We start from the raw sequence: 57,671 nt of genomic DNA on the forward strand, positions 1-57,671 counted from the left end.
TATGTCAATACTTATTCTCAAAAAAATCCCACACCACATTTTCTGTGATGTGAGATTTTCTTAACTTAATGCCATTGGTTTACCTTTGCTGGGGATTTTGTATTGCTCTATTATTCTGCTTACGCTTATTTCAAATAACCTTTCAACTCATCCACTTTATCCAGTTCTTCCCAAGGCAGCTGGACGTCCTTTCTGCCGAAATGTCCGTAAGCGGCAGTCTGTCTGTAAATCGGTCTGCGCAAGTTAAGATCGCGGATAATTGCTGCAGGGCGCATATCAAAATGCTTGTCGACAATGTCAGCAATTTCCTCATCGGAAAGCTTGCCGGTACCGAAGGTATCCACCATGATGGAAACCGGTTTTGCCACGCCGATTGCGTAAGCCAGCTGAATTTCACACTTATCCGCAAGTCCTGCTGCTACCACATTCTTCGCAGCGTGTCTTGCCGCATAGGAAGCGGAACGGTCTACCTTTGTAGGGTCTTTACCGGAAAATGCGCCGCCGCCATGACGCGCATAGCCGCCGTAAGTATCGACAATAATTTTTCTGCCAGTCAGACCGGAATCGCCATGAGGTCCGCCGATGACAAATCTGCCAGTCGGATTGACATAGTACTTGGTTTCATCATCCAAAAGTTCTGCAGGAATCACCGGTTTAATCACGTGCTCAATCAGATCATTTCTAATCTGCTCCTGGGTCGCTTCCGGATCATGCTGCGTGGAAATCAAAACGGTATCGATTCTCTTCACCTTATTTCCATCGTATTCCACAGTAACCTGGGTTTTTCCGTCAGGACGAAGATATGCAAGTGTACCGTCTTTTCTTACCTTAGTCAGCTGCAGCGCCAGCTCGTGTGCCATCTGAATCGGCATCGGCATGTATTCCGGTGTTTCATTGCAGGCATAGCCAAACATAATCCCCTGATCGCCTGCTCCGATGGTGTCAATCTGGTCATCGAGGGTACCTTCCTTATATTCCAGCGCCTTGTCAACACCCATAGCGATATCGCCGGACTGTTCATCGATGGCAGTCAGCACTGCACAGGTATTTCCGTCAAAGCCATACTCCCCTTTGTCATAGCCGATATCCGTGATGACGTTTCTCACAATTTTCGGAATGTCGATATAGCACTTGGTGCTGATTTCTCCCATAACCATTGCATAGCCTGTGGTAGTTGTCGTCTCGCAGGCAACGCGTCCATAAGGGTCCTGCTCCATAATTGCGTCCAGAACAGCGTCAGAAATCTGGTCACAGATTTTGTCAGGATGTCCTTCTGTCACGGATTCTGATGTAAATAATTTCTTCATGTTTTATTTCCTCCCAAATATTACCAAACAAAAAACCTTTTCTCTCATATGGAAGAAAAGGTCTGATTATCGGTCATCATTCCTCATCTTTCAGAATAAGATAATTCTGTAGGATTTAGCACCTTTTCTGTCAGTACTAGCTGACACCTAGGTTGCCGGGCTTCGCAGGGCCTATTCCCTCAGCCACTCTTGATAAGGATTATCATATAAATTATACTCTTTTTAAATTCTTTGTCAATGACATATTGTATTTTTGTCAAAATAGGATATACTCTATTTATTGAACCATTTAAAAATTTTTAGCTTATTGAGGTAGACGTTTGAAAAAGAATCAATTTACAGTTTTACGCGGCGGCTTGCTTGACAGTGCCGCTACCAGCAGAAAAGAATTTGTATCAGCTTATATAACAAACACCCGATTGATGGGCGTACTGGGCATGTATATGCATTTTAAACTCCCAGATAACCTCGTCCAGCGAGATTTACATCAATTCTTTTACTTTGATGCCGAAGAATACGGCTTTGAAACCTATCACAGCGTTCTGGGAGAAAACAGAACACGCATCTTTGAAATTGAAAACTCTCTGATTGGCGGTCTTGGCGGCAAAAAAATTCCCCTAACGGAAAAACAGGCACAGTATCTGCTGCAGGAATATGCCGAATTTAACCGTGCTCACAATATCCCTTTGCCGGAGGGCCTTTCCGAATATGAATTCCTTCTTAACGAAAAGGCTACTCTTTCAGAGCCCGAGCTTTACATTTTGATGCAAAAACAGTGTGTCAGACCCGAAAATGCTTACGAATCAATCAACTATTTTCTCATGCGTATTTTTGGCAGAGATTTCAAAGCCGCTGCATTTCTCTCTGATAGAGACATTTTGCTGGATGTTTTTCCAGAATATGACGCAGGAACCTTCTGCAAAAATACGATCGAGCCCACAGACGCACCGAACACTTTTCTGTGTCAGTCCCTGGTTGAATTTCGCAATTCCTATTATATCGTACTGACGGAAATCACATTGTCTGGTCTGACTGTTTGCAGCTTTGAAAGAAACAGCATCATGAAAATTTCTCCGATTGAAGCCGCTATGCTGCTATCTCGTTCGGAGTTTGTTACCGTCTATGAAATGTTGGAGGAGCCAGATTCCTTCTCCTCAGAAACGACTCCAAAAGCCATGACTGCAATGGTAACACCTCACGACACCGGAAAACTTTACATGATTTTTCATTCCGATAATAAACATGTCGCACGAAAGGAATATCGCCTCAATGAAGATGTCCTGGGCATGTATTTCGTTTCCGATGCGGGGCAGGTAATTGCTGCTGCTTATACGCTTGAAGATATCTATCTCTTGGAAAAAGACCTCGCAGGCTCTACCATTTCCAAAAGTCTGATTCCAACTCAGCGTTACGAATTTCAGGAGCCAGTTCTTTACGAATTTATCCAAAGTACTATGGATCGTTTTGAAACTTTTGTAGATATTATTCAGAACAATCCTGGTGATGAAATCTAATCCCAAATTTACACTCAAAAAGAACACAAGTTGTCGTTTTATGTCAACCTGTGTTCTTTTTTAACGAAGATTTTTCAACAAGGGAGAATTCCTTGAATTTAGACATTTCAGCGACTTATCCACAAGGATAAGTCGGATTGTATACATTTTTCTGCACATTACGATATGGATAACTTTACAAAGCATAAACGTTTATTTTTCAATACTAATTCGTATATTATAAATTTGTCAATAGGAAGTTATCCACAATTTTTGTATAAATTATCCTCATGGATTTGTTCGACTGTCTACAATCTTTGTTCGCCCATTTTTTGGCAAAGATAAATTATAATATTCTGCCACTGCACTGATTATTCCTTCTGCAATCTTTTGCTGATATGTCGGATTTTTCAGATTTCCAAGGTCCTCCGGGTTAGATAAAAAACCGCATTCCACTAAAATCATCGGATGATCTGCATTTCGAAACAGATACATCCCGCTCTTAGGAAGTACAATTCTGTCAGCACCATCTCCCAGCTGCTCTTTTAGACTCTCCTGTATCTTCTCTGCAATTTCCTTGCTATCCTCCATAAGCGACGTTTCCACTTCTTTCGGATAAAACACCTGTGCCCCATGAACACTGCTATCCGATGGAAAACTATTGAGATGTATGCTGATAGTCAAGGTCGGTGATGCCGCCTCTATTACCTCTTTTCGCGCTTTTAAATCTCCAACCTTTGTCCATTTTTCTGTCCCTTCAGCAATAAGACCGTCCTCTGTTGCTCTGGTTAAAATAATCTGCATACCATAATTCTCCGCCTCTTCCTGCAAAGCCTTTACAATATCTAAATTTATCTTCTGCTCTTTTGTTCCGTCACCGCCTATCGCGCCGCCGTCCATACCTCCATGGCCAGCATCCAGCACCAGAATCACCTGTGGTTCCATCTTCCCTGCCGTTTCGACCACCTTACTGTAGCTCGGACTGAAACACACAAATGCAAGCAGCAAAAGAACCATCACTCCTTTTTTTACTCTCAAATTCTCTCTCCTTCCTTCTTTTTTCAATATATGAAGTAAAAACTAAAATCATGTAGATGTTTTAAGACCAAAGCTGTGTTATACTGAAAGGAAGAAAAGGAGCACAAAATGGATACAAGAAGACTATTTAAAGAAGATGTATACTTAAAAACTGCCAAGGCGGTAATCACCGATATACAAAGGGAGGAAGAAAATCTCGTGCTGATTCTCGATCAGACGATTTTCTTTCCCGAAGGCGGCGGTCAGAGCAGTGATATCGGCACCATTTCTGACCTTACTGTAACACACGTGTATGAAGATAAAGACTACATCTATCACCGCTGTGTCGAAAAAGAAAGCGAATTGTCGATAGGCGATGAAGTAGATATTGCAATCGAGTGGAAGCATAGATTCGATAATATGCAAAGACACTGTGGGGAACACATCTTATCCGGCAAATTCTATGAACTCTTCGGCGGCGTCAACCGTGGATTTCACATGGGTGAAGATTATATGACCATCGACATCAGTCTGGAAGAAAATCCAGCATATAATAAAATCACTTGGGAAATGGCAAAGGAGGCAGAGCTTGCTGCCAACGAAGCAATCTGGGCAAATCTTCCGGTCATTACCCGCCACTATGACAACAGACAAGAAGCCGAACACCTTCCGCTGCGCAAAGCCCTTGCCTTTGACGAAGATATTTCCATCGTTTGCGTGGGAAGTATAGAAAACCCTGCCGACTGTGTCGCCTGCTGCGGCACCCACCCTGCTGCTTCCGGTCAGGTCGGCATAGTAAAACTCTACAAGGTAGAGCCGAATAAAGGCATGTTCCGCATTTACTTTGAAGCCGGCAAGCGTGCCTTTCTCCACTATCAGGACCGTTACGATATCCTTACGAATCTGGAACATAAACTTTCCGCAGGTACAGACGACCTGCTGGACAAATATAACGCTCAGAACGCAAAAAACAAGGGTATCCGGGATGAACTTTATCATTTGAAGAAATGGGTCGTTGCACGAGAAATAGAAGATATAAAAGCGCAGATTTCCCCGGCTTTTGTCAGATATTACGATAAATTGTCTATTGACGATATACTGGAGATTGGACGCAGTCTCTCCGGCTGCATCCCCACCATCGCTTTTCTTGTCCATCAGCCGACGAACACCATTCTCCTGTTCTCCGATCAGCACGACTGCGGTAAACTGGTAAAAGAAAATGCCCCTATCTACGGCGGCAAAGGCGGCGGCAACCAAAGTTCTGCCAGAGCCATCTTCCCTAAAGCCGAATATGTAGATACTTTTATCGACCTAATAGAAAAACACCTGCGCTAACAGGTGTTTTTTCTATGTAATTTAAATTTACTTCTGTCTCTGTCCACCTAGGTTCATAATGGCGATGGACGCTAGCACCAGAACAATTCCGGCAAGCTTCCACAAGCTAAAATCTTCCTGTAAAATAACAAATCCGATGATTGCAGCAACTACTGTCTCTACCGATGCGATGACTGGTACCTTTGAGGTTTCCAGATTCATGGAAAGCCCTTTCATATAGATAAAGTATGCCACCACCGCTGTAATCAGTCCATATGCAAAAGCGCCCGCCATAAAGCCAGCAGAACACAAATCTCCTATCTCCAGCCATGGCTTTGCAATCACCGCCATAGTAAGAGATGCAAAGAGAAAACTGTAAAAAGTCACTGTCGTTGTATCATAGTCCTTCGCAATGGTTCCGAAGATTGTCATCAACGAGTACAAAAAACCGGCCGCAATACCGATTAGAACGCCATATCCTAGAAAATCAACCGTATCAAAATTACCGCCGGTTACCGTCAGTGCACAGCCTGCAATATTTACAGCAAGTCCTGCAATCTTATTTGCACCTATCTTCTCTTTAAAAATGATTCTGCTCATAATGCAGACAAAAATCGGTGATGTATAAAGCAGTACGGCAGCAGTTGCAGCACCAATACTGCCGATTGCCTCGGTATAGGCGTAGTTAAACATCGCCTGACATACAACACCTAGAACTGCACAGAGCAGCAGCCCTTTTCCATCGATGCGAAATAGCTTCGTTCCGCCAAGAAAAAGCATTACCGGTATAATCCAAAGGGCAGCCGATGCCATACGAAAAAATACGATCGTTGCTCCCGATGCACCGTAACTTCCAAGCAAGTTAATGAAAAGTCCCATGGTTCCCCAAAGGCAGCCGGAAACGAATACATAGATATATCCTTTGTTTGAATGATTTTTCATAACTTTCCCCGTAACAAAGAGGAGATCCGCATGCGGGTCTCCTCCGTAATTCTTAATCAGATTTTTCGTCCTGTTTGAAGATTATTCTTCTTCCATCGGTTTCATTTCTGGATCGAAGTGAAGTTTGCAGCCAGTTGCTGCCTGAATATCTTCTCTGCTGTAATCCGGATGTAATTCTGTTACCCAGATGCCATCTTCTCTGACTTCCATTACGCCCATTTCAGTAATGATTTTGCTGACGCACTTTTCAGCGGTCAAAGGTAATGTGCACTTTTCTAAGATTTTGTGATTACCCTTCTGGGTGTGCAGCATTACGATGATAACCTCCGGACAGCCTGCACAAAGGTCCATAGCACCGCCCATACCAGCAACCTTCTTGCCTGGAACAATCCAGTTTGCCAGGTCGCCGTTTTCAGCAACTTCCATAGCACCAAGGACTGTAGCTTTTACGTGTCCGCCTCTTACAAGACCGAAAGATTCTGCAGTATCAAAGAACTTTGCTCTTGGCAGTGCAGTTACATATACACCACCAGAGTTGATGATATCAACATCTGTATTGGTTTCGTCTGCAACAGCATCAATACCTGCAAATCCATTTTCGGAGTGGCAGGTTACTGCAATGTCATCTGGAATATAGTCTGCTACCATGGTAGGAAGGCCGATTCCCAGGTTAATAAAGTCGCCGTCTTTAAATTCTTTTGCGCATCTCTTCGCAATTCTCTGTTTTAAATCTGCCATCTCTTTTCTCCTTCCACAATAGCATCTACGAGAACGCCTGCAACTGCAAAGTAGTCAGGGTCAATCTCGTTAATTTCAACAATCTTTTCCGGTGCAATGATGGTGTGCTCTGCAGCACCAGCCATTACATAGTTAAAGTTTTTCGTTGTCTTGGAACAATAGTAGTTACCAAATTTATCAGCTACAGTAGGTCTGATGAACGCATAGTCAGCGCGCAGCGGCATTTCGAATAAGTACTTCTTGCCTTCCAGTTCTACAACTTTCTTTTCTCTTCCTAATTCGTCCAGCTCTTCCTGCACCGGTGTACCAACACCAGTCGGAGTCAGAACACCACCAAGACCGTAAGCTGCTGCTCTGATCTTTTCTGCTAAAGTACCCTGTGGAACCAGTGTGCACTTCAGTGTGCCTGCTACCATGCCATCGCCAATCAGCGGGTTCATACCTACGTGGGAAGCGATGATGTGGTCAACCATACCAGCTTCGAGCAGTTTACCGATACCTCTTGCAGTCTTAGCGCCGTAAGTTCCTACTGGCAGACCGCCGTCGTTACCGATTACTGTCAAATGCTTAACGCCTTTTCTTACAAGTGCGTCCATGATAACTTCCGGGGAACCTGTGCCCAGGAAACCGCCGACCATAATGGTCATGCCGTCTTTAACGCCTGCAACTGCTTCATCAGCAGTCATAATTTTGTTAATCATTTTACAATCACCTTTCTATATCATATTAGTTTAAACAATAACAACCCCACCCTTCCACGAAGCAAAGCTTCGGGCGGGTGCCCGGGAACCTTGTTGTCCTAAGGCAATAAGTGTTCATGAGAAAATCATACACCAAACGGATACATCTTGCAAGAGGATTCTTGTCCAAAATCTGTACCCTCCGCATGTGATAATGGGCGCTGAACTTAAAGTTCAGGCGCCCGCAACTCATGTCATATTATCATATGAGATTAGCGATCAGCGATATTTTTCTTATCCTGCCAGCCTCTCTTTTCTACTTCCTGCATGATGTAGGACATAACGTGTTCTGCATACTTTCCAGGACCAAAACCTGCGTCGTAGCCCAGTTCCTGTGCTAATTCGTGGGAAATTCTAGGACCGCCGCAAGTCAGGATAATTTTGTCACGCAGACCTTCTGCTTCCATCAGTTCAACCATTTTGGTCAGCTGCTGGATGTGAATATCCTTCTGTGTTACTGTCTGGGATACCAGAATTGCATCAGCGTTCAGTTCTTTTGCTTTTGCAATTAACTGTTCACAAGGAACCTGGGAACCCATGTTATGCGGATCTACATTCTTAAATCTTTCCAGACCGAAGTGACCGTGGAAGCCCTTCATCTGAATGATTGCGTCGATACCTACGGTATGAGCATCGGATTCGATGGATGCACCTACAACGGTGATATCTCTGCCGATGTGTTCGCCAATCCATTCGCCGCATTCCACACGATCCATTACAGTACCTTCAACCTTAGGAACATTGATAGCTGTAAAGTCGATAGTTGGCTGTGCGGAGCCGTAAACGTTAAAGAATGTATATCCTGTTGTCAGTTCGCAGTAGTAAGCTACGTTTGGCTCAGCCAAACCTAATTTCTTAGCATACTGCTTTGCGCATTCTTCAGCTTCTTCACCGTAAGGTACAGGAAGAGTGAAGGCTAACTGAACTTTACCGTCGTTAAGTGCATCGCCGTAAGGCTTAACACAAGTTAAATCTACACTGCTTGTTGCTTTGCATTCTGTTGTCATGACCTTGCACCTCCTTATTATTCATGATCCATAAACAATTCAATAAACGGATTGAAGTAGTTTTCACCTTTAGTGGAAACACCTTCCAGACCGTGACCACCGTCAAACGGACGTTTCACGCCACCGAAGATACCCTTTTCGATTGTGGAGAAGAGACCTTCTTTTTCAACTTCAGCAAGAAGAGCGTCTGCTTTGCCCAGAACTTCCTGTGCTCTCTTCTGAATGATACCGTCCTTCTTGAACTCAACTTCTTCACCGATGTGTCTGCAGTTGTTGAAAATGTAACGAGCATTTTCAATGGACAGATATCTATCCTGCATCAGCGGTGTATGAATTGCTTCTGTCAGCATACCAGTCAGCAGCAGGGACTGATTCGTCCAAACTGTTACTAAGTTGAACAGCGCATCCTGCAGGTGACCTCTAAAGATGTTACCTGTCATGAACTTTGTAGGAGGCATGTATTTTAATCTTGCCTTAGGGAAGATTTCTCTTGCCATCTGTGCCTGAGACAGTTCAAGCAAGAAGCCGTCTTCTGTAGCAGGATCCATTTCAAATGCGTGACCCAGACCCATCTGTTCTTCAGGAATGTTAGCAAGTACTGCAAACTGTTCGTTGATGAACTGAGAAGCAGTTACAGTGTGAGCTGCTTCGATTGCGTCGTCTGTTGTCAGGTAGTTGTCTTCACCGGAGTTAAAGATGATACCGCAGTAACCGATGATAACACGGCTCATGAACTGGTCAACCAGTGTTCTCTGCATGTTGATATCTCTGAACAGGATGCCGTAGATAGCGTCATTTAACATTACGTCTAATCTTTCCAGTGCGCCCATTGCAGCGATTTCAGGCATACACATACCGGAGGAGTAGTTACACAGTCTGATGTATCTGCCAACTTCTTCACCAACTTCGTCCAGTGCTTTTCTCATGATTCTAAAGTTTTCCTGCGTAGCGTAAGTACCACCAAAGCCTTCAGTTGTTGCGCCATAAGGTACATAGTCAAGCAGGGACTGTGCAGTAGTTCTGATTACAGCGATGATGTCTGCACCCTGTCTGGCAGCAGCCTGTGCCTGAATCACGTCTTCGTAAATGTTACCAGTAGCAACGATTACGTAGATGTAAGGCTCTGATCCTTCACCGATAGTGTCTAAGTACTCCTGACGCTTTGCTTTCTGCATGTCGATTCTTTCGAAAGTAGCTTTGATTGCAGGCTTTAATGCTTCAGCAGCTTCTGCTTGGGAGCAGGTCGGAAGTTTTGTGATATCCAGTTTGCCTGCAGCCATTTCTTCTGCGATTTCCTGCGGTGTCTTGCCAGTCTGTACGATTGCATTACCAATCCAATAAGCGACACCTGTCGGCAGCGCACCCGCGTCCTTCAGCTGGTCTACTACCACGTTTGGAAGCGGTGTGTCAACATCGTCTACACCGTCAACTCCCAAAAGTCTCAGAATTGTTCTCTCTGTGCTGACTGTAGTGTGTCTGTCAATGAAGTCCTGCATGTCATGTGCAATGTTTGCCGCATGCTGACGAGCACTGTCAACTACTTTTGGGTCAAGGTTTAATTTGCTTTTCATCCTTTTCTCTCTCCTTATTTTATATATTTTTGTGCTCCATCAATAATTTCCTTATTGATGCCTAACATTTTCGCGATATTAAGCGCGTCTTTTGGTATTTGCCCTTGTTTTTCTACCGTATATAAACGATAGTCCATATACTTAGAAATTATATTAATCCGCTCTTTCCTATTCGCATATTTTAACTCGCTGTCGAGTTTGCGGAAGTCAACATCTGCCAGGCCTCGCACCTGCATATTCTTAACCCCGTTTTCCTCGGTCACCGCCTCAAAATGCGTAGTCATGAGGGTAATATACGGTTTGTCTTTGAGGTAATCCACAAGGCTTCTGGTCAGCGCCAGACCCTCAATCGGATTGGTTCCGCTGGCAATCTCATCGATGAGAAGCAGCGAACGATTCTCACTGTGATCTAAAATTTCTTTGAGTTCTTCCATCTCGCTTCCGAAACTGGAAAGGCCTCTCTCGACCGACTGGCTGTCTCCAATTAGAATCTGCATATAGTTAGAAAGTCCCACCTTTGCCTTTTGACAAGGAACAAAGAATCCATACTGCGCCAAAATCGGCACCAGTCCAGAAAGCTTCAGTGAAATGGTCTTTCCTCCCATATTGGCACCTGTAATACAGGTAACTCCGTCAGTCAAGGAAATGCTTACCGGACAGTAAGTTTTCCCCTTGGACTTCAGCACGTCTTCAACTTTGGATTGTCTGCCTTCTACGATTTCAACGATATGCGCCTCAACGATTTCCGGCTTTACGCAGTCGTGCTTGATGGCATAAAGGGCTTTGCCCAATGCCACATCGAGAAGTCCAATTCGTTTACAGTTACGCAGAAGCACATCTGCAGACTCTGCTATTTTTAGGGAAAGACGCTGCCTTACAACGGTTTCTTCTTCCTCAATTTCGGTAACCAGATTTTCCATCTGCTCTGTCAGCGCATAAATCTTTTCATCAGGTTTTAATTCAAAGGTTACGGTCATGTAATCTTCATCCACCTGCTGCAAATCCGGCACGGCTTTATACTTTTCCAGCTCTCCGCCGGTCTTCGATACTGCACAGTCAAACTTCGGTGTTAAAATGATACCGTATTCTCTCTGAATCTCCGCTTTTTTCGCCTTCTGCGTCTTTCTGATAGAAACCTCTATACTGTGCTTTTCCTTTCGCAGCTGCGCCAACTTTTCGGAAAAGTCATCATAGATATAAAAAGTATTAATTCTGTCTTTGCTTGGATCCAGCTCGTCCAAAAGAGCTTCCGTCGGTTCCAGCGTAAACTCCACCGGAACTTTCGTGGTCGTTTCCCCGCAAATCTTTTCAATTTTTCTCATCATCAGAAGCAGAGTCTTTACTTCGTAGAGTTCTACGACGGAAAGTGCATTTCTACTGCTTCGCTCGATGGTATATGTAGTATCCTTGATTTCCATGAAGGCTTCTGAAAGCAGCTCTACGCAACGCTGATTTTCCTTCGCAAAGGCAATCATGTCCTCGATTTTATCAAGTTCTGCGCGAAGTTCCTCTTCCTCACCCGGAAAAAAAGGTTTGGTTTCTTTTAATATATTTTTACCAAAAGGGGTATTTAAGTCAATCTGCTGCATGACATAGTCAAGACCAGTTTCTGCTTTAGTCTTGACATTGGCAAGCCGCCTGTTTGAACCGTGTTTCATAAATCCTCCTTCTGTTTATATTCTAACGTCAATGACCGGAATATCCGGAAGCGCTTCCTGCATAGCATCTCGCAGAGCTTTGTGGTCGAAAGAGTAGCCGCTCGGCGCAATAGGGTTGACCGTTACCGCCGCAACTTTGATGTTCTTCATGACACTGACCTTAAACTTCTTCTTGCGAAGCTTGCCCCAATCCATCTGATTGATGAAAATCTTAGTCGGGTCTTTGAGAACAAAGTGGACTCTTTTTAGCTTACTTGGGTTGATGTCTGCAATTACGCTGTTTGTAAATGCGCCCGGAATGTATACATATTCCGTTTCATCATCAATTGCTTCATCGATAAAGCGGCTGGATCCAAGACCCGTTGCAAGGTCTAAGGCTTCTATATTATCACCTTTGATAAGCAAAATCTTGTCCAGATTCATATGCTCTGCAATGAGCGCTCTTGCCTTGCATTCCTCCAATTCGGGGAGGCTGTAAAGCCCGATGATGTGCGCTGTATCCTCGATTACTTTCTTCATGCTGCGGGACAAAACTGCGCCGGTGGACAAGATAATCGCGTCTGATGTCTCCGGCGAAGCGATAGACTTTCGGTCGATAGCTCCGTCGATGAGAATCAGTTCACAGCCCATTTCAAACATCTCCTCACACATCTTCTTCGTGTGAGCAGTCGCCACAGGTCCTGCTATCTGCACATAGCCGCTATCAGCGACTCTGCAGAGGAGCAAATCTCCAATAGAAGTTCTGTAATCTGATTTTTTTACGATTTCAAGTCCTGCTTCCGCCAAATCATAAAGTTGTGTCGGAACGGACACGATGGTATCTTCGTAGAGATATACCTTTGGTTTTTCGGTTCCCGTTACTAAGTCCTGTGTTTCCCCGTCTCTGCCGGTAGAAGTAATGCCCAGAGTAATACCCTCATCATCAGCTTCTTCAATGAGATAATTGAGCGCTGTAGTCTTTCCTGCATTCTTCGCCATGCCAACGATGGAAAGCGTTTTATATTTTTGTGACAAATCGTAAAGTAAACCCATTTCTTATCCCTGTTTGTTCTAAAATTTCTGTATTCCTCGTTATAAAGGTATAGGGAGACCCAAGCCTCCCTATACGCATACACCAATTAGTGTTTGTTTCTTTCGTGTCTTGCCAGGTTGGAAGGTTCCATAGATTTAATCTGTAATCCTTCTCCTAATGCAGATACACCCTGATACTTATAAGTCTTCTTACCAGTGCAGTAGTCGCAAGTGCACTTCAGATCCGGCAGACGAGGCTGAGTGTAAGTAGTGATAACGCCTTCGTAGTTTCTGAGAATTACCTTATCAGGTGTCTCGGAAATAATGTACTGAGGCATTACCGGAGTCTTACCACCACCACCAGGAGCGTCAACTACGAATGTAGGAACTGCATAACCGGAAGTGTGTCCTCTCAGACCTTCGATGATTTCGATACCCTTCGCAACGGATGTTCTGAAGTGTTCGATACCAACAGACAGGTCGCAAATGTAGATGTAGTAAGGTCTTACTCTATTCTTAACCAGCTTGTGTACTAATTCTCTCATGATGTGCTTACAGTCGTTAACACCTCTGAGCAGTACGGACTGGTTACCAAGAGGAATACCTGCATCAGCAAGCTTACGACATGCTTCTGCTGCATCTTCAGTGATTTCCTGTGGGTGGTTGAAGTGAGTGTTCAGCCAGATTGGGTGATACTTCTTCAGCATGTTAACCAGGTTATCAGTAATTCTCATTGGCATTACAACCGGAGTTCTGGAACCAAGTCTTACGATTTCCACGTGGTCAATCTTTCTCAGTTCGCTGATGATGTATTCTAAGGTATCATCTTCTACGCACAGAGCGTCACCACCGGAAAGCAGAACGTCTCTAACAACCGGTGTCTTTCTGATGTATTCGATACATGCATCGATATCTTCTCTAGATCTAGCACCATCAGTTTCACCTGCAAGTCTTCTTCTAGTGCAATGTCTGCAGTACATGGAGCACTGGTCAGTGATGAGGAACAGTACTCTGTCCGGATATCTGTGAGTCAGACCAGGAGCCGGGGAGTCAGCGTCCTCGTGAAGAGGGTCAGCATCGTCAGCTTCAGATCTGTGCATTTCAGCCAGTGTAGGAACTGCCTGCATTCTAACTGGATCTCTCGGATCATCTGGATCCATCAGGGAAGCATAGTAAGGAGTGATACCTACTCTGAATCCACCGATAACTTTCTGGATTTCTTCTCTTTCCTGGTCAGTCAGGTTTAATACCTGTTCGATATCTTCCAGAGTAGAAAGTCTGTGAGATACCTGCCAGTGCCAGTCATTCCACTGTTCATCGGTAACATCCTTAAACAGAGGAATGTCTTTCCAATTTCTGATTGCCATAATAATAAATCTCCTTAAATTCGTGATTTAAATTTGTATGATTATAAATTAAATTGAAGTTTTTCTTATGATAGCCACAGCTTCCGAGAAGGAAGCCGTGGCAGTAAAGTTTGTGTTATGTTGATTTTATAATTTGATGTACATCATCGATTGATTATGCGTACATTTCTTCGAATAACTTTCTCAGTCCTTCGTGTTCTCTCAGGCACTGCAGAGTGATTGCTGCGTGACCCTTAGTGTAACCGTTACCAACGATCATGTTCACGTCTTTACCAACACCTTCTGCACCAAGAGCTGCCTTAGTGAAGGAAGTAGCCATGGAGAAGAAGTATACAACACCGTCATCCTTAGTAGCTAAGATGGAGGCCATTTCTGTGTTTTCAATGTTTACACAGTTAATAACTACGTCGAACAGTTCGCCGTCAGTTAATTCCATAGCTTTGTTGTACATGCCAACTGCATCTGTAGCGTCCATGTGGAAATATTCGTCAGCTAAATCTAATGCTCTCGCTCTGTCTTCGGACTTCTGGGAACCAGCTGCGCAAACAACTTTACCAGTTACGCCAGCTCTCTTCTTTGCTTCGTATAAGCACAGCAGACCGGATTTTCCGCCGCCACCGATAACCAGAATTTTCTGACCGGACTGGCACAGTTTAGCAGCCTGTGCAGGAGCACCAGCTACGTCTAATGCGGATAAAGCAAGTCCTTCCGGCATATCGTCAGGAATGATTCCGTAGATACCGCTCTGGAACAGGATAGCCTGACCTTTGATATCAACCTGGTCGATGGTTGGTCTCATTTCCAGAATTTCTTCGATTACCAGTGGAGTCAGGGACAGGGATACTAATGTAGCAATCTTGTCGCCGACTTTCAGTTCTCCAACGTAGTTAGGACCAACTTCTTTAACAGTACCAAGCAGCATACCGCCGGAACCAGTCCAAGGGTTCTTGTGCTTACCAGCTTTAGCAACAATGTTCATCATTGTCTGCTTTACTTTTTCCTGATCTTCAGGAGAGTTTTCGATATCTGCAGGCTTCTTGCCATCGCAGGATCTTCTAACGATTTCAGTGAAAGAAGCAGAGTCAACGTTTAAAGTCTTAACGTCAATCAGTACTTCGTTATCGTAAATTTCCATAGTGTTATCGATCACATCTGCTGGCTGTGGTAAAACACCTTTTGGTGAAATAACTCTGTGGGTTCCGTAAGGGCATCCTTTTTTCATAATAATCATCCTCCTAGAAAAATATTAACTCTTTTAAAATTTATGCCAAGGCATAATTTATGACTATCTATATTATAAAACTGTTGCCGCTTAGTGTCCATAGTCCAATTTTAGCTCACTTCTAAATAATTTTTAAATTAACAATCGAACCGATTTCTGTTCGTTTTTCAAAAGAACAGAACCACTTTCGGTTCATTCGTTTATGCATAAAGTTCAGCAAACAGTCTCATGATTCTTTCGTCTTCTCTAAGAACCTGAAGAGCTGCATTGGCATGTCCCTTTGTATAACCGTTACCAATGAGCATGTTGACATCTTTACCGACACCTTCTGCACCTAAAGCAGCCTTTGTAAAGTTGGTCGCCATGGAGAAGAAGTATACCATACCGCCATCTTTGCATGCCATAATGGAAGCCATTTCTGTGTTAGGAATATTAACTACGTTGATCACAACATCAGCCAGTTCGCCGTCAGTTGCTTCCATGATTTCGTTATACATTTCCACAGCGTCAGTTGCATTGACTACCATGTATTCGTCAGCACATTTTACAGACATTGCTCTGTTCAGGGATTTCTTGAAGCCGTCAACGCAGATAACTTTACCGTTAATACCTACCTGCTTCTTTGCCTGCCAGCAGCACAGAATACCAGATTTTCCGCCGCCGCCCATTACGACAACAGTGTCGCCAGGCTTACAGATCTTTGCAGTCTGCGCAGGTGCACCAGCTACGTCCAGAACAGACAATGCCAGTTCTTTCGGCATATCTTTCGGCAGAATACCGAAAAGTCCAGACTGGAACAAAATAGCCTGACCTTTGATATCAACCTGGTCAATGTCAGCTCTCACTTCTTTGATCTCGTCAATCTTCAGCGGTGTCAGAGACAGGGATACCAGTGTTGCGATTTTATCGCCAACGCGCAGATCCCCTTTGTAGTTCGGTCCGATTTCCTTTACTTTACCGATTAGCATACCGCCGGAACCAGTCCAAGGATTCTTGTGTTTTCCTGTTTTTTCTACAATGCCCAGAATGATTTCCTTAATTTTTTCTACATCACCCTCCGCTCTCTTTTCAATTTCAGTAAAAGAAGCAGAGTCAATGTTCAGTGTGTGAACATCGATTAAAACCTCGTTATCATAAATCTCCATTGTATTGTCGATGATGTCAGCCGGCTGCGGAAGTGCTCCTTTCGGACTGATGACTCTGTGGGTGCCATAAAGGTCGCCTTTTTTGTAAGTTTTGCTTTCCATATATATCTCCTTTTTCATTATATTAACGTATTTGTGCAACGATCATTCTAATAAGCAAAAGTCGTGCCAAAACTAAAAACCCACTGTTACCAATGGGTTTGCAGTTTTTCCTGTTTAGTTTTTCTATTTTTCGAACCGTTTTGTGTTCATAAGTTTTTTATGCGAACCGTTTTGTGTTCACTCGTAGCGAGGACTCATTTAAAGTTCATACTTTTTCTTCTTGCGCACCAGCTGTGTCTGGCTAATTCCAATAGCTTTAGCAACTTTTCTGGTCGACCCGTACTTTTCACAGGCATGCTTGATAATGTTTTTTTCAAAGTTGTCTACCATCTTCTCCAAATCCATCACCTTTCCATTCTCCTCCTGCATAGAGGCAAAGTCCAAGCTGCTGGTTTCAAAGACCTCCGCGTGAAGTTCTCGCATGACATCAAGAAGGGTAATCTGCTCTCCTTTTGCCGAAATCATCAGCCTCTGCACCATGTTTTCCAGTTCCCTGATATTACCCGGCCACTCACACTGTTTCAGATACTCCACAGCATCCTCGTCAATTTTTCTCTGAATCTCAAATTTATCACTGTATTTTTTTAGAAAATGGTTCACCAAAGCCGGAATGTCTCCGGAACGTTCCCTCAGATTTGGCACTTTAAGGCGCACTACGTTAAGCCTGTAGTAAAGGTCACGACGAAAGCGCTGTTCTTCTATCATATCCTCAAGATCCCGGTTGGTCGCCGACAGAATTCTCACATTGGTCTTAATTGGCGTAGTGCCACCGACCCTGAAAAACTCACCATCCTGAATGACACGAAGCAGCTTTGCCTGCATGTCCGCCTGCAGTTCGCCGATCTCATCCAGAAAAATATCCCCATTATCCGCAAGCTCAAAATAGCCTTTTTTCCCCGCAGCGTTAGCGCCAGTAAAGGCCCCTTTCTCGTATCCAAAGAATTCAGATTCTATCAGGGTTGGGGAAATTGATGCGCAGTTCACTTTGATAAAGGGCTGCATCTTCCGGTTACTGTTTTTGTGAATGATATTGGCAACTTTTTCTTTACCAACGCCGGTATCTCCTGTAATCAGCACGTTACAGTCGTATTTTGAAACGGTCAGAATCTCGTCCAAAACGCTTGCCATGGCTCTGCTTTCACATACAAAATCCTCCAGCAAAGTCTGTCTCATCCCGGAGACCTCCATTAGACGTGTCTGCCTGTTAATCGGATAGGATGGGTCGTCGTCCACACTTCTGTCCGTAGTTTCAGCCTTTTCGATATACGGCACCATATCCTTGACAATTTCTATATCGAATTCATCATAGGCCTCCAAATAGCCGTCAGCACATCTGATATCCAGCTGTCTGGAGATAGATTCCGTGATATAAAGGGCGATATTATAATTGTTAATCAGGTTCGCAAATACAACAGTTCCACCGCTTTTTGTAGCAAGAATATTGATTGTTTCCGCTCCCGGAATGTCCGCACAGTTAATAGATAAATCAAATAGCGAATCCGCCTGCAGACCGGAAAGACACTCCATCGGCTTTAAAATATCCACATAATGAACTTTAGTAAATACTTTTGCAATCAAATCGTCAATGGACTTTCCACACAGCACTGCGTCGGTTTTTTTGTCCAGTAAACACACAACCTCTGCATCTTCGCGCGCCACTTTACGTACCGCATAGCCAAAGAGCAAATTAGACAAAAGATTGTTTCCTACGATAAGAAATTTTCGTTTGCCAACCGCCGTATTACTGATTCTGTAAAGGGTTCCCGACTCATTAAATGCAAAAAGCAGCAGGTTAATCGGAATCCCTACAGGTCTTCGAACCAGCGGTACTTCATCATATAAAATAGCGTAGCCTTCTACCTCTATTTGCCCAAAAGCTTTATCTATAGACAGAATTTTATCTATATAGATTGGCACCGATGCCAAAGATGCATTGCAGACAACCTCTTCCCCGGGCACAAAATTTTTTTTGTTGTCGTATTCAGGTCCAATTTCTGACACTGTACCATACACCAGTCCGCCTGTATCCGTCACTGGATTGTGCAGCTTGCCACGTCTGATTACAATGTCCATTATTTTCTGCTTGATTCGCTGGTCGTTGTCATTGGCTTCCAGACAAATTTGTTTAAAGCTGGTTCCCTCTATATGAATTCGCTTAATATCCACCCTAATTTCTGCCGGCGACAGCTTACGTCCGTTGTCAAGTCGCCATGCCGAAGTCGGCAAAACATGCTGTGGCTCCAATACACGATTGGTTCCATAATTATGGGTCATTTTCGATTCACTCCTTTTTCATGCGAACCCATTTCGGTTCATTTCCTTTGTAATTTCAATAATAACCCATTGGCACATAATTTGCAATTATTATTTACAGATAATCTTTTTGGTTATATAATAAAAGTAACTTTTTTACATGATAAGGAGAATTAAAATGGAAGAGAAAATCACATCATTAATCAGAGTCAGAATGTCCGCTAAAGATGCTCACTACGGTGGAGAGCTGGTTGACGGCGCACATATGGTTCACCTGTTCGGCGATGTTGCTACTGAACTGTTAATCAAGCTGGACGGAGATGAAGGTCTGTTCTGCGCTTACGACAACGTAGAATTCTTAGCTCCTACTTACGCTGGAGACTACATCGAAGCTTACGGCGAAATCACTAAAATCGGAAACACTTCCAGAAAGATGACTTTCGAAGCTAGAAAAGTTATCGTTTCCAGAAAAGACATCAACGCTTCCGCTGCTGATTTCTTAGAAGAACCAATCGTAGTTGCAAGAGCTACTGGTACTTGCGTAACTCCGAAAGATTTCAAGAGAAAATAAGTTTTTTGCAAAAACTTCCCCTTGCCATTCTGTTGGCGAGGGGTTTTCTTTTGCACTTTTACCGGAAAGTAAGAAGGTGCAAAGCATACCATAGTTCGGCTAGCGCAAACAACGTGCAAGAATAGTTCGCCACGGAGTTGGCGTTCGCCACTTTCACCCGATTTTTTTGCAATTCTTGCGTTCGCCCAATAAAAAACGCCACTTTCCCGCATTAATTTTTAGCATAGCGGCGCCAAGCGCCACCTTGAAGCCCTTTTCAATGTTTTTCGGCGCAAAACTCCCTAGAAAAGGCACAACTTCCTGCTCTTTCCGCAGGAATCCTCAAAAATTAAACCAAGGATGGCGTTTTTGCAGACACCCGCGCAAGAATTCAAAAATAATTCCTCAAAAGTGGCGCGCAGGCATATCTCTGCACTGCATCACAATCCCCACCCTCCGCTTGTAAGGAGAACGCCCCAACCTTACAAGTCGGGGCGTTTAGGAGAATGTTTATTAGAATTATTATCTAGCATGGTAATGGGTGTGGAGCAGGTGGTGTGCCTTCTCACTGCCCGGCTTCTCCAGATAAGTCTTATACAGTTCCTTGATGACAGGATTCTTGTGAGACTTTCTTACGAAGCTTTCGTGATCGCTCTTGTACAGCGCTTTTGCTCTCTCCGCGCCTAAATCCATCCAGTTGCGAACAGAAGACGGCTGCTGAGGCTGACCGCCTCCATTGACACATCCACCAGGACAAGCCATCACTTCCACAAAGTCAAAATGTTCTCCAGCACGAATCCGCTCCATCAGCGCTCTTGCATTGCCAAGACCGTGAGCCGCCGCTGCTTTGATGGTTATATCGCCAATCTGCAGTTCCACTTCTTTAATGCCTTTCTCTTTTCCACGCACATCCATATAGTCGATTGAGTCAGAACTTTCCCCTGTAATGATATCTGCTACTGTACGCAGAGCAGCTTCCATTACGCCGCCGGTTGCCCCAAAGATTGTAGCAGCACCGGTGGAAACGCCCAGCGGATTGTCAAAATCGCCGTCAGGAAGCGCCGGAAAGTCGATACCAAATGCCTGAATTGCCTTGGCAAGTTCTCTGGTAGTCAGCACCAAATCTACATCAGGATAGCCTGTTGCTGCAAGTTCTTCTCGCTGTGCCTCAAATTTCTTCGCCGTACAAGGCATAATAGAAACAACTGCAATATTAGCAGGATCAATACCAGCCTTCTCCGCATAATAAGATTTGATCATCGCACCAAGCATTTCGTGCGGAGATTTGCACGAAGAAAGGTTATCCAACATATCCGGGAAGAAATGCTCGCAGAACTTAATCCAGCCCGGTGAGCAAGAAGTAATCAATGGCAGTTTTCCGCCGTTCTGCAGACGATTGAGAAGTTCGGTGCCTTCTTCCATAATCGTAAGGTCAGCGCCAGTATCCGTATCAAACACTTTATCAAACCCGATCATGCGCAGTGCAGTTACCATCTTTCCTGTTACATCTATGCCCAGCGGCATATCAAATTCTTCACCGAGAGCCGCTCTAACAGCTGGCGCAGTCTGAACCACGACATGCTTTGTCGAATCTTTCATAATCTCCCAAAGTTCGTCAAGGCTGGAATGCTCCTGCAGCGCACCGGTTGGGCAAACGTTAATGCACTGTCCACAGTTGACACATTTAGATTCGTCAATCGGACGATTGAATGTTGTGCTAACAACCGTGCCGAAACCTCTGTTGATGACATCAATTGCGCCAACCGTCTGTACATTGTGGCAGACACTGATACATCTTCTACATAAAATACACCGATTCGGGTCACGCATGATGGAAATACCGTTGTCGATATCCATAACCTGATTGGCCGTCACCACTTCCTGATTCTTTGCATAATTGGCAAACTCTGTATCCATCGTATTGGCCAGCGTTTTCAGTTCGCATCCCGTAGAACCTCTATTGCAGCTCTGGCACATAGCAGGATGATTGGACAGAATCAACTCCAAATTCTTTTTTCTAAAGTTGAGAATGTCCGGCGTATGGGTTTTTACCACCATACCCTCCGCAACCTTCTGCACGCAGGAAGCCTGCCAGTTCTTTGCACCTTCCACTTCGACAAGGCACATACGGCAACAACCGATTTCGCAGACGTCCTTCAAAAAACACAAGGTAGGAATTTTGATGTTGACCTGTTTTGCCGCCTGTAATATCGTGTAATCCTCTGGCACATTGACATCCATGCCATCTATGGTTAATTGTACTCTTTTCTTATTCTTCATCACTTCGCCCTCCAGTTTATGCGTTCTTCATGATAGCCTTAAACGGACATTTTTCCATGCAGACGCCGCATTTGAGACATTTTTCATTGTCGATGACGTAAGGTGTTGTCTTGCTGCCAGAAATACACTGCGCAGGACAATTTCTCGCGCAAAGACCACAATGCTTACAAAGTTCATCATGCACCACGAACCGCAGCATCGATACGCATACGCCAGCCGGACATTTTTTGTCTACCACGTGGGCTTCATACTCGTCGCGGAAATATTTCAGCGTAGACAGTACCGGGTTCGGCGCCGTCTGACCCAGACCGCAAAGTGCACCCTTCTTGATGTTTTTCGCCAGATATTCCAGTTCGTCCAGATCTTCCAACGTACCTTTTCCATCGGTAATCTTCGTCAGAATTTCCAGCATTCTCTTCGTACCGATCCGGCATGGAGGACATTTTCCGCAGGATTCGTCTACGGTAAATTCCAGATAGAATTTTGCGATATCCACCATACAGGTATCCTCGTCCATGACGATCATACCGCCGGAACCCATCATGGACTGCAGCTCGATCAGAGAGTCATAGTCGATTGGGCTATCAAGGAATTCTGCCGGAATACAGCCACCGGAAGGTCCACCGGTCTGCACTGCCTTAAATTTCTTTCCGTTTGGAATGCCGCCGCCGATTTCGTAAATGATTTCACGCAGCGTCGTACCCATCGGGACTTCTACAAGTCCTGTATTGTTGATCTTTCCGCCAAGGGCAAAGACTTTGGTGCCGTGGGATTTCTCCGTACCGATGCCGGCAAACCAATCTGCGCCTTTGATGATAATCTGCGGAATATTAGAAAGCGTTTCCACGTTATTGATAATGGTCGGCTTTGCAAAGAGACCTTCTACTGCCGGGAATGGCGGTTTCAGTCTTGGTTCGCCGCGGTTTCCTTCGATGGAAGTCAAAAGCGCAGTTTCTTCACCGCATACAAAAGCGCCAGCACCCAATCTGATATCTAAATCGAATTTAAATTTCAGACCCAGTACATTATCTCCTAAAAGACCATATTCTCTCGCCTGCTCGATGGCAAGGGCCAGTCTCTGTACTGCAATTGGATATTCCGCACGAACATATACATAGCCCTGAGACGCGCCGATGGCATATCCTGCAATTGCCATTGCTTCAATGACGGCATGAGGATCGCCTTCCAGAACAGATCTGTCCATAAACGCGCCCGGGTCGCCCTCGTCAGCGTTACATACCACATACTTTTCTTTTTCTTGCTGGTCAGCAGCAAACTGCCACTTGACGCCAGTCGGAAAACCGCCGCCGCCTCTGCCGCGCAGTCCTGCGTCTTTCATCGTCTTGATGACGTCTTCCGGCTCCATCTCTGCCAGCACCTTTGCCAACGCTTCATATCCGCCGTAAGCGATATATTCGTCGATGTTTTCTGGATCGATTCTGCCGCAGTTTCTCAGAGAAATACGCATCTGCTTGGAGAAAAAATCCAGCTCATTCTCAGACTGTAAACGTTTTACTACTCTGCCGTTTCTGATGTGAGCCTCCCAGATTTCGTTAATATCATCCGGTGTAACATTGGTGTACATGACGTTTTCCGGATAAACCATCAAAATCGGACCCTCCGCACAAAGACCAAAACATCCCGTCTGCACGATATGCACACGATCATGCAGCCCGTCTCTGTCCATCAGTTCATTCAGCTTTTCTCTATTTTTAATTGCTCCCGATGAGGTACAACCAGTACCGCAACAGGTCATAATATAAATTCTGTCGTCATCGTTTCCGATTCTATTGCCAAAAGACTGCAGGGTTTCTTCTTTAATCTTCTGGATATCTTTGATTGTCTTAACCATCGTTTCCTCCCGTTATTCCATAAACTCATACTGATTCATGATTTCGTCTACCTGTTCCGGGGTCAGTCTTCCGTAAACCTCATCGTTGATGGTGACGACAGGCGCCAGACCGCAAGCGCCAATACACCGGCAGGAATCCAGGGAGAATTTACCGTCCGGCGTACATTCTCCAACATCAATGGAAAGCCGTTCCAGGAATTTTCCCAAAATGTCTCCAGCACCTTTTACGTAACACGCCGTTCCCATACAGACATTAATTTTGTACTTTCCCTTCTTTTTCAGGGAAAATTGGGAATAAAATGTTACGACGCCGTAAACCTTCGCCATGGAAACGCCCAGCCCATCAGCAATCCGTTCCTGCACCTCATACGGCAGATAGCCAAAGACCTCCTGCGCCTCATGGAGGATTGGAATCAGCGCGCCTCGCTCATCTTTATGCTTTTCGATGATTTCGTCAAGCTGCGCAAACTTTGCAGTCATTTCTTTGCAGTTACACATGTTTTTCTCCTTCGAAAATGATAGATATAGATATAGATATAATTCCATAAGATGGCAACCACCCGTTAAATTTTTAACCCGAATTGGTTAATTTTTTAACCTTTACCATCGTTTTCATTTTATAACAAATTTTCTGATTTGTCAACTTTTCGTCAGATAAAAAATAAAAGATTTTATGACATTAAAGTAAGATTTGTGAATTTACCACAAAATCCAAATATATGTGCAACGAATTTTATGGGTTTTATCATAACAAAAAACGCAGCACGCCGAACCTGCCGTTCGGCGTGCTGCATCAATTCTCTACAAAACTGCTGCCTATGTTCAATAAACAAATTGTATCAAGTCTATTACTTTTCCACCTGAGATATATACGTACACCACTTGATTTCCACTTCTGTAAACCCACTCTTTAATGCCGTAGTAAGTCGCTTTGCTGACAGGCTTCCCCCAAGTTGTCAAGAGCGCCTGCTTACTGGTCATGCCGACATATAATTTATTCCCAAAATACACCATATCGCTATAAGAATCCAATTTCTGCCCGCGCGAATTATATAACGATGCACTTATTTTTGTGCCAGCAGCATGGGTGCCGATATATACCTTAGTCTTCAGCAATTTCTTCGATTGCTTGATCTTTTTCTTATATGTCTTTCCACCAATCTTTATTTTTATCATATCGCCTGCAGAAACATTTGAACACTCCACATACGCATATTTTGATGATTTATATACATATTTATAAATCTCAAGATTGGCAGACTTTCTTTTTTTCACCGTCTTTGTGATACTCGTACTGCTTCCATAATCATTGGTTACAGTAATTTTAATCTTCTTTCCAAATTTTTGTTTTGGAATTTTTAGTTCAAACTCACCGCTTCGTTTATCAGCAACAGTTTTGTAGGTTTTGCCATCTAACACTGTCTTTACCGTTGCGCCCAGCGCTGCTTCGCCGACAATCGTACTCGTTTTATCGTAGATATTATTGACCTTAATATAAACTTCTGCATTTTCAACAGTTCCTTCTGTTGTAATTACCTTTCCGGAATCATCTTCCGCCGTGATAATTATCTTTTCGCCCAACTTTTGCTGCGGATAAGGGGCATCCAGCGCAACAGTAATTTCATCATCAATAATTTTACACGGGTATGTTTCGCCGCCTACCGTAACTGTTGCTTTTACAATTTTCTCATCGGGGAGTTTACTGATAAATGCCCCCATTCCTTTTCTTTCTGCAATAACAAGAAAGAACTCCGTACTGCTCTGCCCCACATTGACAGTTACAGTCGTAGATACCTCACCAAAAGTTTTCGAGCCGACTGTCTTTACAGTAATAATGGCAGTCCCCGGCGCCTTTGCCCGAATCACTCCGTCGGCGTCTACTGTCGCTACAGCAGGATTATCCGACGTATAAGAAAAGCCTGTACCATCTCCCGAAGCCTTCGCCTTTATTTGCACCGGATCACTTTTCGGGAACAAATCAAAGGTATTTTCTTTTACTGTAATTTCCTGTTCTTTCGGGGTAATTTCAAAGTATTTGGTAATCGTGCCGTGATATTCACCACAGCCAATAATATCCACTCTGGCCATGCCAACTTCAGTATTATTATAATATCGCAAGCCATAATCAACCAGTCTATTTAGTGTCTTTCCCTGATAAGTTACAACTGGTTTCACCTCTTTCCGTTTACCATCATAGGCTACTTTAGGTTCCATTTGTACTTCAGCTTTTGCAATATCAATGCGTATCTCATATCTATACTCCCGTATTGCGCAAAAGTTTCCAATCCCTTCAACTTCAACATAGCCGTAAGTCCCATAATCTTTGTACTTCCTGATGATGTAATCTATCCCCTCTTTCAAAGGCTCTCCTTGCAAAGTAACAGTAACCTGCGGTTTTTGACCTTTTTCTGTGATTTCCGGAATTGCAATCTTACAATCACTAATGTATCTTCGACGAATTTCTATTTCTCTCCGCAATTCTCCACAGTAGCCATTAATCCCTTTGACAATAATCTCCATTGTACCGGGCATCATATTATTTTTAAACTCCAGTGTGTAATCCACATCTTCCGTTAATTTGCGATTTGACACCCACACCTTTGTAACCGGTATAATCTCTTTTCCGGTATACCAAAAATAATCCGTACCTGAATTTGTTTCTAGGTCTATGAATGAATTCCTAGATATATCGATTTTCTGCACTTCTTCCTGTCCAGGGGACTGTGTCTCATCCCCTGCATCTTCTGCAAAAATACCCGCAGGGAAACTGCAAAGCAGCATCATCAAAGATAATACAATCACAATGGCTCGTTTCATTTCATTCTTCCTTTCTTTCGTTGTGTCTTATTACTTATTATTATATTCCAGCCAATCACATCTGTAAAGCCCCCACTGTTTTTTATAGAAAATACTCAATAAATGAAAAGGGATTGTCACTCAAGTAGCCACATGATATAATACAATTAAAAAGACGATTAATTATTATAAATATGGAGGAATCAACATGATGAAAAAGAAAATCTTTGTAATTTTTCTTTCACTTGCACTGATTGTTGCATGCATTCCAGGTAATATGCTCCTATCTTATGCTGATTTTAGTCCTGCCTACGATTACGATTACGATGATGATGAATTAGGTGGCGACGATTACGAAATCGAATTTATTGACGCAACCGAAGAAAAAGGACAGTTATTTGTTTATTGGGTACCTAAGCACGGATTCAACGAGTACGATGTACTCCACTACGAGGTTTCTGTCAAATATCCTGAAAGCGATGAGTTTGTATTTCTTAAAAAAATTGCCAGTGATGACGAAGAATATCAGTACTGGGTCCCAGTTGAGGTTGAAGACGAATATGGCGATGATGAAGACGGATGGGCAGAAATGGATGCTTACGGATTTGACTTTCCAGTTACCAAAAGAGGGTATTACGAATTCAGAGTCCGCGCCTGCTACAGGGACGACTGGGAAGAAGGAGAATTCTACACAGAGTGGGTCACCGGCGGCGGTCTATACCTGAATATGAAAAAGCCCGTCGTAAAAACGAAAACTTTAAGTTCTACAGAAGTACTTCTATCTTGGGATCCTGTTGAGGGCGCATCCGATTATATCGTTTACCGCGCAAAGAGCTTAAAAGGTAAATATTACGAAATGGGAACTGTGAATGAATTTTTTCCTGGAGAGGAAGTCTCCACATACTGGATTGACGAAGGTCTTCCTAACAGAACATACTATTACTATGTAGTACCCGCTGCAAAGTATGTCGGATTTTTGCACCATGGAACTCCTTCCAAAACGGTAACAGGAACCACTGGCGTCTTAAAATCTAAAATCAGCAGCATCTCTTCTTCCGCAAAGAAAGTGACCATTCGCTGGAAGAAGGACGTGACTGCCAGCGGCTATGAAATTTACAGATCTACCAGCCCATCCAGTGGCTACAAAAAAATAGCCACCATCAAGAGTAGTTCCAAAACTAGCTATACAGATACCAAAAAAGCCCCTGGAAAAAAATATTACTATAAAGTGCGCGCGTATAAGATAATCGATGGCAAAAAAATAACAGGACCTTACAGCAATCGAAAATCTATTACCGTTAAAAAATAAATAGGTCTTATCGCGGAGTGCACCGAAAATTTCGGCGCACTCTGTTGCGATTACAGACAAAAACTCGTTTTATGCTGCTTGCGCTGGCCACCTTCACACTTTTGTCTCCAAAGGCCGCGTAAAAATGCCGAAACGGCTGAAATCTTTTCAGCCGCCCCGGCATTTTTCATAGCGTTCTACATTTTATTTCTCGTTATGCAAAAGCTTATGCTCTCTTCCTTTCAAGATACCATCATATAGGCTCAGCGCCACCGGGTTCTGATCTGATGACTTAATCTGGGAACGGCTGTCAAAACGATAAAGTCCCGCCTGTCTTGCCGCACTGTTGGTAGTTTCCTGACCGTTGGAAACCGGCTGACCGCCGCCGTTTACACAGCCGCCAGGACAAGTCATAACCTCAATGAAGTCATATTTCACATTACCTGCTTCCATCTCATCAAGAATCTTGCTTGCATTGCCAAGACCGTTTATGATAGCAATTCTTACATCCTTGCCATCAAGGCTCACCGTCGCTTCCTTAATAGCGTCATTGCCGCGAACGCCAGAGAACTTGATTTCATCCAGTTCTTCCGGTCTGCTGCTCTTTGTCAGATAACGAAGCACCGCTTCTGTTACGCCTCCTGTGTTTCCGAAGATTGCACCTGCACCGGAGGACATTCCAAACGGCATATCGAGAGCTTCCGGTGTGATTTCAGCCATGTTGATACCAGTGGATTTAATCATGCTGGCAATCTCGGTTGTAGTCAGAACGTAATCCACATTCTGTTCGCCATCGGTGAAATGTTCCGGACGGATAATTTCACCTTTCTTCGCAGTACAAGGCATGATAGAAACCACAACAGTTCTTCTGGAATCCTCCGCCTTCTTCATTCTTGCCTCTTCCTTAATCAGCGCCCCAAACATCTGCTGCGGAGAGCGACAGGTAGAAATATGTTTTGCAAACTGCGGATATTTGTCCTCACAGAACTTCACCCATGCCGGACAGCAAGAAGTGAACAACGGCAGATTTTCGCCGGATTTCAGTCGCTCTACAAACTCGCCTGCTTCTTCGATGACCGTCAGGTCAGCACCGAAGTCTGTATCGTAAACCTCTTCAAAGCCGATATAACGCATTGCAGCTGCCAGATGTCCCAGCGCATTGACGCCTTTTTCCATGCCAAAAGCTTCACCAACTGCCACACGAACTGCCGGCGCAATCTGTGCAACAACGCGTACATTCTTGTCCTCCAATAACTGCCAAACTGGTTCTGTATCAGACTTAATGGTGATTGCGCCGGTCGGACAAACCACGCGGCACTGTCCGCAGCCAACACAATTGGTTTCGTTTAAATCTCGCATAAACGGTGTTGTCATCAGCATGTTGGAGCCTCTGTTTGTGAAACCCAGAACACCGACTCCCTCTACTTCGTGGCACATACGCACGCAGTCACCGCAGAGAATACACTTATTTGCATCCCGCACAACACAAGGAGATGTGGTATCCATCGGATACTGCTCTCTATAATTCTCAAAACGAATGTCAGTTACGCCCAGACGGTTTGCCAGATTCTGCAGATCGCAGACACCGTTTGCAGCACAGGTTGTGCAGTCTCTGCAGTGAGCAGCAAGCAACAGCTCGATGACCATCTTTCTGTGGTGCTGAATTTTACGGGTATGTGTAAAAATTTTCATGCCATCTCTGGGTCTTTCGGAACAAGAAGCAAAGACTTTTCCCTTGTCATCCTCCACTACACACAGACGACAGGCGCCGTGGGTAGAAAGCTCGGAGTGATAACAGAAAGTAGGGATGTCAATGCCTGCGTTACGAATGACCGTCAGGACATTTTTTTCATCTGTAAATTCTACTTTTCTATTGTTGATTGTCATAAATCCCATGATTTTTCTTCCTCCTACCACTCGATATGAATTGCATCAAACGCACAGTCAGACAGACATGCGCCGCACTTGATACAAGTCTCAGTGTCAATATGATATGCTTTTCTAATCTGACCGGAAATCGCACCTGCCGGGCAGTTTCTTGCACACTTGCTGCAGCCCTTGCACTTATCAGGGTCAATAATAAATTTCTGCAGCGCAGTACAGTTTCTGGAAATACATTTCTTTTCCAGCACGTGCTGCTCATATTCTTCACGGAAGAATTTCAGCGTACTCATAACAGGCTGTGCCGCGCACTTTCCAAGACCGCAAAGTGCTGTATCCGTAATAGTTTCCGCCAGTTCTTCCAGCATGTCGAGATCTTCCAGTGTTCCCTTGCCGCCAACGATTCTCTCTAAGATTTCCAGCATACGCTTGGTGCCTTCACGACATGGAACGCACTTACCGCAGCTTTCGTTCTGGGTAAAGTTCATGAAGAAACGGGATACCTCTACCATACAGGTATTTTCATCCATGACTACCATACCGCCGGAACCGATCATCGCGCCGATTTTCTTCAGGGAGTCAAAGTCCAGCTTCATGTCCAGATGTTCTTCCGTCAAACAACCGCCGGACGGACCGCCAATCTGTACCGCCTTAAACTTTTTATCGTCCTTAATGCCGCCGCCGATATCAAAGATAACTTCGCGCAAAGTGGTTCCCATCGGCACCTCAATCAGCCCTGTATGTTTTACGCTTCCGGTCAGGGCGAACGCCTTTGTTCCGGAGTTATTTTCTGTTCCAATGCTTGCAAAAGCCTCAGCGCCGTCTGCGATAATCATCGGCACGTTGGCATAGGTTTCTACGTTGTTCAAAACAGTCGGCTTGTCAAAGAGCCCCTGTTCTACTGTTCTAGGAGGTTTTACTCTCGGCATACCGCGGTTTCCTTCGATGGAGGAGGTCAAAGCACTTCCTTCACCACATACAAAAGCGCCGGCACCTCTGTTGATATGTAACTTAAAGCTGAAATCTGTGCCCATAATATTGTCGCCCAGAAGTCCTGCTTCTTCCGCCTGCGCGATAGCATTTTTCAGACGGCTGATTGCCAGCGGATATTCTGCACGAACGTAGATATAACCTTCATCAGAGCCTACAGCGTAAGCTGCCAGCGCCATACCTTCGATCATCTTGTGCGGGTCGCCTTCCATGATACTTCTGTCCATAAATGCGCCCGGATCGCCTTCGTCACCGTTGCAGACAACATAGCGTTTCTTTTCTTCCTGTCTAGCAACCTGGGTCCACTTTTTACCCGTCGGGAAACCTGCACCGCCTCTGCCGCGAAGACCTGCTGCAAGCACTTCATCGATGACCTGCTGCGGACTCATTTCAAATAAAGCCTTCTCCAAAGCCGTGTAGCCGCCAATGGCGATATATTCCTGAATGTGTTCCGCATCGATAGAACCGCAGTTTTTCAGTACGCTTCTGTGCTGCTTTTCGTAGAAATGGATTTCATCCTGCTTTGGACATTCCTTACCATCCTGCTGGAACACCAGTCTGGTAATCAGTTCCCCTCTTTCGATGGTTCTGTGGAAAATCTCTTCGCAGTCAGCAAGCTTCACCTTAGTGTAAAGGATATCCTGTGGCTCAATTTTCATCAGAGGACCCATTTCGCAGAAACCGTGACAGCCGCTCTTGCGAACTACAACGTCTCCATCACCATGAACAACCTCCGGTTCAAATACTACCTCCACATCTGGATTCTGTGCAACCAGCTCACACATCTTATCGTAAATCTCTGCAGAACCTCCTGCGATACAGCCGGTGCCCGCACAGATTAAAATTCTGCACTTATTGCTTTCTATTTCTTTCTTCGAAGCCTCACGAACTTTAGCGAGAGACTGTCTGTCTGTAATTTTATTCATGTTACACTCCTCTCAATTCGCGAACTAAATCAATCGCCTTTTCCGGCGTCATTGCCGGATACACCTTATCATTGACCGTTAATACCGGTGCAAGACCACATGCTCCCAGGCAGGATACGGTTTCCAAGGTAAACAGCATGTCTTCTGTAGTCTGCTTTCCCTTAAAAAGCCCTAGCTCACTGTACAGCGCTTCCAGAATTGGAATGGACTTGCGCACATGACAGGCAGTTCCGTCACAGACTTTAATCAAATATTTGCCCTTTGGCTCAAATGAGAAGTTCTCATAAAAAGTCGCTACACTGTAGGCCTGGGACTCCGGTATGTTCAGCTTACCTGCAACATAACTGAGTAGCTCCGGCGGAAGGTAGCGATACTCTTCTTGTATCTCCTGTATAATTGGAATTAGGTCCTTTTGGGTTCGCCCATGGGACGCTATAATCTCATCGGTTTTGTCATAATACTCTTTTTCCAGCATGTTTGTTGTACACCTCGCATCAATGCCTTGTTCGGCAAAAACGACGCCTTTTCCTTTCTATCTTTTTGTTATGCTTTCATTCTATTGGTTTGATATTTGCTTGTCAACAGGCAAACGCGAAATTATCCAAAAAAATATATAAAAATGCGTAAAAAGAACAAAAACTGCTACTTTTTAGCAGCAGTTTTTGGGTAATAATCCTATTTTATTGTAATATGCACTGTTATCTTACTGCAGGCTTTCTGCAATCGTATCAGCCAGCTGTTCCAGCTGTGCATAAGTATCTTCGTTCAAGGAAGAAGCCACAGTCAGCCCTTCGTTTAAAAGGGTCGTGTTCTTCATCTTGCTGACAGCTTCGATCATCTTTGGACCTGCCTGCGGTGCCCATGTGCCGTTGCAAACCGTGGCCACAGTTCGGTTCTGCAGGTTCAGCGCCGCCATGTCCTCCAGGAAATTTGCCATAACCGGGAACACATTCAGGTTATATGTAACGGAAAACAGCGCCAGATGGCTGTACTTAAATGCCTCTGCGATTAGATAGGATACGTGAGTGCAGGACACATCGTAAAGCGCTACGTTAGCAACGCCTTTTTCGCACAGCTTTGTTGCCAGAATATTAGCTGCCGCCTCTGTATTCCCATACATGGAAGCATAAGCGATCATCACGCCCTTTTCTTCCGGCGTATAAGTGGACCACTTGTTATATTTGTCCAGAATGTAGTCAAAATCCTGTCTCCAAACCGGTCCGTGGAGCGGGCAGATATATTTAATATCCAGACCAGCCGCTTTTTTCAGTAGGTTCTGCACGTTGGCTCCAAACTTGCCAACGATATTGGTGTAGTATCTTCTGGCATCGTCCAGCCAGTCTCTATCGAAGTTCACTTCATCTGCAAAGAGTTTACCATCCAGAGATCCAAAAGATCCAAACGCATCAGCAGCAAAGAGCACACCGTTTGTCGTATCGAAGGATACCATCGCCTCAGGCCAGTGCACCATCGGCGCCATAACGAAAGTCACCTGATGTTTTCCAAAGGACTTCACGTCGCCTTCTTTCACGGTTTCCACATTGTCTGTATGGAATCTGAACTGTCTCATAAAGTCAGCTGCCTTGACACTGCAGATAATCTTTACATCCGGATATCTGAGAAGAATCTCCTCAATAGATGCACCATGGTCCGGCTCCATATGGTTGATCACCATGTAATCCAGTTTTTTTCCGTCTAATACATATTCAATATTGTCCAGGAACTGCCTGCAGACAGACCAGTCCGCTGTATCAAACAGAACCGTCTGCTCATCCATCAGCAAATAGGAATTGTAAGAAGTTCCTCTCGGAATCGGATGAATATTTTCAAATAAATTTAATCTCTTGTCGTTTGCTCCAACCCAGTAGAGATCATCTGTTACCTTTCTAACACAATGCATAATCACTCATTCCTCCTTTATCACTCTAATCGTTATCATTTTACCACAGAGTTCTTCAATGTCAAACACTGCTGGGATTTTTCGTATCATGAAAAATCTCAGCAAAAGTATAAAAATCTTTAATAGTTCCTTTATACCCTATTTCTTTCAGCTTAAAAGATGGGTTCCATTAAAAGATACTCAGTTCCCATTCTCTGCTCAGTGCTTCCAGCATTTTAATCCCGGCAACGCTGTTGCCTTTGCGATCCAAGGCAGGTGAATAGATTCCGATTCCCATGCGATTCGGGCAGTCCGCCATAATACCACCGCCAACGCCGCTCTTTGCAGGAATGCCTACTGTCGTTGCAAATTCGCCGGAGCCATCGTACATGCCGCTGGTAATCAGTACTGCATTGAGAAAACGAGCATCAGCTTTTGGAATAATCTGCTCTCCCTGACGATTCTTTCCGTGATTCGCAAGCATCAGCGCGATATTTGCAAGGTCCCGGCAGTTGACTTTCATCGAACACATAGCAAAATACACATCTAAAAGTTCATCTACACTGCCGTAAATCATGCCGGAATTTTTCAGAAGATAGCCCAGCGCCCGGTTCTTGTTTCCCGTTTCCCGCTCTGAGCGGTAGACCTCTCTGTCGATTTCCAGATCCGGGTTTCCCGTAATTTTTTTAGAAAACTCCATCAGACGGCGGAATCGCTCTTCATTATCCTTCGCCTTTACCATGCCGCAGACTGCAATCGCACCAATATTTACCATTGGATTGATATGCTCCTTCAAAATCACCGAATCACCGTAGTCAATGGCATTAAACGGTTTTCCCGTTGCTTCTACACCTACATGGGACTTCACCACATCAATACCATTGTCAATGGCGGCGAGCATGAGAAAAATGGTTTTGGCAATACTTTGAATGGTAAAATTCTTGTCCCAATCGCCTGCACAAAATTCTCCTTCTTTCATCGCTACATAAACGCCGATTTTCTCATTGTCAGCCTTAGCAAGTTCAGGAATATAGGAGGCAACCTGCCCTTCCAGGGTGTACCTTCTGCAGTCCTCCAGCACTGCATTTAAAACTTTTTCCATAATAAAATCCTCTCATTATCAAACGATCTCAATTTATTTCAAAAACTTTTTCAGAAATCTCAAGCTGTCCGGATAAGGTGCATAGCGCATCGGCATATCGATCAGCGTAGATTTTTTCAGCACACTCTTTTCATGGGTGAATGTCCTGAAGCTGTATTTTCCATGGTAACAGCCCATGCCGCTTGCTCCCACGCCGCCAAAAGGCATGGAGTTGCTGACAAGGTGCATGATGGTATCGTTGACGCAGCCGCCGCCAAAGGACAAATGAGTCATGAGATACCGTTCCCTTTCTTTTGACTTTGTAAAGAAATACAACGCCAGTGGCTTCGGGCGAGCCTCGATTTCCCGCTTTACCTCTGCCAGATCCGTAAAGGTCAGCACCGGCAGAATAGGTCCGAAGATTTCTTCCTGCATGGACAGACTGCTCCAGTCAGCGTCATCCAGAATCACCGGTCCAATCTTGCAGTACTTGTCGTCTGCACCACCAAAGTAGTAAGGGGCTTCTCCCTCTAACATTGCGCCCAGCCTGTAAAAATGCTTTTCGCTGATAATCTTGCCATAATCCTTGCTTTCCAGCGGATACGGTCCATAGAGCGCTTCTATATTAGCAACCATTGCTGCAAGGAGTTTTTCCTTTATACTGCTGTGCACCAGCACGTAATCCGGCGCTACACAAGTCTGCCCGCAGTTTAAAAATTTGCCCCAGACAATACGCCGTGCTGCCATAGCAATATCGGCAGTTTCATCTACAATGCAGGGGCTTTTTCCGCCAAGCTCCAAGGTAACTGGACACAGATGCTTTGCTGCGGCTTCCATGACCTGCCGGCCCACTGTTTTTCCACCGGTAAAGAAGATATAGTCAAACTTTTCAGCAAGCAAATTCTCATTGGCCTGCCTGCCGCCAGTTACCGTGTACACATAGCCTTCGCTGAAAGTCTCATGCAAGATCTTTTCGATGACTTTGGACGTTTCCGGTGAATATGCCGAAGGTTTTACGACTGCGCAGTTGCCTGCTGCCAGCGCACCGATCAGCGGCACCAGCGTAAGCTGCAGCGGATAATTCCACGGCGACATGATCAAAACAACACCGTAAGGGTCTTTGTAAATGGTACTCTTTGCCGGAAAATTCACCAGTGCCGTGCGCGCCCGCTGAGGTCTTGCCAGAGACGAGAGATGTCGCACCATATAGGTGATTTCGCTGTATACAATCCCAATCTCCGTTTCATAGGCTTCGTACCTGGATTTGCCCAGATCCGCATATAATGCCGCATAGAGTTCCTCTTCGTGACGTCTAAGATTCTCCCGAAGTCGCAAAAGTCCCCGCCGTCTATACTGCAGATTCCTACTAATACCCTCTCGAAAAAAAGTTCTCTGTTTTTCTAAAATCTCATATAATTCCATTTGATCCACCCGCTTTCCATCTGCTTTCGATATATTTGCTGCAATAGTCTTCCAGCATGCAGCAGTTTGCGAAAGCGTCTTTAAGAGTTTTTCCCACACATAACATGCCGTGACTTGCCATAATACATCCGTTATTTTCCCCTAAAGCCTCCAGCGTATGCGTCCAGAGTTCCTCGCTTCCCGGCAGTGCATAGGCTGCCAGCTTTACCATCTTTCCAAATGTCTCCTGCACTTTCACATCTTCTATGGGCACATCTTTTCTTGCCGCCGCAAAAATAGCGCAGTATTTGGAGTGGGTATGGATTACTGCGCCCACATCCCTTCGCACCCTGTAAATTTCCCCATGCAGCCCCTTCTCAGAAGTAGGTCTCAATGAACCTTCCCAGACAAGAGTTTCCAGATTTACCTTTACCATATCCTTCGGCTGAAGCCCTGCATAGTCCAGTCCCGAAGGCGTCACCAGCATAGAGCGTTCGTCCTGCCTCACAGACAGATTGCCATAAGTACCTTGGACGAGTCCAGTTTCCAAAAGTTTTTTCCCATAGACGACTAAATTCTCTCTGTACTCATGCTCCATGGTTCGCCCTTCCTTCCTGGGATTTCACAGCGTTTTCTGCCTTAGAATAATTCTGCAGATAATTCTCCCGCATGAAAACCGCCTCTTCTTCGGAAACAGGGACCGCACCGCCGAGTACCTGGGCTTTGAGTGCGACTTCTGCCTGTTTTTCCAAAACCTGCAGCGCAGTTACCGCTTCGAAAAGGCTGCGCCCCGTGCAGATGGTATAACGATCTTTTACAAAACAGCCTGCGGCATGCTGCAGCGCCGCTTTAATCTGGGGTTCCTCGTAAGGCAGCACTTCTGCTTTCGGACCTATAACCTGCGCCATATCATCGAGGGAAGCCCTAAGAGGTTTTTGTCCCTGTGCTGCCTGCCTGCAATAACGAGTATTGGAAAGCACGATTGCACAGACTTCACTGCCGCCCATAAGGATTGATCCTTCGACAGGATAGATCTGCCGAAGTGCGTCACCAGCATTTTCTCTAATCGTAAATGCGCCGGCAAGATCACCCTCAGTCTCGTAAAAAACGCCGTCCACCCTTACGAGGACTTTATACTTCGCCAGCTGACTATCATCTATCTGCGTCAGCATTTTGGCGTATTTATTTATCATTACAGCAATTTGCTTATTCACGGTTTGCCCTCTTATTCGTATTGATACTGCTGCCAAATACAAAAAATCTGTCATAAAGAAATTCGGTTATCAGGTTGATTAGCATAGTGCCAAAGAGTACAATATACTCGTTTATGCCGCCATCAGTCAGCACACTGCCCCACCAGGTGGACAGCGGTGTAAACACACAGTAAAAGCCGAATACCTTTGCCATGGCAAGAGGCACGTTGCCCGCCGATTTAAAGGTAAATTCCCGATTCAGCGTAAAGTTCCACAGTACTGATGCGATCAGCGCAATCAGATAACACGGCCAATACCTCCAGTGCAACAACTCATTGAGCAGTGTAAACACACCGGTCTGAATGACACCTGCCGATATGGAAAACAATACAAACTTTAACACCTGTAAACGATTTTCTTGCTTCGATAGTTTCTTCATCTCCTTCTCCACCCTTACTTTTAAAAAAATATACCGCAGCCATTGGCTACGGTAATATTATCTCAATAATTCAACCTAAAGTCAAGCCGGCTGCCTAATGCGTCCATGGCAAACGTGTCAGGCAGAAAATGTGGGGTCTTGCCTTGCTGTCATGGCCAAATTCGTTGACAAAAATAGAAATCCGTCAACGCTGGTTCAGCGCTTTAGAGCGGCTGCCCCTATTCTACCTCAAAGACTCTATTATTCTTGTCGATATATCCGACAGATGCCTTGACTCCGAAAAATTTCTCAGCAAGGGCTGCCAGTTCCTGCGCCGCTTCCTCTACCTTGTCCTTATTCAGATCTGTAAATCCATCGATCGGGAACAGCACATCACGGGTTTCCTCTGTAATCTTACCAATCTCGCTCTGTCTCCATGTCCAGCGGCGTGTTCTGACCTCACCTGCGGAAACATATACGACTTCTCCCTCTTCTTGCTTTTCCATCTCGCCGTTACCAAAAGGAATGAATGTATCTTCCGGCTTCGAATGACGCACTTCCAGCGCTTCATCGATGGTCGCCATATCATGGGCGCCAATCGGCAGATGATACTTAATCGATACAGCATTGCCCAAATCTACGATGGCGTTGATGTGCGGGAATCCCTTGCCCTTAGCAATGCGGTCAAGCAGTGCCTCTATGGAACACATATATCTGTTAGGGTTGATGCCCATTGCACGAAATGCTTCTCTGTAAGGAACGATATCGTCAGCATTCTTTACTTTAATTCCCTCAAAATCCTTCTCGCAGACTTCGATATTTGCCTGCAGCATTGCCTCAAGTTCCGGAATTTCCTTGGTATTGTCCATGCCCTTTACTGCTACAATACCAAAATATCCATTAGGCAGAAGGTCAAATACTTCTTTTGCAATTTCAAATCTCATATTCTCTTGTCTCCTTTACATTTTTTGCCCCAGTAAAGTCTACAACTTCTCCTATTTTTTTAGTCTAACACAGTTCTGGAGTAAAGTGCAAGAGTATATTTTACTTCTGCCACGGCAAACCTGTGAAATGCCATGGATATTGGATTTTCATACCTAATCCGTTTTTTTGCAAAAAAGGTACTAAGAATTAGGAGCTATTTTATATTAATTAAAAGATTTTTAGCAAATAAAACGGAATTTATCGTATTTTTCTGTTTTTCATGCGTCTATTCTCGTAAAAACTTGCCATCTTATGAAAGTCAACCCCTCAAATTCCATATAATGGATAGTACAATTCAAAGGTTTTAGTACCTTTTTTGTAAAAAACGACTAAAGGTACTAGTCCTACATTTCGTAGGAAGGGGATTCATGCATCTGCCGTGTTACCTCTGCTTGCCTTCTACGTTACTCCCAGGGTTCAATCCGAAGCACCAGTCCGCCAGGAATACCAGTCTCCATATTGGTCGGGTAAAGCCCCACGCGAAATTTCTGTTCGCCTGCCCGATAATACCAGATATAATAATTGAGCGGTTCCTGCCGTTTGGAAGCCTCCGTCATGCTGGCATAGTGATAGCCGCTGCTGCTTTGATTTGACTCTCCACTTCGTTTTTCACAAGCGCGCCATACGCTTTGCGCATAGCCGTCCACCAGTTCCTGGTTCATTTCTTCATCAATGTCAAAAAGGATACTATATGTACCATCCACTACTTCCAAACTCTCTTTTGCTGTACCACAAGGTCTCCCAAAGTCTTTGATTTCACACGCTTTTTCGATGACGTCAGTCCAGGCTGCGCAGCTTTTTTCCATTAAAATCTGTCCTTTTGTCTGCACTTGGGTTTTGCCTGAGCATGCTGTCACGAGAAACATCATCACCGCTGCAAAAGAAACTAGAGTGATTGTCCTTATTTTTACTTTCATTCCATACCGCCTCCTGCAAACAGTGTATGTGCGGACAAAAAAAACAGAACTCAAAATGAAGATATCTTACAAGCATGTATTTAAAATCCATGATACACTATCACTAATCAAAACCAGAAAGGATGGCTTTCCATGGAAAAAGAAACTAGAACAATCTGCTACGATACCGATTTAAAAATTGAAGCCTATCGCTTCGCACATATAAGGCAGCCCTTTCCCAATCACTTCCACGGTTACTATGTACTTGGAATTATCGCTGAGGGTTCGCGGAATATGACTGTCAAAAATATCGACTACTGTGCTCGCGCAGGTGATGTGATAGTCTTTTCTCCTTACCAGAATCACGCATGCCTGCCCGATGGCAACGCCGCTCTTTCCTATTATGGGCTCAACGTTTCCTCGAAAATCATGGAAGAAAGATGCCTAGAGCTAACCGGCAAAAAGTTTCTTCCTGCTTTCGTATCACCGCTGCTGCAGGACGAGGAACTTTACTCGTACATCTACCAGCTTAACCAGTTAATCTTTGAAGAAAGTAAGGAATTTCAGAAAGAGGAACTTTTCCTTTGCCTCATTGAACGTCTGCTCCGCCGTCATGGGTTTGTCCAAGAGGATGATTCGCAGAAAGACTGCGCTAATCCTAGCAGCATAGAAAAAGTCTGTAATTATATCGACGAAAATTTTGATCGGCACATTTCACTGAATGACCTATGCGATATTGCCTGTCAGAGCAAGTCCACCCTGCTGCGCACGTTTACCAGGGAAAAGGGAATCACACCCTATCGATATCTGGAAACGGTTCGGATTAACAAAGCCCGCCAACTTCTGGAGGACGGTTTAAATCCTGCTGAGGCTGCTCTCAACACAGGCTTTTCGGACCAAAGCCATTTCAATCGCTATTTCACCATGTTTACCGGTCTGACACCAGCCCTGTACCGTGATATCCTTCAAAAAAAATTAACAAGAAAGTGAGAATTTTGTCATGAATTTACAAGAAGAAAAATGTGTTATGATTATTGATGAGACGCTGCCCCTTGGCATTATTGCCAACACCGCAGCAATTTTGGGAATTACTCTGGGTAAAGAACTGCCTGAGGTCGTTGGCTGTGATGTGACCGACAGTTCCGGCTCTTTACACAAAGGAATCATCGAATTTCCTGTTCCCATCCTTTCAGGAAACAAAAAAATTCTGCGAGAAATTCGAGAAAAACTCTGCAGACCGGAATTTTCCGACTTGCTGACAGTAGATTTTTCGGATTTGGCGCAGACCTGTAAAACCTATGAAGAATTCACTTTCAAGATGGGCAACACTGCCGAAAGCAACTTAAATTACATAGGGATTGCCATATGCGGATCCAAGAAAAAAGTCAATAAACTAGCAGGCAGTATTGCACTGCTTCGATAAAATAGATGCATAAAAAGGCAGAAACAGCAGTAATCTGCTGTTTCTGTTCGTGACCCTTCGTCAAGGTTTTTCTGCGGGTACACTCTAACCCTAATCGATATCTTTCACTGTTCATAAAGTTTTTATAAAAATTCCATAGAACTTTTATAAAAAAGTGTTAGATTTAAGAAAAAATGTGGTACAATAGACATAATTAAAAAATGAAATTCAAGGAGGATTTAACATTATGAAATGGGTATGTTCAGTTTGCGGATATGTTCACGAAGGCGACCAGCCACCTGAAAAATGTCCACAGTGCAAAGTTCCTGCAGACAAGTTCATCAAGCAGGAAGAAGGTAAAGTAGAATTTGCAGACAAGCACGTTGTAGGCGTTGCTCAGGGAGTTGACCAGGAAATCATCGACGGTCTTCGCGCTAACTTTGAAGGTGAATGTTCTGAGGTAGGCATGTACTTAGCAATGGCTAGAGTTGCTCACAGAGAAGGTTATCCGGAAATCGGTCTGTACTGGGAAAAGGCTGCTTGGGAAGAAGCTGAGCACGCTGCTAAATTTGCAGAACTGCTGGGCGAAGTTGTAACCGACTCCACTAAGAAGAATCTGGAAATGAGAGTAGAAGCTGAAGCTGGCGCTTGCGCTGGTAAAAAAGCTCTGGCTACTATGGCTAAACAGCAGAATCTGGATGCAATTCACGACACCGTACATGAAATGGCTAAGGATGAGGCAAGACACGGCGCTGCATTTGAAGGTCTGTTAAAGAGATACTTCGGCTAAGCAAAATTGTTTAAAATTCAATGCTTAGAAAATAGAGGAAGCTTGGAAGGGCTTCCTTTTTTCGTGGGAGATTCAGCGTGAGAAAGCGGATGAAGTTGTCACTTTCTGATTGTGCAATCAATAATTCTTAAAGAACTTGTCACTTTTTACAATAATATTATACTACAATTTCATTGAAATTTCAACGCTTTAAAACATTTTCGCAACATATTTTAACATCATTTTACAAATCCGAACTACATCGTAACATCTCACAACAGCTTAAGAAAGTTACCGCAAATGTGCATAAAAAAAAGAAAAGGTATGACTGCAAAAGCAGCCACGCCTTTTCTGCGTTTTTGAGTTCTTTAGTTACCATAATGACCTTTGCACTGATAAACCTCTATTTCACCATCTACTATGCGATAAACCAAGCGATTCACCCCATCTATACGTCTGCTCCAGTAGCCATTCAGATTTACTTTTAATCCTTCAGGTTTTCCAAATCCTTCAAAAGGATTTCGCCCAATATCCTTTAGCAAAGCATTGATTCTTTTTAAGGTTTTCTTATCCTGCGACTGCCAATAAAGATATCCTTCAAAAGCCCTTTGTGTAAAATGATTTTACTCATCTGCCATTGCCTCTAATTCTTCCATCGTTTTCACTATCACGTTTCCCTTTTCCATCTGTTCAATGCTTTCACGTAAGCAGGTCATATTCATATCACTATAAAACGGGTCTATGGAAACATCAAAAGGAATTCTCTTTTCCCGGCTAAGCTTTTTGGCAAAAATAGTAAATGCCGTGCTCATGCTCAAACCTAGTTCCTCACATACATTTTCAACATCCTTTTTCAGATTATCGTCCATTCTAATGGAAATAGTAGCCATGTTATCAACTCCTTTCAAGATTATTGTACTTCTTTTTCATACTATGTCAATACAACGTATTCGCTTTTCGCGAGTCAGAGGATAGATTCTGTGAAAAGAGCGAATTTCTAAAGTAAAACTATTTTACCCCAGAAACATACGTCCCATGAAAGAATTCTGCAGATACCTATAACCGATTTTTTAAAATCCATCTCCCATTTCATTCTTCCCTTAAAATCCTAGGACTTTCGCCGTCATCATTTCCCGTTATTATCTTCTTTACTCCTTGGAGAAGTAGAATAGAAATCAGAATGGGAAAAAGAATGTGAATGAGAAAGATAATTGCGCCCTGTTTCTATACTGCTTGTTGCGGTATCTGCGGTATCGTCCTCAAAAAAATAATCCTCTGGCGGCAGAGTATTTAAACCATACTCTTTAATTCTTCTTTGAATCGTATCTACTGAACAGTTAAATATTTCCGCAATATTTGCTTGCGTTCTTCCCTCCATCAAGCACTTTGCAAGTTCATCTTTTTGAATATTGATTTTCTTTCGATAGTTTGGCTTGGCGCTATCAATGCTCGCTATCACATTATCAAGACCATAAAGCCATACTTTATCTTCTTCATCTGGCAGTACGCCATATAATCCATATTGCATAACCGCATTAATATAATTGTTCGCACCCTCTACTTGCTTTGCCTTTAAAAGCCTTTCAAACTGCGCATATGCGCTTTCATATAATACAAAACTCTGTTTATAACTCATTTTGTATTCCTCCTATCTTAAAAATTTCTTTGAAAAGGATAAAAAAGAAACGCGTAGCAGGTTGAGTTCTGCCGCGCGCTTCACATATATCTATAACGGCTAAGCCGTAGTAAAGAATTTTAATATATTATATCTATATATGCACGTATTTGGAGCGACCTCCTCTACTAATTTCAGATGGTAAAAGTGCCATAAATTTTAAGGTCGATTCCTTTGCGGTAAAATTGCGTCTGCCGCAATTTCTCTTTTATTCTCTTTCTATAATATTATATAGATTTTAAAAAAGGTTCAAATTTTGAAGAGGTTGGAAATTTTAGTAGACAAAAACACAGCCGCTGCTATGTGGAAAATATTGCTTTGATATTGAATTTTATTCTTCTTTGTGGTATATTGGTTTCAAGAGGAAAGCCATTGAAAACGGCTAACCTAACAGTTTACGAATAACTGCCAAAGTTGCAAGCTGTGGGCAGTTATTTTTTTATGTAAATAGTGATTCTTACTCTACCAAAGGTAATTGTAATCCTCATCATATTACCACCTTCCTTTTAGTCCAAAACCCCTTTCGAGTTTCGAGGAAGGCTAACCGCTTTCGCTTGTCCTCTTGACAAGTATATTATATCATTTCTGATATAGGTAACCCACTATGATTTTGACTATAATAAATTATAATTATTTATTATAAGATCCCTTATACTTATTAGTACTTTTCGACAACCTCTTCTCAGTTAAATTTATAAAAGAAATTGCTGCAAATGCCGTATAAAAAGGTATGACTACAAAAATATCCGTACCCTTTTAAACTTTGCAGTCTTTTAGGGCAATCCGACCTATTTTTATTTTAAGTCTTGACATTACCTCGTTGCTTATGTCATACCAAAATCATAATAATGAAAGGAGGTAAATAGGATATGACATTAAAAGAATTTGACCGGGTAGGAATGGGTGTTCGCATCCGTCTCAGCAGAGAACGTGCAAATTTTTCCAGAGAACAACTTTCTGAACATCTGGATATTACGCCTAAATTTCTATCTGACATTGAATGCGGCAACAGAGGACTCTCTATGCAGACATTCATACTACTTATTCAAATCCTGGACGTTTCTGCAGATTATTTAATCTTTGGAAATACTGCCGAAGACTAACTAAAGTAGGACTGTAATTCCATCGGCTTCCATGCTGATAGGAAGATTGAAGGCACCGCAAAAGCGGTGCCTTGGTCTTTTCGTTTTAATGATAACGTTCTATACGAGATGAAGCATCCCTCTCTGAAAATATGCCAATCTTTCCTGATATACGAATACTTACATTTTTCTTTGAAAGAACGTAAATCAACCGACTCAATTCTACACTATTGTTATTTCCAGTAGAAGAGAATACTCCAGACGGACTTGTAGAAATTGTGTAAGTGCCTTTCCTTCAACGCTTACTTTTTCTTCCCCTATAAAATCCTCCCATACGGTTTATATAACCCAAGCTCGTTTCTGCATTCCATACACGCTCATCGGCACAAAAAACAGCGAAATCACTACTGCAGTGCAAATGAAAACCTTAATCTTTGTTCCAAACATCTTCATCGCATCCATAGCTCCCTCTCTCTAAACCTTCTGTTAAATAATACTTATATTTTCTCTTATATCCAAGTAACGCTTGTGCTCAAATGAAAAGAAAGACCGCAGCAGCAGTCTTTCTTTCCATAGATGCAATATGATAATTTATGTTAAAGTCGTGCAGAGGGGAGTAAATCCTTTGCCTAACCGTAACACCAATTTTTTAGGTTCTTTCATTCTACATCTAAACGATTAACTTTTCAATAGTAAATTTCAAAATTTTTCTTATTTAATATATTTCATTCTCAATTTTTAAGATTCCAAAAACATTAATCTGAAACCTTACAGTTTTGCAGCCAGTTCCTCTATTCTTCTGAACCTGTTATTGATACCTGATTTTTTCATCGGCGGGTTCATCATCTCCGCTAACTGCAATAAATTCGCCTCCGGATGCGCCAGGCGCAACTCTGCAACCTCCTGTAGTTTTTCAGGTAGCCATCCAAGCCCCTTTGCGTTCTCAATTTTTCGGATTGCTGAAATTTGCCGCTGAGAAGCGTCCAAAGTTCTATCCGTATTAGCGTTGTCACAGTTTGTAATCCTCACCGCGTTGTTGACAAGCTCCTTCTTTATCTTCACATCTTCAAAGGCAAAAACCTGAGTATGAGCACCCATAATAGCCAGCGTATCACTGATATACTCCGAATTTTTCATATATACAATATAGCTTTCTTTTCGCTGCACCACCTTTGCGGATAAATCCACAAAGCTGTTTATCATTTTTCGAAGATTCATGGCAAGATTCTTGCTGGCGCACACAAATTCTAAATGGTAGCTTTTCGCAGGGTCATTCATCGTTCCCGCACCCATAAAAATGCCGCGCAAATACGCTTTCTTACAGCACTTGCTGCGAATAAGACCATCAAATATTCCATCAGAAATATAATTGTTGCCTTCCCGCACCATCAAAATTCCTGTTTCACGCAAAATTTGCTCACTGCGCATTTCAGGACTGATGGCAAGCATATAGATTCTGCCTTTCTTGGGCGGTGGTGCGTCCTCCACTTCTAATTCCGTATCTACTTGAAAATATTCTTTAATCAGTTTTTTATAATGCCGCGCCACTGCCGGATTTTCCGTAGTAATGACAATCTTAAACTTTCCGCCTCCTGCCAGCCTGAGACTGCCAGACACTCTAAGAAAGCCCGCAATTTCTGCAAGCATACAGCATTTCTTTTCTGGCTCAATTCTAGCCAACTCGTTTTTCGTTTCCGCCGCAAATGACATGATCTGTCCTCCATCTATCACATCTGCATCTTTTTATATTCTACACGGGATTGCTTAAAACCCAAATTTATGGGGTTGCATTTCCTTTCATTTGCCAGCAATCACAATAACATTTCCCGAAATAAATCTATTGTTTTATTATGACAGATTTTTACTCTAAACTCAAGCTGTAGGTTTACAATAGATGTGTTACAACTGAATAAAAAAATTGCAAGATCTCATTTTTGTGTTAAAGTTAAGTTACCACCCCAAACCATTACACAGGAGATCCCGCATGACAAGTATAACACAAGATATGAGATTTCGTCTATCCCTTTTAAATTACGCTGAAAAATATGGTGTTACCAAGGCTGCTATTAAATACAAGGTCAATCGTCAGTACATCTATCGTTGGCGTCGCCGTTTTGACGGCTCTATCCAGTCGCTTAGAGAACATTCTAGAAGACCTCATCATCATCCTAAACAGCATACTCCTGAGGAACTGAAGCTCATCAAAGACATGCGCCGTAGAAACCCTCATGCCGGACTCGTCGTACTTTGGGTAAAACTCTCTCAGCGTGGATATTCTCGCTCTATTACCGGTCTTTGGCGTGTTCTCAGAAGGCTTAAACTTACTCCAATCAAGCCTCCAAATCCAAAGTATATCCCAAAGCCTTATGAACAAATGGATTATCCAGGTCAAAGGGTTCAGGTGGATGTAAAGCATGTTCCTGCCGTCTGCTTAGTTGGTGAAGCTTCAGGTCAAAAATTCTATCAATACACTGCTATCGATGAATTTTCTAGATTTCGCTATGTGGAAGCATTTGACGAAATCTCCAGCTATTCTTCAACAGTATTTTTAGAACACATGCTGAAAGCTTTTCCTTTTGTTGTGGAATGTGTGCAGACAGACAATGGTCCAGAGTTCACTAAGCGATTTGTTAGCAAAAGAGCGAATGACCTTAGCCGGTTTGAGAAAAAGCTCAAAGAACTGGGTATTGCGCATAAGTTGATTAAACCTTTTACACCAAGACATAATGGAAAGGTAGAACGATCACATAGAAAAGATAACGAATATTTCTATGCAACCCACTCGTTCTACTCCTTTGCAGATTTTGCTGCTCAGCTAAAGGTTCATAACCGAAAGTACAACAACTTTCCTATGCGTCCATTAAAGTGGCTTTCTCCTAAAGATACTTTATTTAATTTTTTGCATGACGGTGTAACATATGTTTGACAAACCTTCATTTGTTAATACCCATCCCCTTCCAACATGATAAATGCAATTTCCGAAAAAAAAATCTATATAAACATCGGTGTACAAGGGGTACAAACAAGATAAAATAGAAATGAGGGGCGATAGAGCGGAAATGTCAGATTTTCCACTCTATCTGAACACGGTCGCTGGTGGCCTTGATCGTAGAGATCAAACCATCGGCGGCTTTTCTTTTGTCGTCAAAATCTATGCTCTCCCAGTTGTCGAGATAATAGGATAACTTCTTTATCTGCTGGGGCGATATGGTTTCAACACTCAATTCGGCGATTGCCTTTGAAATGGTCTGGCGTCGGGTGTCCAGTTCTTCAATTTTTTTGTTGGCGTAGGCAAGCAAGGTCGCATTGGCTCCGGTCAGCGTATCCAGCAGCTTTTCAATTTCTGCCTCCACTTGTGCCAGCTCCACTTGATAGGCGGTCAGTTTCGGATTGACTTTTTCCTCTCTGCCGTGGAGTATCTGAAAGTCTTTGAACTTCTCCTGCATGGCCGAGAAAATGAATTGCTCAAATTCTTCTTTGCGGATTTTCCCGCAGCCCGGACAGCCTTTGTTTTCCGTCCGTTTGGTACAGCGGAAATATCCGGTGCTGTTTGGTACATGGGTGGCTTTCAGAGCATACCCACAATGCCCGCATTTGATTTTTCCAGCCAGCCAAGTGTTCTTCGGTTTCCGTCCCTGCTGGAAGGTGGTATTTGCCATAAGTTTTTTCCGGCATTTCAGCCATGTATCAGAGGAAATGAGTGCTTCGTGGGGAGCGATAACAAGTATCTGGTCTTTTAAGCACCTGTCCTTGTCCTCCTTCACATCCCGCCCCTGATAGAGATAGCAGCCGTTTGTTCCGGCAAAGTCGGAAGCGTCATTGACAATCGCTGCGCCCTGGCTCTTGAAAAATTCGTACAGCTCCAAATCGGCCTGTGCGTAAACGGGGTTTCTTAAAAGCTGGGAAAGAAATGTACGGAACATGGATTTGCCATAAATTTTTATGTCATGTTCCTCGAAGTATCGGGTAATATCTCCGAAGGAGGTTTCCGGTTCAGCGTACATTTCAAACATCAGCCGAACATGGTCGGCGGCTACGGGGTCGGCAACCATTTTCTTTGTGCGGATACCCTCTACCACAGTAGGCTCTAACTGATAACCGTATGGTGTCTGTCCGCTCATGTGAAAGCCTTTCAGGCACCGTGAATAGTAGGCGTCTGTGACACGCTTCTGAATTGTCTCACGTTCAAGCTGGGCGAATACAATGCAGATATTCAGCATGGCCCGGCCCATCGGGGTCGAAGTATCAAACTTTTCCGTGGAGGATACAAACTCCACATCGTACTCTTGAAACAGCTCCATCATCGTTGCAAAGTCCAGAATAGAGCGGCTTATACGGTCCAGCTTGTACACGATGACCCGCCGGACCTTTCCCTTGCGGATTTCGCCCAGCAGCTTTTGAAATTCCGGCCTGTCCGTGTTCTTGCCGGAATAACCTTTGTCCTTGAATACCCGGCAGCTCCCACCTTTCAATTCATACTTGCAAAAGTCGATCTGACTTTCAATGCTGATACTGTCCTTGCGGTCTACTGACTGTCTTGCGTAAATACAATCTTCTCTGATAAACTCCATATTGGGCTCCTTTCCTTGTTGGAATGGAGCTACCAACCTTACAACTATATTATACCATCAGCAGCCCCGGACAACAATGTTGCGAATGATTAGGGAAATCTGTCTCCATATTTGCTGAACACCTCGTAAAGACAACGCTCAATTTCTTTTCTGCGCTGTTCTTTCTCCTTCGGGGGAAGTACCGGCGTGAGGCTTTCCAGCACAATGATCTTCCCTTGAAATGCGACAGACTTTGTTTCTCGTTCATAAGCGACAGTTTGCGTCATTGAAAACCTCCTTTGCGAAAGTGCGTGTATATGCCAGCCTTTCCCACTTGTCCCGTGGGGAAATGTCAAAAGACGGCACCCAGCAGGTGCCGCCCTTTGAGCTTTCTCCACTTCGGGTCGATGTGGCCCGAGGTCAGTAAGGACTGGAATGGTACTTTTCTTTGGCGTCCTCCACGCTATTGAGGTCAAATACTTCATAAAGCTGCCCCACAACACGCTGTATATCCTTCTTTGAAAATCCGCAGTCCTCCATTGCCATAATGACATAACCACGGCAGGCGTCATTGCTCCATTCGTCAGGTTCCAAGCCGAGGATCATTCCAAACGCATTTCCCATAAAGTGCTCCTTTTTTGAAAAGATGGGGAGCCACGCCGGATCGGTTGGCCTATCATCAGACAGCATTGCCGGGAGCTCCCCATAGGTTTTCACTTCATTTCAGACACATCGGACGGACATAGGCTTCATGCCCCATAGTATTTCAACTCTCCCCATTCTGATGGCAAGGCGTTCTCATTGCCTGCGACGGCTCACGGCTTGCAAGGCCGCTTCAACGCTCGGACTGTGACTAAACGCAAGTATCCGGGTTCTGCGCCTGTTCCGGTGGAGCCAGCCTTGCCCCACCTATGGCATGGACCTGTTCGCTCGCTCAGTTTTACAAAGACTGTATTCTCTGAAATCCGAGGTCATGGCGGGTCTGTCACACAGCGCGTTCCCCTTCGTATCCGGGTGTCTTTTTATTCAATTTTCAATCTGCATGAGGCTTGTCTGAACCTCGGGCCATTGTGACCCGAAGTGTTTTACCTCTCATAAGCCATTTCATTTTCCGGCCTAAATCGGTACGCCTTACAAAGAATTTTTCAAAATTTTTTCTAAGTGCCGCAGACCTCGCTCGATTGCGACACGAACCACTTTTTCATGGACGCCCTCTGCTCGTGCAATATCCTGTTTGGTCATGCCGAGAATGAAATGAGCATAAATCCGTTTTGCCTGTTTGTCCGGCAGACTGGAAATCGCTGCGTGAAGCTCCTGCATGGTCACTTTCCGCTCATACAGTTCATGGGGAGATAAGGCGACAAAGACAGCTTCATGTTCCAGCCCGTCATCCCGATCAAGGGAATAGTAGGCTTTGTGGCGGTATGTACGCAGCCGGTACGCAGCCTCTTTACGATCAAACTCTTTGAACATTTCTTCAACTTCTTCCGATACTTCCATGAAGCAATCCGATGTATAGAATGGGTAATAGTCCCGCAAATTGATAATAGCCATATTGACCTCCGTTTCGGTTGTTGGTTGACGAGTGACCGAAACGAAGGCGGCGGGGAGCGGCACCGGGGAATGGCTTCGGGCCAACATGACCCGAAGCAGCCCCATAAGAACGCAAAAGCGCCCGGGCGGCATGAAGCCACACGGACGCATGAAATGACATGATAGTTAAGGTTCCAACAAATTTCGCATACATAGCCGGAATAACCCGGAGGGGGAGCTACGCTTTTTTTAGCTGGTGTAGGTCATGGGTACTGTGAAAAAAGACAAAAATAGACACGGCGGCAATCCTCCTATATGCCGCCGTGGATTTACACGGTGTTAGGTCGTCGTTGGTTTAGGATAGACGAAAAGAAACGGCGGCTCTGAAAATCAAAGCCGCCGCTTCGTAGGCGCATGGAAATGTGTCTGCTGTACGACAGCTTTTTTCTTTTGCCGTCGTGCGGCAGATAATATTTTAGGTGATAATCAATTATCGTTCTCTTTATTGCGGTGCTGTATAGTTTTTTTGTACGACTGCGGGAAGCTCGTCATACTGAACTTCAATCCATTCCAGCACACCACGAAGGGGCATTACCGTCAGGCGAATAAAAGCGTCCTCTTTCAATTTCCTCGATGTTCCAAAGGTAATGTCCTTTTCGTTTCCGACCTCGTCATAACAACGCAGCGTGTAGGAGTAGTCCATGCTTCCCCCGAAGTTAATTACACCTCCGGCAGATTCCGTCTGCTCGATTTTGGTGTTGTCGATCTGTGAATAGTAATAGGTGCTGCCTGCACCCGAAAGCAGGAAAATGCCAAAACAGATTGCCACGAAAGCAACGGCGCCAATCCCAATCAATATTTTTTTCTTCATGTGTAAGTCCTCCTGTTTACCAGCCTTTTTTGAGGGCGGTTTTTTTCGGCTTTTTAGCAACTTTTGCGGATGAAACATTTTTTGTTGTAACTACAATAGCCGCAGAAATCAATAAGACAACTATCATACTTAGGCTGCATAAGCCTATATTCCAATGGACAGCCACATCATGGCTTCGGTACTGGATCAGCCCCATGCTCGCTGTAATCGGATAGAGATTTGCAAGAGACATATTTCCGGCTGCGAACATTCCCCCGTAGCCATAGACAAATGCAAGAATGACACCTATCATGTGTCCGTTAGGAATACGGGCAGTAAAGGCTATAATTGGCGTTACGGCTATATACAAAAATAAGGTATTAAGGGTAATCTGTATCAAAGCCTGTATTACGACTGTTACCGAAAATCCCGGAAAACCAACAAGTAATTCCGCAGCGACAGTAAAAACGGTACTTGCTATACCTAAAAATACGGACAGGAAACCACAAACAATCAGTTTTCCACCAATCAATGCAGGGTAGGAAATAGGTATTGTCATAATGCTTTTTAAGGTATCATCTGATTTTTCACGAGCAATAATATATCCTGCAATCAGAGTAATACACATAGGAAAGATTGTTGTCGTATTGTTTTGAATAACCCGCTCTACCAAATGCGGAAACGTCCAAACTGTATCGTCTAATGCGATAGAGCTAAAAAGAGTAATTCCGACAGAAAGAAGCATTAACAGAATACCTGCCCAAATGATATGATACCGCTTTAACTTCCATAATTCTGTTTTAATGATCCGATACATTTTATTCCCCCCTTTTCTTGTATAAGAAGTCGATCAATGAGATTGATGCAACAGCCATTATCCCAAGAATGATAACCGTCTGAAAGGTTGAGGGAATAATTGCTTCCAAGGCATTTACATTCAATGGAAACCCATGTTTCACCATATCTCCCGCACCCCAGAGCGTTGTAAGCGGGATAGGCATGAGCCAACATAACCATTTAGGCAATGTTCCGAACAATGTTTCGACGGTAAGGCTCACTACACTGTAAAACACACATAGCAGAATGGAGAAGATGTATGTTTTGCTGAAAAAGACCACAAGTACGATAATCGGCAAAGTTCCCGCTGTAATGAATATTCCAAGTTCAACTGCAACAAGTAGTTTATAGGTAAGACCATGCACTTCCATTGAGAAACTGCCGCAAACAATGGTAGCAAGCATGGAAGCAAGGCAAAAGATAACTCCAAAAATAAATAGCACAATGATCTTTGCCATAATCATCTGTGTACTTGTTACCGGGATTGTGCGTAAATTTTTGAAAGTGTCATTGTCCCGTTCCATAAAAAACAGCATTGCTGCAATGACACCGATGATACACGGCAAGAGAAAAATAACGCCATATCCCATAACCATATTGAACAATCCATCAAAAAGGACTGATTTATTTGGGTACTTCTCCAACATTCTCGGTGTTGCCATCAGAAAGGTAATGGGAATAGGAAATAAAAAAGCGGACAAAAACACAAGCGGGATGATTTTTTTTCTCTTCAATTTCGCGAACTCACATTGAACCAGTTTAAGCAATTCCCTCACCCCCTGTTACTCTCTTGAAATAATCCTCAAGACTTTCTTCACAGGTATGCGCCTCTGATACCTCCAATCCGTTTTCTACAAAGGCAGTTACAATTTTCCCCACAGGTAGATCAAGGTTGTGCAGGCGCAAATTGTGGTCGTCCTGTATGGAGAAATGGTTTTCATGGAAATTGCGTTCCAAAATTCTTGCCGCCTGTGCAGTATCAGAGAGCGTAAACCGGATATGCTTACTGCTTTTTTGCTCCAGCTCAGCAAGGCTTTCTTCTTCCAGCAATGCGCCGTGGTCGATAATCCCAATATCGTCAGCCAGCAGGGAAATCTCCGAAAGAATGTGACTGGAAATCAGAATCGTTTTTCCTCTTGCGTCGCAAAGCTCCCGGATAAAGGAGCGTACTTCTGCAATACCGATGGGATCAAGTCCGTTGATTGGCTCATCCAAAATCAAAAGTTCTGGATCGTGCATCACGGCAAGGGCGATGGCAAGCCGCTGCTTCATACCAAGAGAATACTGAGAAAAGAGCTTTTTATCTTTGTAGGGCAGTCCTACCAGATCCAGAGCATCTTTGATGGCATGATTGTTTGGTACCCCCCGCAGGGTGGCAAAGATACGCAGGTTCTCTGTGCCGGTCAGATTAGGATAAAAGCCGGGGGACTCAATCAGGCTGCCGATACGGGGCAGCAGCTTCTTTTCATTCCCCTGCAAAGATTTTCCCCAGATTTTTACCTCTCCGGAAGTCGGCTTCGTTAAGCCCAACAGCATTTTCATGGTAGTGGTTTTTCCGGCTCCGTTTCTGCCCAGCAGACCATAAATTCTCCCACGCTTCACATGGATATTTAAGTCAGCCACACTCTTTTGTGAGCCGTATTGCTTCGTCAGATTTTTTGTTTCAATGATGTAATTTGTATCCATATTCAAAACCTCCTGTTCTGTAAGGTATTCTATCACGCCAACCTTGCATTAACCTTGCCACAACCTTGCATTAACCTTGCAATTTGAAATCCGGCAAAATGACAAAGGCTCCCGCCATAAAGACGGGAACGCGCTTAAATCTCCAAAGGAAAAAGCAACATAAATGCAGTTCCTTTTCCCGGAAAACTTTCAACTGTTATGCTTCCACCCATCTTTTCTACAAGCTGATGGACAATAGAAAGACCAAGACCGCTGCCTTTTTCAGACCGGCCTTTATCACACTTATAAAGCCGTTCAAAAATGTGTTTCAAATCTTCTTTCTCAATTCCCACTCCATTATCCGCCAGCAGCAGCTCCATGTTATTTTCCTTCTTTGACAGGACAATTTTGATTTTGTCCGCATGGCTGTGAGCGATTACATTTTGAATGAGATTATTGATGATCCTCATATAGCTGTCCATATCCAGTCTTACCCAGACAGGCTGTTCAGGAATATCAATATCATAATCAACCTGTTTATCCTCAAAAATCGGTATCCAGTCAATCAGGATATTTCTTGTCAGCTCTGCGGCCTCAACAGGCTGGATTTCCAAAGCGAACTCGTCGGAATTTAACTTGAACCAGTCAAAGAGTACATCAATATATTCTTTCAAATCATGGGCTTTCCGGCGGGCGGTTTCAATATAATCATCCCGGTCTTTTCCTGTGACCAGTCCTTTGTGTGCAGCATCAAGATACCCAATCAGAGTGGTAAGGGGCGTCCGAACATCGTGAGAAAGGCTCGTCATAAGCTGGCGGTTGGTTTCTTCTGTCTGCCGGACAATCGAAAGTCTGCTTTCATAGGCCACAACGATCTCATTGATTTCATAGGCAAGAGGTGCGGTCAGTTCATTTGTTGCAGACAAAATACGCCGATTGCCATTTCCATTTTTCACATCAACCAGAGCGTCGGTCATTTCTGCTATTTGCTTTTTTACGCGCCGAACGAGAACGATGGAAGTCAACACAGCCACAACAGCAATCACAATGGACAAGAAAACGATGATTTCCATGCCGGCTACACCTCCTTATTAAAGCGGTAGCCAATCCCTTTGACCGTTTGGATATACTTTGGACTGGAAGGATTGACTTCTAATTTTTTACGAAGCCGACTGATAATCGCCATAATGTTACTGTCATCATAGAAATATTCTTCGCCCCATACTTCCTCATAAATCTGCTGTTTTGTCAAAATTTTTCCTTGATGCTTTGCACAGTACAGGAGCAGATCAAATTCCTTTGGCGGAAGTTCAAAAGTGCCGTTTTCCGTAGTGACAGAACGATTTTCAAGGTCAATTTGCAATCCGTCAAAATCCAGTTTTTGCATGGCTCCGGCTTGCTGATTAAAGCGGGTGTAGCGGCGAATGAGGGACGCAATACGGGCAATCAGTTCGTCCATATCAAACGGCTTTGTCAGATAATCGTCCGCACCGGCCCGTAACCCCCGCACTTTAGAAGCACTGTCATTTTTGGATGTGAACATCAAAATCGGCAGGCTGTTTTCTTTGCGGATTTCTTCCAGCGTTTCAAAGCCATCCATACCGGGCATCATCACATCCAGCACCACAAGCTGATATTTCTGCTCTTTTAATTTCTGCAATCCTTCTTTTCCGGTATTACAAAAATCGGCTTCTATATGTTCTGATTGTACGCTGCGTTTAATCAAAGCGCACAGTTCTCTGTCATCATCTATAATCAAAATTTTATTCATGGCGCAACTCCTTCCCTTGTCTTGTCCGCCCATCAATCGGCTTCTCCGCAGTTTTAGGGATCAGCCAAACACCGGCCATTTTTACAGCGCCGGGGATACGCCCTCCAGCGCAATAATAATTTACCCTACGAGGTGTCACGCCCCACTTTTCGGCGGCCTCTTTCAATGTCATATAGTCCATTTCGCACCTCCACAGGATATATTATAGTTCTCTACCTCGAATAATACAAGTTAGAGCCTACACGGATGCGAAATAAAATACTACTTAATGTAAAATTTCATTACATTCTCATAATCTAACACGAAATGTAGAATGATATAGGGTGATATGAGAATGAACCAAGATGAAAGAAGGTTTGACTTTCACGGCCTCGGGGCGGCTCTCAAAAGAGCCAGAGAAGAAAAGGCTGGACGCAAGCCTATGTTGCGGAATTAGTAGACCGTGACTCCCGTACCATTATGAATATTGAGAACAAAGGTCAGTATCCCAGCTTCGACCTTTTTGTTAAACTCATTACCATGTTTGACGTTTCAGTTGACCAGTTTATTCATGCGGACGGAGGGGCAAGGTCAAGCTCTTGCAGAAAGCACATTGATGTACTTCTAAACTCCATGAATGAAAAAGAGCTTGTCGTGATAGAAGCCACAGCCGAAGGCATTAAGAAAGCCAGAGAAACGGAGGTTCCAGAATAAGGGCCTCTGTTTTTTGCGCCATTTTAGGGGCTGCCGCTAAGTGGCAAGCAGGGCAACTGTGGCCACACAGTTGCTATTTTTACGTTCCGGCCTTCCGGCCAGAACGTAAAAATCTGCTTGTTGGGGAGCCTCTCCAAACCCGGCTTCGGGCCAACATGGCCCGAAATGTCAGCGTCGCGTTGCTCCTTATATTAGCTTGAGGTTATAAAAATAGCAGAGGCTCATTATAATCCCCTGCTATTTCTGTACTAACATAATAAATTGATTTTTTGAAAAACTCTCAACGTCATTGAGAGTTTTTATCCTCATCCACCATTTCCGTTAATTCCTCAAGTTTCTTTTGTAAGATTTCCTTGCTGATTAGTTTCGTCCTATATTCGGAAATCATGGTTGGACTCATATTCCGGCTCAGGGCATATTCAACAACGTCCTCGTCCTTACTCTTGCAAAGAATAATGCCAACGCTGGGATTTTCGTGGGGCTTCTTTACATCCCGGTCTAACGCTTCAAGATAAAACTGCATTTTTCCCAAGTATTCCGGTTTGAAATCATCAATTTTCAACTCAATTGCAACAAGGCATTGTAGCTCCCTATGAAAAAAGATTAAATCCGTATAATAGTCGTTCTTTCCTACTTGAAGATGATATTCTTCTCCCATAAAAATAAAATCCCTGCCAATTTCCAGTAAAAATTTTTTCATGTTCTTCAAAATGGCCTTTTTCAAATCATATTCCCTATAAGGCTCGGGCAGATCTAAAAACTCCAACATATACATGTCTCTGATTATGTTCGCAGGCGCAGCATGGGATATGGCGGAAGGCGCTTTACCGTCTGATAGCATTAAACGCTCATAATATCCGCTGTCAATCTGCCGTTCCAGTTCTTTTGCTTTATACTTTTCCCGAGAGGCCAGCTTCAAATAGAATAATCTCTCTGCATCCGATTTTGTCTTTGACATGATATGCAAATTATTTGACCATGTATTTTCTCTTAGCAGAGTTCCTAACTCTGGCTTGTCACAATAAGTTTCAAAGAACTGCTTCATGCGCCAGATATTCTGTGGGGAATAGCCTCTAATCCCTGGTTCCTGCGTCAGAATGTATTCAGAAAGTGCCTTTACGGTAGAACGTCCCCAGCCATCCTGTACGGCCTTATTGGAAACAAATTCTCCAATTCCCCAATAAAGGTCAATCATTGTGGCATTCACTTGATAGGCAGCTTTCCGGCGGGCATCTGCTATCATTTGCAGAATGGCATGAAAATCACTTTGATAGTTTAATGCTAAATCGTCCATACATTTCCCTCGTTCCGATAGTCTGTTGGGATAATTATATCATGGAATATGCTCAGGATGAAGATATATTTTTCCATTTAGAAAATATGTTATACCAGCTTAGTTTAAATTTTAATACCTTAGTGTTACGAAATACTTCATAAAACAAGAGGCAAAGGTATAAAAATACTCAGCCTTTGGAAACCACGCAGATAATGCTTGAAACTAAACGGCTTCTATATGGCCAAATCGTAACAGCCATACTCCCT

54 protein-coding genes, 1 pseudogene and 1 riboswitch are annotated in these 57,671 nt (G+C 43.8%); of the genes and pseudogenes, 10 read left to right on the top strand and 45 right to left on the bottom strand.

Translation table 11 applies throughout. The annotated features are described in order from the left end of the window. Positions 1-125 precede the first annotated feature (125 nt). Positions 126-1,307: a methionine adenosyltransferase gene (metK, locus tag NFR88_RS08970; RefSeq protein WP_251615303.1), complete on the bottom strand. Its 1,182-nt coding sequence runs from the start codon at positions 1,305-1,307 to the stop codon at positions 126-128. An 80-nt stretch (positions 1,308-1,387) separates the two neighbouring features. Then, positions 1,388-1,506, bottom strand: a riboswitch (SAM riboswitch). A gap of 121 nt (positions 1,507-1,627) precedes the next feature. Here metK and NFR88_RS08975 point away from each other — a divergent pair. Beyond that, positions 1,628-2,821, top strand: coding sequence for a hypothetical protein (locus NFR88_RS08975; RefSeq protein WP_251615305.1), 1,194 nt, complete (start codon positions 1,628-1,630; stop codon positions 2,819-2,821). 267 nt (positions 2,822-3,088) lie between these two features. Here NFR88_RS08975 and NFR88_RS08980 read toward each other — a convergent pair whose 3' ends face one another. Further along, complete coding sequence (locus NFR88_RS08980) at positions 3,089-3,838, bottom strand: N-acetylmuramoyl-L-alanine amidase family protein (RefSeq protein ID WP_160202149.1); 750 nt, start codon at positions 3,836-3,838, stop codon at positions 3,089-3,091. A 108-nt stretch (positions 3,839-3,946) separates the two neighbouring features. Between NFR88_RS08980 and NFR88_RS08985 the strand changes: the two genes are divergently transcribed. Beyond that, positions 3,947-5,152: an alanyl-tRNA editing protein gene (locus NFR88_RS08985; protein WP_251615309.1), complete on the top strand. Its 1,206-nt coding sequence runs from the start codon at positions 3,947-3,949 to the stop codon at positions 5,150-5,152. A gap of 27 nt (positions 5,153-5,179) precedes the next feature. On the opposite strand, the gene NFR88_RS08990 is transcribed toward NFR88_RS08985, so the two are convergent. The 11 genes from NFR88_RS08990 to NFR88_RS09040 form a co-directional block, all read right to left on the bottom strand. Then, positions 5,180-6,073, bottom strand: a complete 894-nt coding sequence (locus NFR88_RS08990) for a DMT family transporter (RefSeq protein WP_160202147.1) — start codon at positions 6,071-6,073, stop codon at positions 5,180-5,182. 81 nt (positions 6,074-6,154) lie between these two features. After that, the gene (locus NFR88_RS08995) at positions 6,155-6,811 is read right to left on the bottom strand and encodes a 3-oxoacid CoA-transferase subunit B (RefSeq protein WP_160202146.1); all 657 of its coding nucleotides are present in this window, start codon (positions 6,809-6,811) and stop codon (positions 6,155-6,157) included. After that, a complete protein-coding gene (locus NFR88_RS09000; protein ID WP_160202145.1) occupies positions 6,799-7,512 on the bottom strand; it encodes a CoA transferase subunit A in 714 nt (237 codons plus the stop codon). The genes NFR88_RS08995 and NFR88_RS09000 overlap by 13 nt, the downstream gene beginning before the upstream one ends. 251 nt (positions 7,513-7,763) lie before the next feature. Beyond that, complete coding sequence (gene kamE / locus NFR88_RS09005; protein ID WP_160202144.1) at positions 7,764-8,558, bottom strand: lysine 5,6-aminomutase subunit beta; 795 nt, start codon at positions 8,556-8,558, stop codon at positions 7,764-7,766. A 17-nt stretch (positions 8,559-8,575) separates the two neighbouring features. Continuing rightward, positions 8,576-10,129 (bottom strand): lysine 5,6-aminomutase subunit alpha, encoded by a 1,554-nt coding sequence (gene kamD, locus NFR88_RS09010; protein ID WP_160202143.1) that lies wholly within the window; start codon positions 10,127-10,129, stop codon positions 8,576-8,578. Positions 10,130-10,143: 14 nt separating this feature from the next. Further along, complete coding sequence (gene kamC / locus NFR88_RS09015) at positions 10,144-11,787, bottom strand: lysine 5,6-aminomutase reactivase ATPase KamC (protein ID WP_251615312.1); 1,644 nt, start codon at positions 11,785-11,787, stop codon at positions 10,144-10,146. A 15-nt stretch (positions 11,788-11,802) separates the two neighbouring features. Beyond that, positions 11,803-12,819 (bottom strand): lysine 5,6-aminomutase reactivase subunit KamB, encoded by a 1,017-nt coding sequence (gene kamB, locus NFR88_RS09020; protein WP_160202141.1) that lies wholly within the window; start codon positions 12,817-12,819, stop codon positions 11,803-11,805. Between the two features lie 86 nt (positions 12,820-12,905). Beyond that, entirely contained in the window at positions 12,906-14,165 is a 1,260-nt protein-coding gene (gene kamA, locus NFR88_RS09025; RefSeq protein WP_160202140.1) for a lysine 2,3-aminomutase, read from the bottom strand. Positions 14,166-14,319: 154 nt separating this feature from the next. Continuing rightward, positions 14,320-15,387 (bottom strand): L-erythro-3,5-diaminohexanoate dehydrogenase, encoded by a 1,068-nt coding sequence (gene kdd, locus NFR88_RS09030; protein ID WP_160202139.1) that lies wholly within the window; start codon positions 15,385-15,387, stop codon positions 14,320-14,322. A 200-nt stretch (positions 15,388-15,587) separates the two neighbouring features. Beyond that, the gene (gene kdd, locus NFR88_RS09035; protein WP_160202138.1) at positions 15,588-16,634 is read right to left on the bottom strand and encodes an L-erythro-3,5-diaminohexanoate dehydrogenase; all 1,047 of its coding nucleotides are present in this window, start codon (positions 16,632-16,634) and stop codon (positions 15,588-15,590) included. 198 nt (positions 16,635-16,832) lie between these two features. After that, on the bottom strand, positions 16,833-18,908 hold the full coding sequence (locus tag NFR88_RS09040) for a sigma-54 interaction domain-containing protein (protein ID WP_251615315.1): 2,076 nt from the start codon (positions 18,906-18,908) through the stop codon (positions 16,833-16,835). 157 nt (positions 18,909-19,065) lie between these two features. On the opposite strand from NFR88_RS09040, the gene kal reads away from it, so the two are divergent. Then, the gene (gene kal / locus NFR88_RS09045) at positions 19,066-19,458 is read left to right on the top strand and encodes a 3-aminobutyryl-CoA ammonia lyase (RefSeq protein ID WP_160202136.1); all 393 of its coding nucleotides are present in this window, start codon (positions 19,066-19,068) and stop codon (positions 19,456-19,458) included. A gap of 501 nt (positions 19,459-19,959) precedes the next feature. On the opposite strand, the gene NFR88_RS09050 is transcribed toward kal, so the two are convergent. The 4 genes from NFR88_RS09050 to NFR88_RS09065 all read right to left on the bottom strand — a co-directional run bounded on the left by NFR88_RS09050 (position 19,960) and on the right by NFR88_RS09065 (position 26,386). Then, a complete protein-coding gene (locus NFR88_RS09050) occupies positions 19,960-21,717 on the bottom strand; it encodes an NADH-dependent [FeFe] hydrogenase, group A6 (protein WP_251615318.1) in 1,758 nt (585 codons plus the stop codon). A gap of 16 nt (positions 21,718-21,733) precedes the next feature. Then, positions 21,734-23,569 carry an NADH-quinone oxidoreductase subunit NuoF gene (gene nuoF / locus NFR88_RS09055; RefSeq protein ID WP_371874462.1) on the bottom strand — a complete coding sequence of 612 codons (1,836 nt, stop codon included), beginning with the start codon at positions 23,567-23,569 and terminating at the stop codon, positions 21,734-21,736. 12 nt (positions 23,570-23,581) lie between these two features. Further along, positions 23,582-24,067 carry an NADH-quinone oxidoreductase subunit NuoE family protein gene (locus NFR88_RS09060; protein WP_160202133.1) on the bottom strand — a complete coding sequence of 162 codons (486 nt, stop codon included), beginning with the start codon at positions 24,065-24,067 and terminating at the stop codon, positions 23,582-23,584. Between the two features lie 324 nt (positions 24,068-24,391). Next, positions 24,392-26,386, bottom strand: a complete 1,995-nt coding sequence (locus NFR88_RS09065; RefSeq protein WP_251615321.1) for an Ig-like domain-containing protein — start codon at positions 26,384-26,386, stop codon at positions 24,392-24,394. A gap of 187 nt (positions 26,387-26,573) precedes the next feature. Between NFR88_RS09065 and NFR88_RS09070 the strand changes: the two genes are divergently transcribed. Then, a complete protein-coding gene (locus tag NFR88_RS09070; protein WP_251615324.1) occupies positions 26,574-27,674 on the top strand; it encodes a fibronectin type III domain-containing protein in 1,101 nt (366 codons plus the stop codon). A 183-nt stretch (positions 27,675-27,857) separates the two neighbouring features. Here NFR88_RS09070 and NFR88_RS09075 read toward each other — a convergent pair whose 3' ends face one another. The 11 genes from NFR88_RS09075 to NFR88_RS09125 all read right to left on the bottom strand — a co-directional run bounded on the left by NFR88_RS09075 (position 27,858) and on the right by NFR88_RS09125 (position 39,323). After that, entirely contained in the window at positions 27,858-29,549 is a 1,692-nt protein-coding gene (locus tag NFR88_RS09075) for a [FeFe] hydrogenase, group A (protein ID WP_251615327.1), read from the bottom strand. 14 nt (positions 29,550-29,563) lie between these two features. Further along, positions 29,564-31,450, bottom strand: coding sequence for an NADH-quinone oxidoreductase subunit NuoF (gene nuoF, locus NFR88_RS09080; RefSeq protein ID WP_251615331.1), 1,887 nt, complete (start codon positions 31,448-31,450; stop codon positions 29,564-29,566). A 1-nt stretch (position 31,451) separates the two neighbouring features. Further along, complete coding sequence (locus NFR88_RS09085; protein WP_160202128.1) at positions 31,452-31,925, bottom strand: complex I 24 kDa subunit family protein; 474 nt, start codon at positions 31,923-31,925, stop codon at positions 31,452-31,454. A gap of 228 nt (positions 31,926-32,153) precedes the next feature. Continuing rightward, positions 32,154-33,350: an FprA family A-type flavoprotein gene (locus tag NFR88_RS09090; RefSeq protein ID WP_161908140.1), complete on the bottom strand. Its 1,197-nt coding sequence runs from the start codon at positions 33,348-33,350 to the stop codon at positions 32,154-32,156. Positions 33,351-33,519: 169 nt separating this feature from the next. Further along, entirely contained in the window at positions 33,520-34,431 is a 912-nt protein-coding gene (gene glsA, locus NFR88_RS09095) for a glutaminase A (RefSeq protein WP_251615335.1), read from the bottom strand. Positions 34,432-34,464: 33 nt separating this feature from the next. Further along, complete coding sequence (locus NFR88_RS09100; protein ID WP_251615339.1) at positions 34,465-35,832, bottom strand: aldehyde dehydrogenase; 1,368 nt, start codon at positions 35,830-35,832, stop codon at positions 34,465-34,467. Continuing rightward, positions 35,819-36,409: a class II aldolase/adducin family protein gene (locus NFR88_RS09105; protein ID WP_251615341.1), complete on the bottom strand. Its 591-nt coding sequence runs from the start codon at positions 36,407-36,409 to the stop codon at positions 35,819-35,821. The genes NFR88_RS09100 and NFR88_RS09105 overlap by 14 nt, the downstream gene beginning before the upstream one ends. Further along, complete coding sequence (locus NFR88_RS09110; protein WP_251615344.1) at positions 36,399-37,025, bottom strand: hypothetical protein; 627 nt, start codon at positions 37,023-37,025, stop codon at positions 36,399-36,401. The genes NFR88_RS09105 and NFR88_RS09110 overlap by 11 nt, the downstream gene beginning before the upstream one ends. Next, positions 37,018-37,443, bottom strand: coding sequence for a GtrA family protein (locus tag NFR88_RS09115; protein ID WP_160202123.1), 426 nt, complete (start codon positions 37,441-37,443; stop codon positions 37,018-37,020). Before NFR88_RS09115 ends, NFR88_RS09110 begins: the two co-directional genes overlap by 8 nt. A 218-nt stretch (positions 37,444-37,661) precedes the next feature. Beyond that, on the bottom strand, positions 37,662-38,366 hold the full coding sequence (locus NFR88_RS09120; protein ID WP_251615349.1) for a B3/B4 domain-containing protein: 705 nt from the start codon (positions 38,364-38,366) through the stop codon (positions 37,662-37,664). A gap of 444 nt (positions 38,367-38,810) precedes the next feature. Then, entirely contained in the window at positions 38,811-39,323 is a 513-nt protein-coding gene (locus NFR88_RS09125) for a hypothetical protein (protein WP_160202121.1), read from the bottom strand. Positions 39,324-39,455: 132 nt separating this feature from the next. Between NFR88_RS09125 and NFR88_RS09130 the strand changes: the two genes are divergently transcribed. The 3 genes from NFR88_RS09130 to NFR88_RS09140 all read left to right on the top strand — a co-directional run bounded on the left by NFR88_RS09130 (position 39,456) and on the right by NFR88_RS09140 (position 41,494). Beyond that, positions 39,456-40,292 (top strand): AraC family transcriptional regulator, encoded by an 837-nt coding sequence (locus NFR88_RS09130; protein WP_160202120.1) that lies wholly within the window; start codon positions 39,456-39,458, stop codon positions 40,290-40,292. A gap of 10 nt (positions 40,293-40,302) precedes the next feature. Then, complete coding sequence (locus NFR88_RS09135; RefSeq protein WP_251615353.1) at positions 40,303-40,725, top strand: DUF2000 domain-containing protein; 423 nt, start codon at positions 40,303-40,305, stop codon at positions 40,723-40,725. 223 nt (positions 40,726-40,948) lie between these two features. Further along, positions 40,949-41,494: an NADH peroxidase gene (locus tag NFR88_RS09140; protein ID WP_160202183.1), complete on the top strand. Its 546-nt coding sequence runs from the start codon at positions 40,949-40,951 to the stop codon at positions 41,492-41,494. 347 nt (positions 41,495-41,841) lie between these two features. Here the strand turns inward: NFR88_RS09140 and NFR88_RS09145 are convergent. From NFR88_RS09145 to NFR88_RS09155, 3 genes and pseudogenes are all read right to left on the bottom strand, one after another. Then, positions 41,842-42,078 (bottom strand): annotated as a pseudogene (locus NFR88_RS09145) (Txe/YoeB family addiction module toxin); the annotation flags it as partial. 18 nt (positions 42,079-42,096) lie between these two features. Then, positions 42,097-42,363 carry a type II toxin-antitoxin system RelB/DinJ family antitoxin gene (locus tag NFR88_RS09150; protein ID WP_251615356.1) on the bottom strand — a complete coding sequence of 89 codons (267 nt, stop codon included), beginning with the start codon at positions 42,361-42,363 and terminating at the stop codon, positions 42,097-42,099. Positions 42,364-42,599: 236 nt separating this feature from the next. Continuing rightward, on the bottom strand, positions 42,600-43,109 hold the full coding sequence (locus NFR88_RS09155) for a helix-turn-helix domain-containing protein (RefSeq protein WP_160202118.1): 510 nt from the start codon (positions 43,107-43,109) through the stop codon (positions 42,600-42,602). 908 nt (positions 43,110-44,017) lie between these two features. Between NFR88_RS09155 and NFR88_RS09160 the strand changes: the two genes are divergently transcribed. Further along, positions 44,018-44,251, top strand: a complete 234-nt coding sequence (locus NFR88_RS09160) for a helix-turn-helix domain-containing protein (protein WP_161908083.1) — start codon at positions 44,018-44,020, stop codon at positions 44,249-44,251. 318 nt (positions 44,252-44,569) lie between these two features. Here the strand turns inward: NFR88_RS09160 and NFR88_RS15065 are convergent, their stop codons facing one another. Further along, positions 44,570-44,692 (bottom strand): hypothetical protein, encoded by a 123-nt coding sequence (locus tag NFR88_RS15065; RefSeq protein WP_279261689.1) that lies wholly within the window; start codon positions 44,690-44,692, stop codon positions 44,570-44,572. 306 nt (positions 44,693-44,998) lie between these two features. Next, positions 44,999-45,961 (bottom strand): DNA-binding protein WhiA, encoded by a 963-nt coding sequence (gene whiA, locus NFR88_RS09165; protein ID WP_251615359.1) that lies wholly within the window; start codon positions 45,959-45,961, stop codon positions 44,999-45,001. Between the two features lie 253 nt (positions 45,962-46,214). Here whiA and NFR88_RS09170 point away from each other — a divergent pair, with 253 nt between their 5' ends. Further along, entirely contained in the window at positions 46,215-47,156 is a 942-nt protein-coding gene (locus NFR88_RS09170; RefSeq protein ID WP_251615363.1) for a DDE-type integrase/transposase/recombinase, read from the top strand. Between the two features lie 136 nt (positions 47,157-47,292). Here the strand turns inward: NFR88_RS09170 and NFR88_RS09175 are convergent, their stop codons facing one another. The 11 genes from NFR88_RS09175 to NFR88_RS09225 form a co-directional block, all read right to left on the bottom strand. Continuing rightward, entirely contained in the window at positions 47,293-48,801 is a 1,509-nt protein-coding gene (locus NFR88_RS09175; protein WP_251615366.1) for a recombinase family protein, read from the bottom strand. An 89-nt stretch (positions 48,802-48,890) separates the two neighbouring features. Then, entirely contained in the window at positions 48,891-49,067 is a 177-nt protein-coding gene (locus NFR88_RS09180) for a hypothetical protein (protein ID WP_016306487.1), read from the bottom strand. A 133-nt stretch (positions 49,068-49,200) separates the two neighbouring features. Next, positions 49,201-49,404: a hypothetical protein gene (locus NFR88_RS09185; protein ID WP_251615368.1), complete on the bottom strand. Its 204-nt coding sequence runs from the start codon at positions 49,402-49,404 to the stop codon at positions 49,201-49,203. A gap of 507 nt (positions 49,405-49,911) precedes the next feature. Continuing rightward, entirely contained in the window at positions 49,912-50,334 is a 423-nt protein-coding gene (locus tag NFR88_RS09190; RefSeq protein ID WP_251615371.1) for an RNA polymerase sigma factor, read from the bottom strand. Positions 50,335-50,815: 481 nt separating this feature from the next. After that, on the bottom strand, positions 50,816-51,184 hold the full coding sequence (locus tag NFR88_RS09195) for a YxeA family protein (RefSeq protein ID WP_251615372.1): 369 nt from the start codon (positions 51,182-51,184) through the stop codon (positions 50,816-50,818). Positions 51,185-51,200: 16 nt separating this feature from the next. Continuing rightward, positions 51,201-51,980 carry an ABC transporter permease gene (locus tag NFR88_RS09200; protein WP_251615374.1) on the bottom strand — a complete coding sequence of 260 codons (780 nt, stop codon included), beginning with the start codon at positions 51,978-51,980 and terminating at the stop codon, positions 51,201-51,203. A gap of 1 nt (position 51,981) precedes the next feature. Beyond that, on the bottom strand, positions 51,982-52,767 hold the full coding sequence (locus NFR88_RS09205) for an ABC transporter permease (protein ID WP_014080808.1): 786 nt from the start codon (positions 52,765-52,767) through the stop codon (positions 51,982-51,984). Then, the gene (locus NFR88_RS09210) at positions 52,760-53,686 is read right to left on the bottom strand and encodes an ABC transporter ATP-binding protein (protein WP_007860248.1); all 927 of its coding nucleotides are present in this window, start codon (positions 53,684-53,686) and stop codon (positions 52,760-52,762) included. Before NFR88_RS09210 ends, NFR88_RS09205 begins: the two co-directional genes overlap by 8 nt. A 134-nt stretch (positions 53,687-53,820) precedes the next feature. Next, positions 53,821-54,738 (bottom strand): sensor histidine kinase, encoded by a 918-nt coding sequence (locus NFR88_RS09215; protein WP_120393685.1) that lies wholly within the window; start codon positions 54,736-54,738, stop codon positions 53,821-53,823. Positions 54,739-54,743: 5 nt separating this feature from the next. Further along, the gene (locus NFR88_RS09220) at positions 54,744-55,436 is read right to left on the bottom strand and encodes a response regulator transcription factor (protein WP_251615376.1); all 693 of its coding nucleotides are present in this window, start codon (positions 55,434-55,436) and stop codon (positions 54,744-54,746) included. Then, positions 55,429-55,617, bottom strand: a complete 189-nt coding sequence (locus NFR88_RS09225) for a helix-turn-helix domain-containing protein (RefSeq protein WP_120393687.1) — start codon at positions 55,615-55,617, stop codon at positions 55,429-55,431. The genes NFR88_RS09220 and NFR88_RS09225 overlap by 8 nt, the downstream gene beginning before the upstream one ends. A gap of 278 nt (positions 55,618-55,895) precedes the next feature. On the opposite strand from NFR88_RS09225, the gene NFR88_RS15240 reads away from it, so the two are divergent. Beyond that, the gene (locus tag NFR88_RS15240) at positions 55,896-56,129 is read left to right on the top strand and encodes a hypothetical protein (RefSeq protein WP_016306488.1); all 234 of its coding nucleotides are present in this window, start codon (positions 55,896-55,898) and stop codon (positions 56,127-56,129) included. 286 nt (positions 56,130-56,415) lie between these two features. Here NFR88_RS15240 and NFR88_RS09235 read toward each other — a convergent pair whose 3' ends face one another. Beyond that, entirely contained in the window at positions 56,416-57,423 is a 1,008-nt protein-coding gene (locus NFR88_RS09235; protein ID WP_004064250.1) for a PDDEXK nuclease domain-containing protein, read from the bottom strand. Positions 57,424-57,671 lie beyond the last annotated feature (248 nt).

This window comes from Senimuribacter intestinalis (assembly GCF_943192965.1).
Lineage (GTDB): Bacteria > Bacillota > Clostridia > Peptostreptococcales > Anaerovoracaceae > Senimuribacter > Senimuribacter intestinalis.

What these genes read in the sequence shown, in the direction of transcription:
- NFR88_RS09235 (WP_004064250.1), bottom strand. Translation starts at nt 57,423, where the DNA reads ATGGACGATTTAGCATTAAACTATCAAAGTGATTTTCATGCCATTCTG.
- glsA (WP_251615335.1), bottom strand. Translation starts at nt 34,431, where the DNA reads ATGGAAAAAGTTTTAAATGCAGTGCTGGAGGACTGCAGAAGGTACACC.
- NFR88_RS09050 (WP_251615318.1), bottom strand. Translation starts at nt 21,717, where the DNA reads ATGAAGAATAAGAAAAGAGTACAATTAACCATAGATGGCATGGATGTC.
- kdd (WP_160202138.1), bottom strand. Translation starts at nt 16,634, where the DNA reads ATGGAAAGCAAAACTTACAAAAAAGGCGACCTTTATGGCACCCACAGA.
- NFR88_RS09175 (WP_251615366.1), bottom strand. Translation starts at nt 48,801, where the DNA reads ATGGAGTTTATCAGAGAAGATTGTATTTACGCAAGACAGTCAGTAGAC.
- NFR88_RS09085 (WP_160202128.1), bottom strand. Translation starts at nt 31,925, where the DNA reads ATGCTGGAAAAAGAGTATTATGACAAAACCGATGAGATTATAGCGTCC.
- NFR88_RS09075 (WP_251615327.1), bottom strand. Translation starts at nt 29,549, where the DNA reads ATGGGATTTATGACAATCAACAATAGAAAAGTAGAATTTACAGATGAA.
- NFR88_RS15065 (WP_279261689.1), bottom strand. Translation starts at nt 44,692, where the DNA reads ATGGATGCGATGAAGATGTTTGGAACAAAGATTAAGGTTTTCATTTGC.
- NFR88_RS09215 (WP_120393685.1), bottom strand. Translation starts at nt 54,738, where the DNA reads ATGGAAATCATCGTTTTCTTGTCCATTGTGATTGCTGTTGTGGCTGTG.
- NFR88_RS09040 (WP_251615315.1), bottom strand. Translation starts at nt 18,908, where the DNA reads ATGACCCATAATTATGGAACCAATCGTGTATTGGAGCCACAGCATGTT.
- NFR88_RS09225 (WP_120393687.1), bottom strand. Translation starts at nt 55,617, where the DNA reads ATGGACTATATGACATTGAAAGAGGCCGCCGAAAAGTGGGGCGTGACA.
- NFR88_RS09060 (WP_160202133.1), bottom strand. Translation starts at nt 24,067, where the DNA reads ATGTGTAACTGCAAAGAAATGACTGCAAAGTTTGCGCAGCTTGACGAA.
- NFR88_RS09195 (WP_251615372.1), bottom strand. Translation starts at nt 51,184, where the DNA reads ATGAAGAAAAAAATATTGATTGGGATTGGCGCCGTTGCTTTCGTGGCA.
- NFR88_RS09220 (WP_251615376.1), bottom strand. Translation starts at nt 55,436, where the DNA reads ATGAATAAAATTTTGATTATAGATGATGACAGAGAACTGTGCGCTTTG.
- NFR88_RS09070 (WP_251615324.1), top strand. Translation starts at nt 26,574, where the DNA reads ATGATGAAAAAGAAAATCTTTGTAATTTTTCTTTCACTTGCACTGATT.
- NFR88_RS15240 (WP_016306488.1), top strand. Translation starts at nt 55,896, where the DNA reads ATGAATATTGAGAACAAAGGTCAGTATCCCAGCTTCGACCTTTTTGTT.
- NFR88_RS09120 (WP_251615349.1), bottom strand. Translation starts at nt 38,366, where the DNA reads ATGAGATTTGAAATTGCAAAAGAAGTATTTGACCTTCTGCCTAATGGA.
- kamD (WP_160202143.1), bottom strand. Translation starts at nt 10,129, where the DNA reads ATGAAAAGCAAATTAAACCTTGACCCAAAAGTAGTTGACAGTGCTCGT.
- NFR88_RS09065 (WP_251615321.1), bottom strand. Translation starts at nt 26,386, where the DNA reads ATGAAACGAGCCATTGTGATTGTATTATCTTTGATGATGCTGCTTTGC.
- NFR88_RS09190 (WP_251615371.1), bottom strand. Translation starts at nt 50,334, where the DNA reads ATGGCTATTATCAATTTGCGGGACTATTACCCATTCTATACATCGGAT.
- nuoF (WP_371874462.1), bottom strand. Translation starts at nt 23,569, where the DNA reads ATGGTTAAGACAATCAAAGATATCCAGAAGATTAAAGAAGAAACCCTG.
- NFR88_RS09210 (WP_007860248.1), bottom strand. Translation starts at nt 53,686, where the DNA reads ATGGATACAAATTACATCATTGAAACAAAAAATCTGACGAAGCAATAC.
- NFR88_RS09200 (WP_251615374.1), bottom strand. Translation starts at nt 51,980, where the DNA reads ATGTATCGGATCATTAAAACAGAATTATGGAAGTTAAAGCGGTATCAT.
- NFR88_RS09160 (WP_161908083.1), top strand. Translation starts at nt 44,018, where the DNA reads ATGACATTAAAAGAATTTGACCGGGTAGGAATGGGTGTTCGCATCCGT.
- NFR88_RS09180 (WP_016306487.1), bottom strand. Translation starts at nt 49,067, where the DNA reads ATGACGCAAACTGTCGCTTATGAACGAGAAACAAAGTCTGTCGCATTT.
- NFR88_RS08990 (WP_160202147.1), bottom strand. Translation starts at nt 6,073, where the DNA reads ATGAAAAATCATTCAAACAAAGGATATATCTATGTATTCGTTTCCGGC.
- kamA (WP_160202140.1), bottom strand. Translation starts at nt 14,165, where the DNA reads ATGGCAATCAGAAATTGGAAAGACATTCCTCTGTTTAAGGATGTTACC.
- NFR88_RS09000 (WP_160202145.1), bottom strand. Translation starts at nt 7,512, where the DNA reads ATGATTAACAAAATTATGACTGCTGATGAAGCAGTTGCAGGCGTTAAA.
- NFR88_RS09115 (WP_160202123.1), bottom strand. Translation starts at nt 37,443, where the DNA reads ATGAAGAAACTATCGAAGCAAGAAAATCGTTTACAGGTGTTAAAGTTT.
- NFR88_RS09185 (WP_251615368.1), bottom strand. Translation starts at nt 49,404, where the DNA reads ATGGGAAATGCGTTTGGAATGATCCTCGGCTTGGAACCTGACGAATGG.
- NFR88_RS09170 (WP_251615363.1), top strand. Translation starts at nt 46,215, where the DNA reads ATGACAAGTATAACACAAGATATGAGATTTCGTCTATCCCTTTTAAAT.
- kamC (WP_251615312.1), bottom strand. Translation starts at nt 11,787, where the DNA reads ATGAAACACGGTTCAAACAGGCGGCTTGCCAATGTCAAGACTAAAGCA.
- kal (WP_160202136.1), top strand. Translation starts at nt 19,066, where the DNA reads ATGGAAGAGAAAATCACATCATTAATCAGAGTCAGAATGTCCGCTAAA.
- NFR88_RS09150 (WP_251615356.1), bottom strand. Translation starts at nt 42,363, where the DNA reads ATGGCTACTATTTCCATTAGAATGGACGATAATCTGAAAAAGGATGTT.
- metK (WP_251615303.1), bottom strand. Translation starts at nt 1,307, where the DNA reads ATGAAGAAATTATTTACATCAGAATCCGTGACAGAAGGACATCCTGAC.
- NFR88_RS08985 (WP_251615309.1), top strand. Translation starts at nt 3,947, where the DNA reads ATGGATACAAGAAGACTATTTAAAGAAGATGTATACTTAAAAACTGCC.
- kdd (WP_160202139.1), bottom strand. Translation starts at nt 15,387, where the DNA reads ATGAAAAAAGGATGCCCTTACGGAACCCACAGAGTTATTTCACCAAAA.
- NFR88_RS09100 (WP_251615339.1), bottom strand. Translation starts at nt 35,832, where the DNA reads ATGGAATTATATGAGATTTTAGAAAAACAGAGAACTTTTTTTCGAGAG.
- kamB (WP_160202141.1), bottom strand. Translation starts at nt 12,819, where the DNA reads ATGGGTTTACTTTACGATTTGTCACAAAAATATAAAACGCTTTCCATC.
- NFR88_RS09090 (WP_161908140.1), bottom strand. Translation starts at nt 33,350, where the DNA reads ATGCATTGTGTTAGAAAGGTAACAGATGATCTCTACTGGGTTGGAGCA.
- NFR88_RS08995 (WP_160202146.1), bottom strand. Translation starts at nt 6,811, where the DNA reads ATGGCAGATTTAAAACAGAGAATTGCGAAGAGATGCGCAAAAGAATTT.
- NFR88_RS09135 (WP_251615353.1), top strand. Translation starts at nt 40,303, where the DNA reads ATGAATTTACAAGAAGAAAAATGTGTTATGATTATTGATGAGACGCTG.
- NFR88_RS09105 (WP_251615341.1), bottom strand. Translation starts at nt 36,409, where the DNA reads ATGGAGCATGAGTACAGAGAGAATTTAGTCGTCTATGGGAAAAAACTT.
- kamE (WP_160202144.1), bottom strand. Translation starts at nt 8,558, where the DNA reads ATGACAACAGAATGCAAAGCAACAAGCAGTGTAGATTTAACTTGTGTT.
- nuoF (WP_251615331.1), bottom strand. Translation starts at nt 31,450, where the DNA reads ATGAATAAAATTACAGACAGACAGTCTCTCGCTAAAGTTCGTGAGGCT.
- NFR88_RS09125 (WP_160202121.1), bottom strand. Translation starts at nt 39,323, where the DNA reads ATGAAAGTAAAAATAAGGACAATCACTCTAGTTTCTTTTGCAGCGGTG.
- NFR88_RS09130 (WP_160202120.1), top strand. Translation starts at nt 39,456, where the DNA reads ATGGAAAAAGAAACTAGAACAATCTGCTACGATACCGATTTAAAAATT.
- NFR88_RS09155 (WP_160202118.1), bottom strand. Translation starts at nt 43,109, where the DNA reads ATGAGTTATAAACAGAGTTTTGTATTATATGAAAGCGCATATGCGCAG.